The following is a 56,660-nucleotide window of genomic DNA, read 5'->3' on the forward strand; positions in this document are numbered from 1 at the left end:
CCTCGGGTACCGCCGGCTGCGCAGGCCGGCCGCGGGTCGGGGAGGCACCGTTGAGCAGCACGGCGAACGGGAAGAACGGCACCTGGCGTAACTGGGGCGGTAACGTCTCCGCCCGGCCCGCCCGGCAGGTCGCGCCGGCGTCCGTGGAGGAACTGGCCGCGGCGGTGCGCCGGGCCGCCGAGGACGGCCTGAAGGTGAAGGCGGTCGGGACCGGGCACTCCTTCACATCGATCGCCGCGACCGACGGTGTATTGATCCGCCCTCAACTGTTGACCGGTATCCGCAATATCGACCGAGAAGCCATGACCGTCACGGTCGAGGCCGGCACTCCGCTCAAGCGACTCAACGCGGCGCTGGCGCGCGAGGGTCTGTCGCTCACCAACATGGGCGACATCATGGAGCAGACCGTCTCCGGGGCCACGAGTACCGGCACGCACGGCACGGGCCGTGAGTCCGCCTCCATCGCCGCCCAGATCAAAGGCCTCGAACTCGTCACGGCGGACGGTTCGGTGCTCACCTGCTCCGAGAAGGGGACCGAGGAAGAGCGCGCGGTCTTCGCGGCCGCCCGCACAGGCCTCGGCGCCCTCGGCATCGTCACCGCGATCACCTTCGCCGTGGAGCCGCTGTTCCTGCTGACCGCGCGCGAGGAACCGATGCCGTTCGATCGGGTTCTCAATGAGTTCGATCAACTGTGGGCGGAGAACGAGCACTTCGAGTTCTACTGGTTCCCGCACACCGGCAGCACCAACACCAAGCGCAACAACCGCAGCGCCGGACCCGAGCGGCCCGTGGGACAGGTGGCCGGCTGGATCGAGGACGAGTTCCTCTCCAACGGTGTCTTCCAGGTGGCCCAGTGGGTCGGCCGCGCCGCCCCCGCGGCCGTCCCCGCCATCGCGCAGATCTCCAGCAAGGCCCTGTCCGCACGGACGTACACGGACATCCCGTACAAGGTGTTCACCTCGCCGCGCCGGGTGCGTTTCGTGGAGATGGAGTACGCCGTCCCGCGCGCCGCCCTGGTGGAGACGCTGCGCGAGCTGAGGACCATGGTGGAGCACTCGGGGCTGCGCGTCAGCTTCCCCGTCGAGGTGCGCACCGCCCCGGCCGACGACATCACCCTGTCCACCGCCTCCGGCCGGGACAGCGCCTACATCGCCGTCCATATGTTCCGGGGCACGCCGTACCAGGCCTACTTCACCGCGGCCGAGCGGATCTTCACCGCGCACGAGGGCCGGCCGCACTGGGGCAAGGTGCACACCCGGGACGCCGAGTACTTCGCGCGCGTGTATCCGCGCTTCGGCGAGTTCACTGCGCTGAGGGACCGCCTTGACCCGGAACGGCTGTTCCAGAACGACTACTTGCGGAGGGTTCTGGGGGCGTAGGCGTCGTGGCGGACCCGCTGGGCGTGGGGGTCGGCGACGGGCTCGGGCCGTCGCTCGGTTCCCCGCCCGGGGAGTCGCCGGGCGTCGGGGGCGGCGTGCTGTGGGCCGTACCACCGCCTGAGTCGGGCGTGCCTGCGGGGGGCGACGCGCCCGAAGGAGGCCGTGTCTCATCGGACTTGGCCGGGGAGTCGGGGGTGGAGGGGGACGAGCGCCGTCCGGTGAAGGCGTCACCGACCGTCGTCCCCGCGCCGCCGCTGAAGGTGCTGTCGGACACCAGCTCGTACGTCGTGATCCCGGCCATGGTGACCCCGAACACCAGGGCTGCCGCGACCACCGGCCGCCGCCAGCTCCTGAGACGCGCACGGTAGACGGTGCCCTCGGTGAACTCGCCCGGCGACAGTGGCACTTGGTGATCAGCGGGGCGAGGCGTGACCGTCGCCTCCTTCAGCTGCTCCCCGGTCCGCTTGAAGAAGTGCTGGAACAGCGTGCCCCCGCAGGTGGCGACGATGCTGACGACTCCCGCGCCGAGGATCGTGCCGTACACCCCGAAGTACGAGGCCAGTTTGGCCGCCACGACCGCCGCCAGGGCGCTGCCCGCGACCTGGGGGACGCTCAGGTCGATCCGTTTGCGACCCTGATCGGGCGTTTCACGCATACCCGGAACTTCCCTGCCTTCCCCGTACTTGATCGACATTGGCCAACCGACTGCACGAGATAGGGACGTACAGTCGAAACCATTAGTTCCGTTTCTGGGGATTACGTGAACTTCGCCACGTTCATGATCGGCAAAACCGGTTGCCAGAGGCCGAGTCGACACCCTTGTCGCCACTCTTACGAGAAGTTGGGCGGCGCGCCCATCCACGCACATGGTCCAAATGGAGTACTGTTGCGAGCCCTGGGTCCGGTCTCCCACCAGGGTGTCCGCGGCCTTGCAGGACCGCCGGGAGGGGGGCTAGTTGCACAGGGTGATGGAGTTGGTCACTTTGCGTTGCGAACAGGTAACCGTGCCATAACGGCGACCCAGGGCCCGCGCCCGACACGCCGGGCAACTCGGCAAGGTTGTGGCAGGCTGCACCCGGGCAGGCCACACTCGACTAGCGGAAGCAGCGACGCACGTGACGTCGGCAGGCACCACCCGGGAGGTCCCCATGCCCGAACTGCGTGTCGTGGCCGTCTCGAATGACGGCACACGGCTGGTGCTCAAAGCTGCCGACTCAACGGAGTACACGCTTCCGATCGACGAACGTCTCCGCGCCGCCGTGCGCGGCGACCGGCCGCGCCTCGGCCAGATCGAGATCGAGGTCGAGAGCCATCTGCGCCCGCGCGACATCCAGGCGCGTATACGTGCCGGTGCCACCGCGGAAGAGGTCGCCCAGCTCGCCGGCATCTCCGTCGACCGGGTACGACGCTTCGAGGGCCCCGTGCTGGCCGAGCGCGCCTTCATGGCCGAGCGCGCCCGCAAGACCCCCGTGCGCCGCCCCGGCGAGAACTCCGGTCCGCAGCTCGGCGAGGCCGTCCAGGAGCGGCTGTTGCTGCGCGGCGCCGACAAGGACTCCGTGCAGTGGGACTCCTGGCGCCGCGACGACGGCACCTGGGAGGTCCTCCTCGTCTACCTGGTGGCGGGCGAACCGCACTCGGCGAGCTGGACGTACGACCCGCCCCGGCGGCTCGTACAGGCCGTGGACGACGAGGCGCGCTCGCTCATCGGCGAGTCCGACGACCTCGCCGTGCCCGAGCCGAGCTTCCCGTTCGTCCCGCGCATCGCCCGGCTCCCGCGCGAGCGCTCGATGGACCGGGCGCTCGACCGGAGCGAGCGGGAGCGGCCGAGCCTGCCCGCGCAGTCGTCCGAGCCCGCCGAGGAGAGCACGGGCGAACGCGACTCGCTGACCAGCCTGTTGGAGGCCGTACCGAGCTTCCGGGGCGACCTGGTCGTTCCGGAGCGCCCGGCGGAGACGCCGGAGGAGCCCGCCGAGGAACCGGCGGCCGAGGAACCACCGGCCCCCGCCGCCTCAGCCGGTTCGGCCTACGCGGACGTCCTCATGCCCCGCTCCGTGGGCAGCCACCGCGACCGGCTCATCGGCGCCACCGACCGGCAGGCCGAGGCCGACGGCGTCCGCCCCGGCCGCCGTGCCGCGGTGCCGAGCTGGGACGAGATCGTGTTCGGCACGCGCCGCAAGAAGCAGGAGTAAGCGGCCGCACGGAAACGGAAAGTGGGGGCACGCGTGCGTGCCCCCACATCCCTGTGCCGTCACGGCGAAGCCGCCGCCCGGCTGCCGCTACTGCGGATCCGCGCCCACCGCCACCGGCCGGGACGGGTCCGAGGACCACTCGGACCAGGAACCGACGTACAGGGCCGCCGGAATGCCGGCCACCGCGAGCGCGAGGACCTCATGGGCGCCGGACACGCCCGATCCGCAGTACACGCCCACCTCGGTGTCCGCGGACACGCCGAGGGCCTTGAAGCGGTCCGCCAGCTCCGCCGCGGGCAGGAAGCGCCCGTCGGTGTCCACGTTCTCCGTCGTCGGCGCCGACACCGCGCCCGGGATGTGCCCGCCGACCCGGTCGATCGGCTCCACCTCACCGCGGTACCGCTCCCCCGCCCGCGCGTCCAGCAGCACGCCCGCGCGGGCCAGCTCCGCGGCCCCGTCCGCGTGCAGCAGCCCCGCGGCGGCGGGCGCCGGGTGGAAGTCGCCCTCGGCCGGCTCCGACACCCGCGTGGACAGCTCGCCCCGCCAGGACGGCAAGCCGCCGTCGAGGACCCGTACATCCGGGTGACCCGTCCAGCGCAGCAGCCACCAGGCACGCGCGGCCGCCCAGCCCTGACCGCCGTCGTACACCACGACCGGCCGGCCGGCCGACACACCCGCTCGGCGCATCGCGGCACCGAACTCCGCGAGGTCCGGCAGCGGATGCCGGCCGTGTTCGCCGGGCGCGCCGGCCAGTTCCCGGTCCAGGTCGACGAAGACCGCGCCGGGGATGTGCCCGGCCGCGTACTCGGCCCGCCCGTCGAAGGCCGGCGCGCCCGCCGCCTTCGCCGTGCTCAGCTGCCAGCGAACGTCCAGCAGTACCGGCGGGCGGCCTCCGGTCAGCTCTTGTGCGAGTTCGGTTGCGGTGATGATGGCTCTCATGGCGTCCATCCATACGCCAGGGGTGGCCGCGGCGTCCAGGTCCGACTACTCTGCTCGGCCGGACAGGCTCGATCACGAGGCGTATGGGATCGAGCACGTGCTGTACAGCCGACGGACATCCGCCGGCCATCGTCAGGAAGTGGCGAAAGACGGCAGATCGGGCATCCTCCCGGAGGTACCGCCGGGCGGCGGCGCGGCATCGCAGGCGGCGTCGTGAAGGATGCCGGCACCGGCACGGGCGTACCCGCCGCCGGCGTGGACACCCCTTCGGGGAGCGGAAGCGACACGGCCACCGCGAGGGGCCGGGGAGAGAGTGATCGATGACCGAGGCACGGGAGCCGGCCGGGCCGCACGCGCGGCGCGCGCCCGGCACACCCTGCTGGGTGAGCCTGATGGCGCACGGGCTGTCCGCCACCGAGGAGTTCTACGGTGAGCTGTTCGGCTGGGAGTTCCGGCCGGGCCCGCAGCAGCTCGGCCCGTATGTGCGGGCGCTGCTCGACGGGCACGAGGTGGCGGGCATGGGCCAGCTGCCGCCGGACCGCCGGCTGCCGCTCGCCTGGACGCCCTACCTCGCCTCGGACGACGTGGACCGGACGGCGGAAGCGGTACGGCTGTGCGGCGGCACGGTGGCGGTCGGCCCGCTGGACGCCGCCGAGGCCGGGCGGATCGCCATCGCCGCGGACCCCTCCGGGGCCGTCTTCGGCATCTGGCAGGGCGCCGCGCACCCCGGCACCACGATCACCGGCGTGCCCGGGACGCCGGCGTGGAACGAACTGGTGACCTTCGAGACCGAGAGCGTCTCCAAGTTCTACGCGACGGTGTTCGGCTATGAGCGCGAGCCCGTGGTGTCCGCCGACTTCGACTATGTGACCCTGCTCCTCGGCGGCCGTCCGGTGGCCGGACTGCACGGCGTGGGCCATGGCCTGCCGCGTGACCGCGGACCGCACTGGAAGACGTACTTCGAGGTCGCCGACGTCGATGCGACGGTGCTCCAGGTCGCGGATCTCGGCGGCCAGGTCGTCCGGCGGCCGCAGGACAGCCCGCACGGGCGGGTGGCGACGGTGGCGGACCCGGAGGGCGCGGAGTTCTCGGTGATCCAGAACCCGCACTGAGCTTGACTCTGTCGGGGGCCTTGACGGTCGAGGTCGGCTGCCGGGGGTTCGCCGGGACTTCGGCCGGGGGATTCCCTGCTGGTCCAGGAAGGTCTGGAAGGCGGTCGGCGGTCTCGGGGAAGAGGTTTCCTCGGTCACTGACCGGCCGCTGAGTCGTTCGCGCACCGCGGCCAGGCAGTGGGTGGAATCGGTGCGCTGCGTGGTGCGCACGGAAATCGGCCAGGACACTGTGGCGGAACCCCGGACCGTCCAGCTCCATGGCCATGGCGTATTTGAAGTCGATCCGGCAGCGGACCGCCTCGGCGGCCTGCCGGTCGGACAGGCCGAGCAGGAACTGCAGCACGCAGACGGTGGCCAGTTGAGCAAGCGAGAGGCCCGGACGCCCGTCGCGTGGGTACCAGTCGGCGAAGTCCCGTCGTGCCACAGCCCGTCCAGCCGGTAGCGCACCCATATCGCCGTCGTGCCGCCCGGGTTGCTCGCCCGCGCGACCTGCGCGGTCACAGGCGGGACTCGCTCACCGGAACGCGGGCGGAGGGACAATGGGCACCTCGGCAGCTGCATCGGTCATCGGAACCACCCGAGCATGCCTGTCGACCATGCTGCCGCACCCGAAACTCCGAGATCCCCGACAGAATCAAGCCAGCGCCGCGAATTGTGTCCACCGCCGGCCATGGAGGCTGCTTCGTTGTTGGTCCTCGCGGGTCACCTGACGCCGCGCTGCGCCTACGACGCCGTCAGCGCCGCGGCACGGACCGCCATGGACCTGCCCCGGACGCCGATCGAGGCCGGAGCTCCCCCGGAACTGCCGGTGGTACGGGCGGATACCCTGGCCGACGCCATGGCGGGCGCCGGGCGGGCCGTGTGGTGTTCCATCGGGGCCGCCTCGTCTGCCGTACCCGCCACGAACGGGTCTTCCCGCGGAGACGCCCGGCGCCCACGTCGCCGGGTGAGCACGGGGCCGGGCAGCGCGCTCAGACCACGGGGGACCGGTCCGTGCGCGCCGTGCGACCGAGTTGCTGGGCCTCCTCCAGCGTGCGGGCCCTCCGCAGCGGGGAGAACGTCAGCCAGAACGACACGACGAGGTAGGACAGCCCGACGGCCCACAGGGCCGTGCCGGCAGACAGGGCGTCGGCCAGGGCACCACCGACGACCGCACCCAGAGGCAGCGTGCCCAGAGCGACCAGGCGATAGCTTGCGGTCACCGAGCCGATCCGATGCTCCGGTGGAATGGCCTGCCGCAGGCTCACGGCGAACACGTTGAAGAGGGCCACGCCGAAGCCGTTCAGCATCATGGCGACCGACGCGAGCACGGCGACGTACACGCCGGCCTGGCTGACGACCGGGACGAGCAGCAGGCCGAGCGCCGCCAGCACCGCCCCCAGGGCCAGCATGCCGCCGACGGCCCACCGCCTGGTGAGCCGGTTGGCGGTGAGCGAACCGATCAGGGCACCCACGCTGCCGATACCGGTGATCACGCCCACGGTGGTGCCGCTCATGCCGAGCCCGCGGACGGCGAACACCAGGAACACGGTGAGGAAGGCCTTCTCGTGCAGGTTCGACAGACCGGCCTGGACACACAGGTCCCGGATCGGCCGCAGTGACCAGGTGTAACGCAGCCCGGAGCCGATCGACTTCAGCGCCGACTCACGGGGCTGCTCAGGGGCCTTGACACCCCGCAGCAGCAGACCGCTGATCGCGGCACCGGCGCAGCACGCGGCCGCCACCGTCAGGGTGGGCGACAACCCCAGCCTGCCGACGAGGAAGCCGGCCGCGGCCGGACCGGCGAGTGTGCTGACCGAGTACGTCGCCTGATGCAGACCGTTGGCCGCGGCGATGGAGTCCAGCGGCAGGATCCTGGGCAGCGTGGACTGGTAGGCGACCTCGTAGAAGACGGTGGCAACACCGATGACTGCGGCCACGACGACGAGTTGGCCGAAACTCAGCCCGCCGGTCGCCTGGAAGGCGCCCAGCGCTGCCAGCGCCGCACCCTGGACAAGGGTCGAGGTGACGAGGGTCCGGCGCGGCGGATATCGGTCGACCATGACACCGGCGATCAGCGAGAGCGCCACGACGGGGACGAACTGCACCGCCGAGACGAGTCCCACCCCCGTGCCGTCGGCGTGGAGGTACGTGACCGCGATCAGAGGAAGGAGAAAGCTCGTCAGCTGTCCACCGAAATGTGCAGAGGTTTCCCCGAGCCAGATATTTCGGAAATCTTTGTGCCCCACAAGCAGGATTCGGGTATCCCTGTCGAACACGGCCACTCCAACCCCTGGTCAAACTCTTTGCGAAAAAGTCATGACAACGCTAGCACGAGCCACTCCGGTCCGCTAGCGTGAGGCAGTATCACTGTTCCAGCCCGTTTTAGGCGAACCGGAGGCGAGGAATGTACGACCATTGTGGACTTACCGACGAGGAAATCAGCCTGCTCCCCTCCGAGGAAGATGTCCGGATTTATTCGGAGCGCGGCTGGTATCTGTCCGAGAAGCTGCTCACGGACGGCGAAGCGGACGCTCTGACCGAGGCCAGTGAGCGCTATTTCGCAGGTGAGCGTGATCGTGCCCTTCCCAGTCGACCGGACAGACTGGCTGACTGGACGCCTGCGGACGGCGACATCCAGCGCAACAACGACTATGTCCACTACCAGGATGAAACCATCGGGAAGATACTACGGAAGCCCATCATCGGGGCTGTCGCGGCACGCTTGGCACAGTCGCCTGAAATACGCGTTTTCCAGGCGACGCTAATCTACAAGCCGCCGATCCCCGATGAGAACTCCAACATTGTTTCCTGGCACTTCGACAAGTATTTCTGGCCGACCTGCTCCTCAGATCACATGCTGACCGCTTTCATTCCGTTCCACGACTGCACGGAGGAGTCGGGGACGATCACGATGGTGAACGGAAGTCATCACTGGCGGAATCGGCACGGCGCTTCGAGGCCGCTTGGTGACCCACAGGACGTGGAACGCGCGTATCTCCTGAATGGTGACGCGGAGCGAAACGGTGCCACGGTGGAGAAGGTCCCGGTGCACATTCCGAAGGGGCACATGACCTTCCACCACTGTCTCCTTTATCACGGCAGCGGCGCCAATCGCAGTCCCCGACCCCGCCAGGCCATCTCGTTTCACCTCCAGGACGGGACGAACGCCTACCGCGACCACACTCTGTCGGACGGCCGGCAGGAGCCTTACAAGCACGACTCCCTGGTCCGCAGGACTCCCGACGGCCGACCCGACTACTCCGACCCGGAATTCTGTCCGGTGCTGTGGCCCGTCCGGGCGACCGACGGCCAGACCCCCGTCACAGGGGAGTGACGCGGCTCAGGTCCCACTCCTCGTCGCTCATGCCGCCACCCGCCTCCTCCCGTACCGTGTCGGCGAGGGCCTGGTCCGCCACCGTGTCGCGCCGCAGCCCGGCGGTCGCGGTGGCGGGCAGCGGGACGACGGCCGCCCACAGCGGATGCAGCGACGCCCCCCGGTGCACCTTCGCCTTGAGGGCCGAGGGTCCGAGGTGGAGCGTGGTCATACCACGGCGCTCCATGTGGTGAATCGGCTCGTAGTACACGGCGTTGAAGTACTCGTACGCGTTCCGTGTCCTCGCGTAGTCGAAGCCGGCCACCCGGGCGTAGAAGGTGTCTCGCCAGGCGAAGCACAGGCTTGCGCCTGCCAGCTCTCCCTTCTCGTCGACGCAGCGGAACACCGTGCTCAGGTCGTCCAGGAAGCGCGCCTGGACGGTCAGGAAGGTGTGGATCTCCGCAGGGTCGAGGGCGGCGTTGTAGCGGTCCATGGTCTGGCCGACCAGCGGCGCGAATTCGTCCACGCAGGCGGAGAGCGAGGCCGTCTCCATGTGCAGCCCGGAGTCCGCGAAGCGCCGGATCTCGTACTCGCGCTTGCGGACGTTGCGGCCGAGCAGAGCGCGGTAGGACTCGAAGGTACCGCCGTCGTTGTGCACCACGGCCTCGGCGGCCCGCAGCTGTGCTCGCACCTCGAAGCGACCTGCCAGCAGCCGGAGACTGTCCGTGGTGAGGAAGTCGAAGAGCAGTGCGTCGCAGCCCAGCGCGACGGCCCGCTCCGCGGCACCCGCGACCAGGGCGTCGAGTGCCTCGCCCGCCACGCCGGGATCCTTCGGCAGCAAGAACTCGTTGTGGTAGCCGGTGCGCGTACCCAGTCGGAGCACGCTGCGGCCCTCGGCCACGTCCGGCGGCGGCGGTGCGTTCTCGGCCGGGAAGTCGTAGTACGGCGTCCCAGCGAGGAGTTCGCCGTCGGCCCAGGCCGTGAGGTACCCCGGGGCGGCGAAGTCGGGCCGTTCCTGTCCGCGCAGCCAGGCGTGGCTCTGGTAGAAGCGACTGCCCGGTACGAGCGCGTCCCAGGCGTCCCGATCGATGTCGTCGATCGATTCGAAGTGCTTCACATCAGGCATGTGCGCTTCCTCCCCTTGCTCACAGCAGCCAGTCGTCGGTGTTCAGCCCGCCCACCACGAAACGGCCGTACTCGGCGCCGAACGCCTCCACTTCCTTCCGGTTGCGTTCGCGGACCTTGTTCCCGTCCGCTGCCAGCGGCCGGTCCACTCCCACGAACACGCTGTACAGGGGGTGAGGCTGGGCTCCGCGCGCCAGCTTGGCCTGGAAGGTACCGAGACCGAGGTGGATCGCCCGCACGGTGCGGCCGACGCCCGACGCGATGGAGTGGTAGAAGACCAGGTTGAAATAGTCGGCCACGTTGGGCACCGAGTAGTCGAAACCGGCCACGCGCGCGTACAGCGTGTCGCCGTGCCGGTACCGCAGCGCGAAACCGACGGGGTGTCCGGCGTCCTCGGCCAGCAGCAGCGTGCTGCGATCGCCGAGGTGGCGGCCTTGCCGGTCGTACACGGCAGCCGCGCGCTCCTCGCCGTAGTCGTGTCCGTGCCTGCGCATCAGCGCGCTGTTGAGCGGGGCGATCTCCTTGACCACCTCGGGCAGCGAGACCTCCCGGATCGTCCGCCCGCTGCGTTCGAAGTCCCTTCTCTCGCGCCGGGCCCGTGGCCGTCGGCCGGCCGGCAGCCAGGCCAGGTAGTCGTCCAGGTCCTGCCAGAGCTCGACGGGCACCACGGTCTCCACATCGTGGTAGAGCAGCACGGCTCCGTCGTCGGCGTGGGCCGCGGCGACTTCCAGGGCCTCCGCCCTGGGCAGGTAGTAGTAGCCGAGCACGCTCGCTCCGGCTGTCCGGGCAAAGCCGAGGGTCTGCGCCGTGAGGGCGTGCACCGCCGCCGATCGTTCCTGCGCCGTCACGCCGTCCCGGCCCGGTAGTTGACCGCGGAACTCCGACCAGCCCGCGCCCAACGCCATGGGCCGGGAACCGAGATGGGCGTGGCGCTCGTCGCTGATCAGACCGACGAGCAGGTCGGCGGGGGTGTAGAGCGCGTGCGGCGGCCGCGCGAACGCGTACGCCTCGACCCCGGCGGTCGGCGCTCCCCGCTCGTCACGCGCCAGCAGACAGCGGGCTGAGGCCCCGGGCGGCAGCTCCTCCGCGCGTACGCCGACGAAGCCGCTGCTGGAGTAGATCGTCCCGCCGATCGTCAGAGCGTCCCATTCCGCCGCCGGAAGCTGGTCGACGGTGTCGTACGAGGAGACGTGCATGGGGAAACTCCAGGAAGCGATCGGATGTGTGTAGGACGAAACTGCGCCGGGGATCATTTCAGCAGAGAGTGCACATCGCTGTCGCGCGCGTGCAGGAGCAGGACGTCGGTGGAGCTGAGCCGTTCGAACAGCCTCTGGTTGGCCACCCGTTGGGAATCGTGCACCTTCACGGCGTACCAGAGGATGGACCGGGGGCCGATGACGGACCACAACGTCTCCCTGACACCGCCCCAGAGCTCCTCACGGCGTACCCAGCGCCGAACGGTACGGCGCAGCAGCCGCGGCCAGCTGACGCGAAGGGGCGGATCCGTCCACACCACGCAGTCGGCCCGATGCGCGAACGCGTCGACACTCTCGGCGAACTGACCATCGATGATCCAGCGGTCCGCGGCCAGTTCCCGTTCGACGCCGGCCAGGAACTCCGCCGTGGGCACCGGGGTCCAGGCCGGCCCCCAGAACAGGGCGTCGAGCGTGACGGGCTCCACGCCACGCCGCTCGGCGAGGGCACGGGCAAGGGTCGACTTGCCGCAGCCGGGACCGCCCACGATCCAGACCCGGTCGGCCTCCGTAAGGCTCTTCACACGTGGCACAGGCACTTCCCCTCCAGCCAGGCGGCCACGCCGTCGTCGTCATTGCGTGCGGTCAGGGCGTCGGCGACCTCCCGTACGTCCATACTCGCGTTCGCGACGGCCACTCCGAGGCCCGCGGCCGCGAGCAGTTCCATGTCGTTGGGCGCGTCACCGAAGGCGACGACCCGGTCCCAGCCGATGCCGAGGCAGGCGAGGACCGAGGCGACCGCGGACACCTTGTCCGCCTCCGGGGCCGACGCCTCGTGCAGTCCCGGTCCCGAAGAGGTCCAGCGCACCGCGTCCCAGGCACCATGCGGGGGCGGTGACTCGCCGGGGTCGGCGTGCACCATCAGACACAGCACGGGCGAGTCGTCCGGCACGTCGTCGACGTGCCGGGCCGTCCCCGGACCGCTCGCCAGGATGTCGGGCCAGTCAGGACCGAGCAGCCGGTCGTGCTCCCGGTCCACGGCCCAGGGACGCCGGCCGAGCGCCGCGATCTCGGCGCGGACCGTGGCAGGGGTCATCGCCCGGATCCGCCGTACGCCACCGCTGTCCAGGTCGCTGACGACAGCGCCGTTGGACGACACCAGGAAGGCGCCCAGACCGGACAGGGCGGACAGGAGCCGACGGGCGGACCAGGCCGGGCGGGCCGTCGCGAAGACGAGGCGGCTCCCCTGGGCGGCGGCCGCGCGCAACGCCGCCACCGTACGCTCGCTCAGCAACCCGTCCGGCAGCAGCAGCGTGCCGTCGAGATCGCTGACCACAACGGCCGGGCGGCTGCCCCCACGGGTGCGGGGACAGCCGCCTAGATGCGTGCCGGCCACGGTGGTCACTGCTCCTTCGCCGGCTCGCGGGGCGGCGGCATGCGATGGGTGATCGCGGCCGCGTACCGGTGGTAGTGCCACTGCTCGTAGCCCAGGTGGCTCTCGCCGCGGACGCCCAGGTCGGCGTTCTCGAACAGTTCCCAGCCGGGCCGTGTGACGATCCGCTCCATCTCGGCGGCGGTCGGGTAGTAGCCGCAGCCGCGCTCGTCGTCGTTGAGTCCGATCAGCCACTCGCCGAAGAAGATGCCGCCCGGGGCGACCATGTCCATGGCGTGATGGACGAGGGCCTCCATCGTGTGGGCGCGGTTGGGCGGCATCGACCACAGGCCGCTGCCCAGCACCAGTTGGAAGTCGCCCTCGGCGGGCAGGGTCATGTAGTCCTGCTCCACGATCGTGCACCGGTCCGTCAGGCCTTCGGCGGTGAGCCGCTCGCGCAGGCCCACGATGTCGTGGTGGCCGTCGACGAGGTCCAGTTCGCCCCCGTCGAGGAACATCTCGTCGCACTCCACGCCGACGACCTCCCAGCCGGCTCTCAGCAGCGGCAGGGCGAACTTCCCGTCGGACACGCCCAGTACGCAGGCGCGCGGCCGGACGCGGCGCGCGTACTCGCCCAGCGGGATGTAGCGGGCCAGAGCGGGGAAATAGGAGAAGTAGTCTCCCCAGTAACTCTTGCGATCGACGTCAAGCACGCGCCCTCCCACGGCCGTTGTCGGTGATGCCGGTCATGCCGCCGCCTCGGTGTCCGCCTCGGCCGCGTTGTTACGGACGGTGCCCCACCGCGCGGCCGCGGACTTGTGGATGTACCAGATGTCGTCTTCGGTGAGCAGCCGGGAGACGACCTCTGGATACGCCTCCTCGAAGTACGTGTAAGGAGGCCGGTTGTCCTTGCGCGAGTGATAGTCCAGGCGGTCCCGAGCATGTGCGGCTGTGATCGCCGTGCCCGGGTGATAGGTGAGGATGTTGGGGCTCGCCATGACGAGCAGGTCGTCATCGATCAGCCGGCCGATCTCCTCGATCGTCTCTTCGATGGTCTCCCGGCACTCGCCGTCGAGCCCGAAGAGGACCGAGCTGCCGACCCGGATGCCGTGGCCCCGGATGGTCGTCAGCGCCTCGCGCACCTTGCTCACCCAGGCCTCCGGGTTGCGGCGCAGCAGGTTCTTGCCCACGTGGGCCATCACTCGCTGCGCCATGCTCTCGATGCCGATGTAGATGTAGGTGCAGCCACTGCGGCGCATCAGTTCGAGTCCGGAGCGCACCTCGTCGGCCTTGGCGCGGTTGAGCACCACGTCGACGGTGAGCTGTGCGCCCCACTCGAAGGGAGCACCGCCCGGCAGGTCCGTGTCCTGGCGCAGCAGATCCTGGCAGAACTCCGTGATGGCTTTCCAGTTCCCGCCCCAGAACACCGGGTCGTCGAAGAACACGGCTTCAGCACCCCAGTCCATGAGCCGGCGGACGCGCTGCGCCACATGCTCGGTCTCGCGCACCGCGAAGCGGGTGGGCCTGTTGGAGACCTGGATGCTCTCCGAGCAGAAGGTGCATTTGAAGGGGCAGGAGTCCAGCGTCATCATGTGCGCTGTCCTGCTGCCCTGGGGGTGGGTGCCGGCCTCGGTGAAGATGCCGAAGCGGGCACGGATGGAGAACGCCTCGTACGGCGACGGAAGTTCGGCCGAGTTGAGTCGCTCGCCCCTCACCGGCACCACCACCGCCTCACCGGGGCAGAAGCCGACGATCGTGCCCGCACCGCGCAGTGGCTCGTCGGCGCCCGCCACCAGTGGAAGGGCGTCGAGCACCTCGGCGTTGTCGGTCGGGCCGAAGCCAGGCGTGATGGTCAGCGAGAGGGCGCGCAGCAGCAGGTCGAGCAGTGGTGCGCCGTCACCGGCGACCACGAAGTCGACGACCTGACCTGCGCGGCCGTCGCGGACGACCTCAACCGTGCTGCTCCAGGAGAACTCCGCCGTGCCGTCGGCGTCGCGGTACCGAATCGTTTCGTCGGCGTGCCGGCCGCCGAGAACGACGACGCATCGCGGCGCGTGGACCTTGGCCAGCTCGGCCATCTCCAGGGCGTACCGGTGCGCCGCCGACACCGCGCTGAGCAGGAGAACCCTGGGCTGGAGCGATCGGAGCTCGGCGATGAACCGCTCTCGGGCCACCTCGTCCCAGATACGGGGGTCGAAGACGTGACCGTCGGTGGTCCGGCTGTCGGCGATCAGTTGGCTCCGGGGCCCGTTCGCGCTTCGACGGTAGTCGTCGTCCGGGTAGTCCCCCCAGTCCGGGCAGACGTCGTCGAGGGACGGCTCCTCGGGCAGTCCCCGGTGCAGACGGGTCACCGACCGTTGGATAGTGAGGGCCAGTGCCGAGTACAGACACATGGGATCACCGGGATAGGCGACCTCGCCGCCTCTGCTGGTCGCCACCGGGACCAGCGCCGCCATGACCGGGTAGGTCATCCGGGCGGCCTGGTCCGGATGCGCTTCGAAGAGCTGACGCCGCCGAACAACACGTTCCGTCAGCTTGCCGCCGGGCTCGGCCGCATCCGGACAGTTCGGCTCCAGTGGGGTATGAACCGTTGTCCTCACGTGGGATCCTCCGCCGCGATCAGATCGCGGCGATGAGGTTCGCGACGCCGCTGCTGGATGCCGGGCTGGTCACGAGTGACGTCTTGTCACCCAGCTTGCGGTAGGCGTGCGTGGCCAGACAGGCTCGGGCCACGTCGGCGAACTCGGTGTTCGCCTTGCGCGTGGCGACCTCGTCCACAGCGGAGACATCACCCGACTGGGCAGCGCGCCGAAGCCGCTGCTCGAAGTCGATGAGTTCGCGCGCGACCTCCTGGCCGCCGTCCGGGGTACCCGGGAACGAGGGCAGCGCCACCGCTTCCGCCGGTTCTTCGGCGATCTTCCGGGCCACGTCCACCTCGTTCTCGTAGAAGTGGAATGTGCCCGACTGGTGGATGTACGGACCGCTGGGGACGCTCAGCAGCGAAGCCGCGTACTGCTGCATGCCCATGAACAGGAAGGCGTCGTACGGCAGGACCGTCAACGCCTGCTGGGCCCGCATGACGGTGATCCAGGTGAGCGCGCCGTCCCGGAGGAAGAGGTGGACGCCCACGGCACACGGGTACTCCCGCGACTGGCGGAAGTTGTCCTCGGGCTCCAGCACCAGGGCGAACGCACGCCGGTGGGCGGGGTCCCGCTCGATACGGCCGACAACTTCCTTGAGCTGGTTCCCCTTGGAGGTCAGCAGCCGGTGCCCGAAGGCGCCGCTCAGGGTGTGTTGGTCGTCGGAGTACTCATGGGCACCACGGCGGTAGTACGCCGGCGTGTCCACGTCGTTGCGACCGTCCAGGGACCAGGCGAGCAGGCCGAAACAGTAGGAGAGATTGACCGGAAGGTGCGGGGTGACTGCGAGACAGGAGGTCGGGTCGGCGATGCGGCTCTGGTAGGCCAGAAGTTCGCGGTACGGGCGGTCATTCCGGCCGAAGTCCGAGGCCTTGGACAGCGGATCGCGCACCGAGGCAACTTTACTGCCGTCGACAAGTACGTTCCGCAGCCCTGCTGTGTACGAATCCGCAAAGGATTGATAATTTCCCATGACACCGTCCCCGTTCTCACGATTGACGAAAAACTCGCCACCCCACGCCGAAACGGGACAAAGGGGCGCATGCGGCGAGCTCGGTTTCGATCAAGTAGAGCGTCGCAATTCTTCATTTGTCAACGGCGTTTCGCCATCCATCGAGCGGGGTAAGGCAGCCCCCAGTCGGACACAAGTCAGGTATTGACACGAGCAACGCGCATTCTGGATGATGGCCGACAGCGAAGTGCTTGGCCGGTACACGGGGGTGATAGTGCAGGTGATGGGCTCAATCTCGTTAAAATCTTGGCATATCTCTCCACGTTGGCGTATTGGGAGCGGCACGGCAATTATCGCCATCACCTATGGGGGGCTAATTTCAGCCAAACCCGACTCCGTGCACGGCGGAGTGGGCGGTCCGGCCGCCCTTCTGGCGTTGTGCGGCTACGCTCTCGGGGCGATGCTGATCGTCTCCGGCGCCATGGCAGAGCTGCCGACGACGACCGTGGCGCTGATCCCTGTGGCGATCACCATCAATATCGTGATGGGAAAGATCGTCTACTTCAGCGGCCTGCCACTCCAACTCGACTCGATCGGCACCGTGCTCGTCGGTATCCTGGCCGGACCTGCCGCAGGCGCGGCCACGGGTGCGCTGGCCAGCATCGTCGTCGGAATGACCATCACTCCCGGAGCTCTGCCCTACGCGGTCACCGCCGCCCTGATCGGTTTCGTCGCGGGAATGCTGGCGCGGGCCGGCTGGTTCCGGCGCGTCCCGACCTCCCTGCTCGCGGGGGGTGTGATCGGCGTGGCCGCCGGCGTGGTCTCCGCCCCCATTACTGCCTTCGTCTTCGGTAACGCAGGTGGATCGGTGGGGCAATCAGTGGTCATCGCGACGTTTCAGGCCTACGGAAACAGCATGCTGAAGGCCGCCAGTCTGCAAGGGCTGGTCGCGGATCCCCTGGACAAGGCGCTGACCGTGGCACTGGCCCTGACTCTGCTGGCGGGCCTTCCTCCGGGCTACGTCCACCGTTTCCCGTTTGTTCAGCGGCATGGCGTGCTGACGGTTCGCCACCCAGCGTCGAATAGAGCGTGACCGCATGGATATGTCCTCGCACGCTGTCGGCGACTCGCCCGTGCATCGCCTGAATCCCCTCACGAAGCTGGTTTTCGCGGTCACGGTGACCGTATCCGCATTCGCCTTCACCATGATCTGGTGGCCGCCATTGCTCTTCTGTGTCGCGATAGTCCCCATGGTGATCGTTTCGGGAACGCAGCGTAAATTTTTCCCGACGTTTCTCGCTCTGTGGGTTCCCGTCGCCCTCACGGTCTGTCTGATGCAGGGATTCTTTTATCCCGGCGCTCACCGGGTGGTGGCTGGAATTGGCCCTCTGGAATTGAAGTACGAGGGCCTGGTTTTTGCCACCCAGACAGCCCTGCGGGTCATGGTGCTCATGGGGGGATTTTTCTTGCTTCTCCTCACCACCCGCCCCGGCACGATGATGAGCGCGATGACACAGCGCGGCATGTCTCCGAAGACGGTCTACGTCGTCTCGGCCGCCTTGCAGATCGCGCCTGCCCTCGCCGGCCGAGCACAGGGAATCATGCACGCTCAGCAGGCGCGCGGCCTGTCGGTCACAGGGTTGCGTGGCCGGGTCCGGGCTCTGGTTCCCATGGCCGGGCCGCTGATCCTCGGCGCCCTCACCGACGTAGGGGACCGCGCGGTGGCCATGGAGACCCGGGGATTCGGCACCACGCGCCATTGCACGTATCTGACCGAGGTGCCGGACAGCACGGCACAGCGTGCAGCCCGGGCCGCCATGGAGCTCTGCGCGCTCACCGCTGTCGTCGCCAACGTACTCGGAGTGCTCCGGTGATCGAATTCAGGGATTTCTCCCTCACCTATCCGACCGGCTCCCGGCCCGCCCTCCAGAAGATCGATTTCATCGTGCCGCGTGGTCAGATCTGCGCCGTCGTCGGTGCGGACGGCGCAGGCAAGAGCACACTCGCCGGAGTGATCAGCGGAGTGGTCCCGCACATGACCGGCGGCGAGACCACGGGGTGGGCGCGGATCGGCAGCCGGATGCTGGCGGAGACTCCGGCGTCCGAACTGGTCGGAGAAGTCGCCCTGGTCATGCAGAATCCGTTCAATCAGCTGTCGGGAGCACGGTTCTCACTGCGCGAGGAAATCGCCTTCGGTCTGGAGAACCTCGGCGTCGACCGGGCCGAGATGGTTCGGCGGGTCGAGCAGGTCATGGCCGACCTGAGGCTCACCGCCCTCGCAGACCTGTCCCCCTACGAGATGTCCGGCGGGCAGCAGCAACTTCTGGCCATCGGATCGGCGTTGGTGATGAGGCCGGCCGTCATGGTGCTCGACGAACCGACCTCCCAGTTGGACGCGGTGGGGGCCGGCGTGGTGTTCGACGCGCTGGAGACCCTGCGGACGCAGGGCGTCACCGTCATCCTGTTCGAGCACCGGATGGAACGGCCGGCCCGGTGCGTGGACCGTGTCCTGGTCCTGGACGAGGGACGGATCGCCGCCGACGGGCAGCCGGACGACGTCCTCACCGACCCGCGGCTCGCCGACTGGGGCGTGGCCCCACTGCGCTACACGACGGCCGCACGACAGGCCGTCGAGCGCGGCCTGTGGGAGGCGGACCGTCCGCTGCCCGTGACCCTGGAAGCGGCCGCGGAGGGGTTCGACGCCGCGCTGAAGGGCGCGAGAACCGCCGGAGGCCTGTGATGGTGCTGCACATCGATTCCCTGGTCCATCGCTACCCGAACGGAATGACCGCGCTCGCAGGCGTCTCGCTGACCGTCAAGGCCGGCGAACGTGTGGCGGTCGTGGGTCCCAACGGGGCGGGCAAGAGCACACTGGCCCGACATCTGATAGGTATCGCCCGCCCCACGTCAGGGAGGGTCGAGGTGAACGGCCGCGATGCCGCCGGGCTCGGGATCGCCGATCTGGCCCGGAGCGTGGGCTTCGTGTTCCAGAACCCGGACGCCCAACTGCACGCCGCCACGGTGGCCAAGGAAGTCGGCTTCGGCCCTCGCAACCTCGGTTTCCCCGCAGACCGCCGGACGGCCCTTACGGAGTGGGCACTACGGGTCACCGGCCTGACCGGCGAAGCGGACAGCCACCCACGCCATCTGTCGTTCGGCGGACGCAAACGGGTCGCCCTCGCCTCAGTCCTTGCGATGGACACGCCCATCATCGTGCTGGACGAGCCCACCACCGGCCAGGACCACCGCTCCGTCACGCTGCTCGAAGAGCTCCTGAGGGGTCTGCACTCCCAGGGAAAGACGATCATCGCCATCACCCATGACACGGACTTCTGCGCGGAGAACTTCGACCGGGTCGTCGTCCTCGCCGAAGGCCGCGTGCAATGGGACGGTCCGGTGGAGCACTGGCTGGAGGGAGCCGTCGACCCGCCCGTATCCGCCTTCGAGCAGCCCCAGATAACCCGGCTCGGCCAACGACTCGGTTGGCCGACCCCCGTGGTCACGGTCGACGGCTTCCTTGACCGACTGACCGATCATGCCAGCAGCGCCGACTGACAGCCGGCCGGGGCGTGGATCTCATCGTGGCGGACGGTCAGGTCGACCGATCCGTTGGCGAGCAGGCCGGTTCCGGCGGCGAGCGCGGCACCTCGGTGCACGGAACGGGCGGCCAACCGCCCACCGGTCTCGAACTGTGGTTCTCCCAGGTCATGTACGGTGGCGGACACTGTCGAAACATCAGGAGCGTCCCGTTATGTCCCAGGAACTGCGCGCCGTCGACTGGACGGGAACCGGACTCGCGCTGCTCGACCAGACACAACTGCCGCACCGCACCGGGACGGTGAACGTCCAGGATGTGGACACACTGGTGGACGCGATCCGGCGGCTCGTGGTGCGCGGCGCTCCCGCGATCGGGGCGGCGGGCGCCTACGGCGTCGCCCTCGCGTTGCTCCAGGGCGAGCGGGAGGGCTGGAGCAAGGCCGAGGTGCGCACGGCCGTGGCCCGCATACGCGAGGCCCGTCCGACCGCGGTCAACCTGATGGTGTGCGTGGACCGGGTCATGACCCGCTTCGCCGACGGCCTCGGCGCCGTGCTGGAGGAGGCCGCCGCCGTCCAGCGCGAAGACGTCGAGGCCAACCGGGCGATGGGAGCGTTCGGCGCCGACTGGCTGCTGAAGAAGGCCCGCGAGGACCGGCCGCTGAGGATCCTCACCCACTGCAACACGGGCGCGCTGGCCACGGCCGGCTGGGGCACGGCGCTCGGCGTCATCCGCGAACTGCACGCGCGCGGACGCCTGGAGGTCGTCTACGCGGACGAGACGCGCCCGCTGCTCCAGGGCTCCCGGCTGACCGCCTGGGAACTCGTCCAGGAGGGCATCCCGCACTACGTGCAGGCCGACGGAGCGGCCGCCGGTACCGTCCTGCGCGGCGAGGTCGACGCGGCGATCGTCGGCGCCGACCGGATCGCCGCCAACGGCGACACGGCGAACAAGGTGGGCACGGTGGGCGTGGCTCTGGCGTGCGCCTACGCCGGGATCCCGTTCCTGGTGGCGGCGCCGACGACGACGGTCGACCTGGCGACGGCGACCGGCGACGACATCCACATCGAACTCCGCGGCGAGGACGAGATACTGGAGTGGGCAGGCGTCCGCACGGCTCCGGCCGGGTCGCGCGGCCACAATCCGGCGTTCGACGTGACGCCGGGCCGACTGGTGACGGCACTGGTGACGGAGCGGGGCGTGCTGGAGGTGTCGGCAGGGGAGCTGCCCGGGAACCGACTGCCCTGAAAAACGGCGACGGCCACGGCTGAACCCGCCGAAGGCCGCGGCCGGCCGGCCGCGGCCTTCGGCGGGTTTCATCGCCGCGTCAGCTCCAACTCCAGCAGCCACTCCACGACTTCCGTGTGGTGCCGGGCCTGCCGTGGATCGGCGCCCCAGGCGTACAGCCCGTGCCCGGCCACGACGACCGCCGGCATTCGCGGATCCCTTGCCGCCTCCAGCCGGTCCCCGAGCACCTTCATGTCCTGGCTGTTGCCGATGACCGGCAGTGTCACCTCGACGTCATGGGCCGGCTGTCCGACGCCCTTGAGCATCTCCAGGTCCTTGAAGACGATCCCGCCCGGCTGCCGGTGCCCCATCGCCACCGAGGCCACGGTGTGCACGTGCACCACCGCACCCGCGCCCGTCAGCGCGGCCACGCGCGCGTGCAGCTCGGCCTCCGCCGACGGCCTGCCCCCGTTCACGGCGGTTCCCTGCCCGTCGACCAACACCACGTCCGCAGCCGTCAGTTCACCCTTGTCGTGGCCGCTCGCGGTTACCGCGAGCCGCAGCGGGTCCCGGGAGAGCACCACGGACAGGTTGCCGGACGTGCCGCGCATCCAGCCGAAGGAGGCGAACCGGACGGACTCGGCGGCGAGGACCGCCCCCGCCTCTTGGAGGCCGGATGCGGTGATGTCTGCGGTCATGCGGTGCTCCTGGTCGTGCCGACGCTGATCTCGTCGAAAGTCCCCGCCTGCGCGTGGTCGCCGACGCCCTGCTCGTAGTACGGCTCTCCGGGCCGCCGGATCCCGACCGTGTGCCAGCCCGCAGCGCGGGCTGCGTCCAGTTCGCCGGGACGGTCGGAGAGGAACAGGAGCCGCTCGGGCACGAGACCCGTCGACTCCGCGATACGGCGGTACGACTCCGGCTCCTGCTTGGGACCGGCGTTCCCGGTGTCGTACAGGCCGAGGACCAGGGGCAGCAGGTCCCCGTCGGAGGTCGAGGAGAACCACGCTCGCTGGGCCGCCACCGACCCGGACGAGTAGACGTACAGCCGCAGGCCCGCCGCGTGCCAGGCACGCAGGGCCGGTACGACGTCGTCGTAGAAGTGCGAGACGAGGTCTCCCCGCGCGAAGCCCTCCGACCAGATCAGGCCCTGAAGGGTCTTCAACGGGGTCGCCTTGCGGTCCTCGTCGAGCCAGGCGCCCAGGGTCTTCTCCACCGCGGCCGCGTCGGCATGCGGGTCGCCGGTCAGCTCGCGGACCTGCGCGACCGCCCGTGCCACCTCCGGATCACCGCTCCGCTCGGCGAGCAGCGCCGCGAAGCGAGCGCGCGAGTACGGGTACAGCACGTCCACGACGAACCCTGTGGCGCTCGTGGTGCCCTCGATGTCGAGCACCACGGCGTCCACGTCGAAGTGCAGCGTCACCGGGCGCCCTTGTCCGCCTCGTACCCGGCCGCGATCGTGTCGTGGTCCGGGAAGCGGAAGGAGATGGCCGAGCCGGTGAAATTGCCGATCCAGCCGTCCTCCTCGTGGAAGAAGCGGATCGCGGTGAACGACGGCTTCGTGCCCATGTCGAACCAGTGTGTGGTGCCGCGCGGCACGCCCAGCAGGTCGCCCTTCTCGCAGAGCACCGCGTGCACCTCACCGTTCACGTGCAGGTAGAAGATGCCGGAGCCGGAGACGAAGAAGCGGACCTCGTCATCGTCGTCGTGGGTGTGCTCCTGCAGGAACTTCTCCCGCGCGGCCTTCGCCTTCGCCGGGTACTCGGGATCGTCGCTCGGGTGCAGGCCGAGGACGTCGACCGTGGTGAAGCCCTCCTCGGCGTTCAGCTTGTCGATCTCGGGGCCGTACGCGGCGAACACGGTCTGGCTGTCGGCGTCGAACGGCACGTCCTCGCGGACCGGCCACTGCTCGTAGCGCACACCGAGCGGCTTGAGGGCCTCCGCGATCTCGGCGGGGTCCGAGGTTCGGCGGACCAGGGTCTCGGGGCCCGACTCGGACCAGGTCGTCAGCAGGGTCATGGAGGCAACTCCTGGAGAAGGGAGGGAAGTCCGGCTACCGAGACACGCACGCATCGGACGGGAGGAAGAGCGAGAAAAGCGAGGCGGAGCGCGTCAGCCGCGATGGTAACTCGCGTCGTGATGCCGGCCGTGTACGACCAAGTTGCTGTCTCGATTATTGAGGGCCGAGCAGTGAGCCCTTTCCAACCCTGGATGATGAGGGCGGGATCGGTGGCTGGGCGGAAGTCGGTGGACATCGCAGCGTGCGAGTGCGCCTGCCGCTCCTGAGGTCGGTGCGGTGGCGAAGGATGCGCACCGCGGGCGGTGACGTCCTTCCGCGGCAGTGACCGCAGGTGGCGTTGCGGTTCGGGCATAGGGCCGGCCACGCGGCGAGGTCCGAGCTGCGAGCTGGTCCTTTTCCGCGTGGCCCCCCTCCGGACCGCACCGGACGTGCGTGCTTACCGTTCGGTCCCTTCAAGCAGCCACATCATCAACCTCTACCACGTCGGCCTCAAGGCACTCCGTCGCGCCGCCGGGCAGCCCCTTGCTGCTCACACCGTCGCCGAACCCGACGTCACCCGAGGCAACCGGCAGCACGTCGGGGGACAACGCCACTGCCCGAGCCGCGGCGCTCGTCATCCGCCTGCGGTGGTGGCGTCGGCACAGCACCTCGTACCCCACGTCCTCCGTCGGCCGGTTCACGTCTCCGACCACGACCTGCTCGCCCTCGACCACCATCTCCCCGCCCACCGTCCGCGCGTTGTGCGTCGCCCGGGCACCGCACCAGCACATCGCCTCGACCTGCAGCGTCTCCAGCCGGTCGGCCAGCTCGATCAGCCGCTGGGAGCCGGGGAAGAGCCGGGTACGGAAGTCGGTGGTGATACCGAACGCGAAGACGTCCAGATCCAGATCATCGACGATGCGGGCCAGCTGGTCGATCTGCTCCGGCGCAAGGAACTGTGCCTCGTCCACGATCACGTAGTCGACCTTTCCGCCCCGCGACAGCTGCTCCACCACATAGCCGTACAGATCCCGGCCCGGGCCCGCCTCCACCGCCTCGGTCACCAACCCCAGCCGCGACGACAGCTTCCCCTCCCCCGCACGGTCGTCTCGCGTGAAGATCACACCCTGGAGTCCCCTGGCCGACCGGTTATGGCCGATTTGCAGCGCCAAAGTCGACTTCCCGCAGTCCATCGTTCCGGAGAAGAACACCAGCTCGGGCATGAGGAGTTGAGCACCTTTCGGTGAGTGGTCGGGGCAGGGGGCGTCAGGAACGTACTTCGAGCAGCGGGACCAGCTGCTCGGCGGGCGTCATCGAGCCATGGTTGCCGACCAGCGCCGACTCCTTCGGCTCCCGCTCGGTGGCGATGATCAGGACGTCGTCGTGCGCGGCCGCGATCACGTCGCCGAGCCGGGCGTACACCCGCTCGTCGATCCGCGGCCCGAACCAGCCCGCCGCGATCGCCTCGTCCCGCGAGGCCACCCAGAACTGCTCCCCGAGCACCTCGCGCCAGACGGTCAGTACGTCGCTCTCGGCGCCCGGCACCGCGTACACATGCCGCGCCCGCCCCTCGCCGCCCAGCAGGGCGACCCCGGCGCGCAGCTCCCAGTCCGTGTCGAAGTCGATGCGGTGCTCGTCGTCGAACGGGACGTCGACCATGCCGTGGTCGGCGGTGACGTAGAGCGCGCTGCGCGGCGGCAGTTGCTCGGCCAGGCGCTGGGCGAGCCGGTCGACGTACATCAGCTGGCCGCGCCAGGTGTCGGAGGCGACGCCGTAGCGGTGTCCGGCGCCGTCCAGCTCGGAGTAGTACGTGTAGACCAGCGAGCGGTCCCCTGCGGCCAGTTGCCCGGCCGCGAGGTCCATGCGGTCCTCGCCGCTCAGCCGGCCGTGGAAGCCGCCGCCGCTCAGCGCGATCTTGGTGAGCGGGGTGTGCTCGAAGGCGGGCGAGGTCACCTGCGCGGTGTGCACTCCGGCCGCGTGGGCCAGCTGGAAGACCGTGGGATACGGCTGCCAGGAGTGCGGGTCGGTGTACGGCTGCCAGCGGAGCTGGTTCATCAGCCCGCCGGTGGCCGGGTCGCGCACGGTGTAGCCGGGCAGGCCGTGGGCGCCGGGCGGCAGGCCGGTGCCGACGGAGGCCAGGGAGGTCGCGGTGGTCGCCGGGTAGCCGGCGGTGAGCGGGCGGCCGGTGCCGCCGCGCGAGCTGCCGAGCAGCGAGTTCAGGAAGGGGGCCTCGTCGGGGTGGGCCTTCAGCTGTTCCCAGCCGAGCCCGTCGACCAGGAAGACACAGACCCGGTCGGCCGCGGTCAGTTCCCCGATCGTGGCCCTCGGGCCGGGGACGCCCAGGCCGGCGGCCAGGGTGGGCAGCAGGTCGGCGAGGGAGCCGGTGCCGTACTCGGGCAGCGGCGCGGTGTGCAGGGCGAGGGGTTCCGGGTGGTCCCAGGCGGAGAGCTGGGACATCAGCGGGTGGTGTCCGCGGTCGCCTCCGAGATGGCCTGCGCGAAGGCGAGCGCCTGGCGCACCGTCTCCGGGCCGTCCCCGGCCTCGCTGACGCGCAGGCTGAGGTCGTCCGCCGTGGAGCTGCCCGTGTAGCCGTGGTCGGCGTCGCAGTTGGGGTCGCCGCAGGCGGCGGGCTCCAGGTCGATGCGGCTCACCGCACCCCAGCCGATGGTCAGCACGATCTCGCGGGGCAGTGTGCCCGGCTTGTACTGCTCGGGGTTCGCGACCACGCGGCTGACCACGACCGAGGAGATCCGGCCGAGCTTCACGGACTCGGTGGAGGTGGTGGCGTACGGCGTCGGGGAGGTGCTGTCGGCGGCCTGCTCGTCGGTGTGGCTGACGATGAAGCGGTTGCCGGTGAGGACCAGCACCGTCACATGCCGGCGGACCTCGTTCTGGTCGAACGTGGTCTCCTGATGGACCAGGTACGACCGGATGGGCTCGCCGCCCACAGCGGCCTCCACCGCCTCGGCCACGAGGGCCGGGTAGTAGCCGCTGCGCTCGATCGCCGCGCGCAGCCCCTGGGTCGTCGTACTGGTCTTGGCCATGGCGTCCATCCTAATCCGTGGGCAAGGGGGGTCCAGGCCAGTCGCCGAGACCGGACGCGGCCTGCCCACGCGCTTTCCCCTCCCCTCCCCTCCCCTCACTCAGTACGCCGGCATCGTGCGCGGACCCAGGTCGTCGCGGGCGGGCGGCGGCGCGAGCCGTACCGTCGCGCCGAGGACGCTCACGCCGTGCGGGGCGACGACGACCGGCTCCAGGGTGACCGCGACCACCTCCGGGTGGTCGTCGACCAGCCGGGACACCCGCAGCAGCAGCTCCTCCAGCGCCGGGGTGTCCACGGGGGTGGAGCCGCGCCAGCCGAACAGCAGTGGTGCCGTGCGGATCGACCGCACCAGCGAGGTCGCCTCCCGGTCGGTGACCGGGACGAGCCGGTGCGCCATGTCCCCGAGCAGTTGCGAGGCGGCCCCGGCGAGCCCGAAGGACAGCACGGCCCCGGCCGCCGGATCGATCACCGCGCGTACGACGGTGTCGACGCCGCGCGGTGCCATGCCCTGCACCACCGGCCGCAGCTCTTCCGGTCTCCCGAACAGCTCCGTCAACTCGGCGTAGGCCCGGCGCAGTTGCTCCTCGTCCGCGAGGTCCAGGCGTACGCCGCCGAGGTCGGCGCGGTGCCTGAGGTGCGGGGCGGTGGCCTTGAGGGCGACCGGGTAGCCGAGGGCGCGGGCGGCCTCGCCGGCGGCGTCGGGGGTGAGGGCGGGCAGCGCGCGCCGCACGGAGATGCCGTATGCGCCGAGCAGGTCGCAGATCTCCGCGCCGGAGATCGTGAACCCTTCCCCGCGCGCGAGCAGCGCACCGATCAGCCGCGCGGCCCCCTTCTCGTCGATGTCCTCGTACTCGGGCACCTTCCCCGGGTCCATGGCCTCCCGCCGCCACTGCCCGTACCGAACGGCTTCGGCGAGCGCCCGCACCGCGCGTTCGGCGGCGGGGTAGGCGGGGATGAGCCGGGTGCCTTCAGGGGGGCTCGCCACGGCGGAGGGGCCGGCTTGGGCGTCGGCTGCCGCGGCGGCCTTCGCGGGTACCGCCACCGCGGTGCCGAGTGCCTTCTCGACGGCCTGCGGTGCCGTGCTCGCCGCTGCCGACAACGCCTCGGCAAGCCCCCCGAGCTCCACATGCACCACCAGCACCGGCTTGCCGGGCACCGCGGCCGCCGCGGACCTCAACGCCTCAGCCAGCTCCGCGTCCCCGGGCGACGCTTCCCCGATGGCGGGGATCGCCGTCACCACGACGGAGTCGCACGTGTCGTCGGCCAGGGCCCGCGCCAGCGCCCCGTGGAAGCCCTCCGCGGTCGCCCCGGTCGTCAGGTCCAGCGGCCGTGACGGGCGCAGGCCCTCGGCGAGACAGCGGTCGTACGTCAGCGCGCCCAGCGATTCGGAGTTGCCCAGGATCGCCACCCTGGGCCCGGCGGGCAACGGCTGGCGCGCGAGCAGCAGCCCCGCGTCGACCAGCTCCGTGATGGTGTCGACCCGGATCACCCCGGTCTGGCGCAGCAGCGCGGAGACGGTGGCGGGCGGCAGCCGGGTCGCCCGGACCGCGTGTCCCTGGGGCACGGACCCGACGCCCTGCACGACGACCAGCGGCTTGGCCGCCGCCGTCCGCCGGGCGAGGCGGGTGAACTTGCGGGGGTTGCCGATGGACTCCAGGTACATGAGGGCGACGTCGGTCTCCGGGTCGTCGTACCAGTACTGGAGTACGTCGTTGCCGGAGACGTCCGCACGGTTGCCGGCGGAGACGAACGTGGACACGCCCGTGACCCCGGTGACCCCTCCGCCGCGCCGGTGCAGCCGGGAGAGCAGGGCGATACCGATGGCGCCGGACTGGGCGAACATCCCGATGCGGCCGGGGCGGGGCATCTCCGGGGCCAGGGAGGCGTTCAGCCGGACGTCCGCCGCGGTGTTGATGATCCCGAAGGCGTTCGGGCCGATGATCCGCATGCCGTACGCGCGCGCGTGGCGCACCAGCGCCCGCTGCCGCTCGCGCCCCTCGGGCCCGCTCTCGGCGTATCCGGAGGAGAGCACGACGAGCCCCTGCACCCCGTGCTCACCGCACTCCGCGACCACCGCCGGCACATGATCGGCCGGTACGGCGACGACGGCGAGGTCGACGGGGTCCTCGATGTCCCGCACAGAGCGGTACGCCGGCACCCCGTCGATCTCCTTCAGGCCCTCGGGGAAGGCCGCGTTCACGGCGTGCAGCCGGCCGCCGTAGCCGGCGCCCCGGATGTTGCCGAGGACGCTGCGGCCGACCCCGCCGGGGGCGCGGCCGACGCCGACGACCGCCACGGAGCCGGGCGCGAGCAGCCGTCGGACCGAGCGGGCCTCGGCGCGCTGCTCCCGGGCGCGCTGCACGGCGAGGGAGCGATCGGTGGGTTCGAGGTCGAATTCCAGCCGGACGACACCGTCCTCGAAGCTGCGCTTCTGGGTGTAGCCGGCGTCCGTGAACACCTTGATCATCTTGGTGTTCGCGGGCAGCACCTCGGCGGCGAAGCGGCGGATGCCGCGCTCGCGGGCGACGGCCGCGATGTGCTCCAGCAGCGCGGAGGCGACGCCGCGGCCCTGGTGCGCGTCCTGCACGAGGAAGGCGACCTCGGCCTCGTCGGCGGGCGCGGAGGCGGGCATGCCGTCGGCGCCGATGCGGTCGTAGCGTACGGTGGCGATGAACTCGCCGCCGATGGTGGCCGCGAGTCCCACCCGGTCCACAAAGTCGTGGTGCGTGAAGCGGTGGACGTCCTTGGCGGACAGGCGTGGGTACGGCGCGAAGAAGCGGTAGTACTTCGACTCGGCCGAGACCTGCTCGTAGAAGCTGACCAGGCGGTCGGCGTCATCAACGGTGATGGGCCGGATGCGCGCGGTGCCGCCGTCGCGCAGCACCACGTCCGCCTCCCAGTGGGCGGGGTACTCGTGCCGGTCCTGCCGGTCCGCCGGGCTCTGCATGGGCCCCAGAGTACGGCTCGCGTACGACAACGGCGCGGGGCAGTCTGTGGGGGACGTAGGTCGGACCGAGGCCGCGGTCCGACGGCACTCCGGAACAGGACGAAGGTCCGATCCGGGCATGCTTCACGATATGGGAAACTGGTCTAGACAACCCTGAAGACTGAAGGGCAGCAACACATGGCTGAGCGCCGCGTCAACGTCGGCTGGGCCGAGGGTCTCCACGCCCGCCCCGCTTCCATCTTCGTCCGAGCCGCCACGGCCGCAGGCGTCCCGGTGACGATCGCCAAGGCTGACGGCAACCCCGTCAACGCGGCCTCCATGCTGGCCGTCCTGGGCCTGGGCGCCCAGGGTGGCGAGGAGATCGTCCTCGCCTCCGACGCCGAGGGCGCGGACGCCGCCCTCGACCGTCTGGCGAAGCTGGTCTCCGAGGGCCTTGAGGAACTGCCCGAGACCGTCTGAGCATCGGACGCACGGACATGACGGAGCCGCGCCGCCCTTTTCGGGCGGCGCGGCTCCGCGCTTTCCGAGCCCATTGCGCGCACACCGGAATTTCCGCAGCGGAAATACACCGCCGCCGAATATCCCTTCTTTGTATACGGCGACCGTGTTAATGCCGAAGGCCCGACATGTTTACGGCGTGTTGCGAAGTCCTCACACGCTCCGCGGCCCCGGGAAATCGCAGCCGGTGCGCGGCCGTCGCGCGCTCGGTGTGCAGCGCCGTGACCGCCCGCGCGCGCTCACCGTCGCCGCGCGCCACCGCGTCGACGATGGCACCGTGCTCCGCCCAGGAGTCCACCGGGCTCGGCGACGTCTCCACCGCGTACATCCAGGCGATCTTGTGGCGCAGCTGGGTGAGCATCGTGGTCAACGAGGGGCTGCAGCAGGCCTGGGCGAGGGTCTCGTGGAACCAGCCGCCGAGTGAGCGCAGATCCTCGCTGTGTCCCCGCCTGGCCCGCTCCTGGCCCAGCCTGACCAGGCCGCGCAGTACCTTCAGATGGGCCTCCGAGCGTCGCTGCGCGGCTCGGGCGGCGCCGAGCGGTTCCAGGAGCATGCGCATGTCCAGCAGGTCGGCGGCCTCCTGCTCGGTCGGCTCGGCCACGCACGCGCCCGCGTGCCGGCGGGTCACCACGAAACCCTCCGCCTCCAGGGTGCGCAGGGCCTCGCGGACGGGGACGCGCGAGACGCCGTAGCGGCGGGCCAGGACTTCCTCGGTGAGGCGGCCGCCGCGCGCGTGGACTCCGGCGACGATGTCGTCCCGGATCGCCGTGCATACCGAGTGCGCCGGAATACGCATGACCGACCTCCGCCTTAATCCCCGTGAAACGCCGACGATGGACGCCTGTTCCGTGACTCTATTCCAAGGCGCCGGAATTTCCGACGGCGGGCCGTAATCCATGGATATTTTTTGGTCACTCCGCCCGGCGCGCAGCACGCAAAACGGCGAAAGCCCCGGCTCGGTGAGCCGGGGCCTCGGATACCGCGTATACGCCGGTTCAGACGTCCACGCCGTGCTTACGGAGGTAGGCGACGGGGTCGACGTCCGAGCCGTAGTCGGGGGTCGTACGGGCCTCGAAGTGGAGGTGCGGTCCGGTGACGTTGCCGGTGGCGCCGGACAGGCCGATCTGCTGGCCCGGGGTGACCTGCTGGCCGGCCGAGACGCCGATCGACGACAGGTGACCGTACTGGGTGTACATGCCGTCGGCCATGCGGATCACGATCTGGTTGCCGTACGCCCCGCCCCAGCCGGTCGAGACGACGGTGCCCATGCCGACCGCGTGGACGGGTGTGCCGCTGGCCGCATGGAAGTCGATACCGGTGTGCGAGCCGGAGGACCACAGGGAGCTGCTGGCCTTGTAGCCCGTGGAGACATAGGAGTCCGCGATCGGGACGACGAACGCGTTCAGGCGCTCGCGCTCGGCCGCGCGGGCCGCACTTGCCTTGGCCGCGCGCTCCTGCCTGGCCCGTTCCGCCGCCGCCTTGGCCGCGGCCTGCTCGGCCGCCTTCTGCTCGGCGGCCTGCTTCTGGGCGGCGGCCTGCGCGTCGATGTGCTCGGCGATGTCGTCGCCGACGGTGATCACCGGGGTGAGGCCGGTCTGCTCGACGGTGTTCTCGGCGGCGGACGCCGGGGACATCGCGAGGGTGCTGATGACGCCGGTGGTGGTGAGGGCCGCGACACCGGCCGCCTGAGCGGTGGTGCGCTTGACCCGGCCGGGCTTGCGGTGCTTCCCGGTGGCGCACATGAACGCCATGAAGTGGCTGGTCCTTTCCTTCCCTCTCGCCTACCGGGTTAGCTGACGGGTTCGGAGCAGGAAGGTCTCCTACGGGCCCCCTCGCGACACGCGCGGGCGCCCGATTCACCCCAGGGACTGCGTGGGTCCCCGGCTCCCCTGGCTCGCGCCGTACGGGGACTCGGCGATGGCTGTCCGGTGCCGCGGGTGCGGCGCACTGCCTACTGACGAACAGCCTGGACGACGCTACGGAAGCCCGGATTCCAATCCCAAACGGATCCGGGCTTTTGTAGTGCATCCCACAGGGCAGACAGGCAACCTCCGCCGCAAATCGGACATCTGGGGAAGGGAGTCGAGCAACGGGGCCCTGACGGCCCGTAGGTCGTCAGGGCCCCGCGCGCGCAACGTTCGCGCATACGGCGTCCGCTCATGCGGCGTCCGCGTGTGCTACTCCGCGGACACGACGGTGACTTCGCCGATGCCGAGCGCCTCCACCGGCGCCTTGATCTCGGCGGCGTCACCGACGAGGACGGTCACCAGCCGGTCCACCGGGAACGCGTTCACGACGGCCGCCGTGGCCTCCACCGTGCCCGTCACGGCCAGCTGCTGATACAGCGTCGCCTGGAAGTCGTCGGGCAGATACTGCTCGACCTGGTCCGCCAGCGTGCTCGCGACAGCCGCCGCGGTCTCGTACTTCAGCGGCGCCACCCCGACGAGGTTCTGCACCGCGACGTCCCGCTCGGCGTCGGTCAGGCCGTCCGCGGCGAGGGTGCGCAGCACCTTCCACAGGTCGTCCAGCGCCGGGCCGGTGTTGGGGGTGTCCACGGAGCCGCTGATGGCGAGCATCGAGGCACCCGTGGCCCCGCCGGGGGACGCGGGCGCGGAGCGCAGGACCTGGCCGAACGCGCGCACACCGTAGGTGTAGCCCTTCTCCTCGCGCAGGACGCGGTCCAGGCGGGAGGTGAGGGTGCCGCCGAGGCAGTACGTGCCGAGCACCTGGGCGGGCCACACGCGGTCGTGCCGGTCGGAGCCGACACGGCCGATGAGCAACTGCGTCTGCACGGCGCCGGGGCGGTCGACGATGACCACGCGGCCGGTGTCGTCGGCGGTCACCGGCGGCACGGGCCGCGGCTCGCCCGGGGTGCCGGTCCAGGCGCCCAGGGTGTCGCCGAGCAGCGCGTCCAGGTCGACACCGGTGAGATCACCGACGACGACCGCGGTGGCCGTCGCCGGGCGTACATGCCGGTCGTAGAAGGCGCGTACGGCGACGGCGTCGATCTTCTCGACCGTCTCCTCGGTGCCCTGGCGCGGGCGCGACATGCGCGAGGTCTGCGGGAACAGTTCCTTGGACAGTTCCTTGGCGGCCCGGCGGGAGGGGTTGGCCAGCTCGTGCGGGATCTCGTCCAGGCGGTTGCGGACCAGCCGCTCGACCTCGCTCTCGGCGAAGGCCGGGGCGCGCAGGGCGTCGGCGAGCAGACCGAGGCCCTTGGCCAGCCGGGAGGCGGGCACCTCCAGGCTGAGGCGGACGCCCGGGTGGTCGGCGTGCGCGTCGAGCGTGGCGCCCGCGCGCTCCAGCTCGGCGGCGAACTCCTCGGCGGAGTGCTGGTCGGTGCCCTCCGAGAAGGCCCGCGCCATGATCGTGGCGACGCCGTCCAGGCCGGCCGGCTCGGCGTCCAGGGGGGCGTCCAGCAGCACCTCCACGGCGACGACCTGCTGGCCGGGACGGTGGCAGCGCAGCACCGTCAGGCCGTTGTCGAGCGCGGCCCGCTCGGGCGCCGGGAACGCCCACGGCTTGGCCTCGCCGGGCTGTGGCTGGGGGTGGAAGTCCATCGTGGCGAGCTCGGTCACTTGGCCGTCTCCTCGTTCTCGTTTCCGGCCTCTACGGTCGCTTCCTGCTCCGGGTCCTCAGGGACGTCGGCGTCGGGGGCTGCTTCCGGGGACTTCGGTTCGTAGACCAGGACCGCGCGGTTGTCGGGGCGCAGACGGGCCTTGGCGACCTCCTGGACCTCCTTCGGGGTCACCTCCAGGACGCGCTGGACGGCGGTGAGGGCGAGCTGCGGGTCGCCGAACAGGACGGCGAACCGGCACAGTTCGTCGGCGCGGCCGGCGACCGTACCGAGCCGGTCCAGCCACTCGCGCTCCAACTGGGCCTGGGCGCGCTCCATTTCCTCGGGCGTGGGGCCCTCCTCGGCGAACCGGGCCAGCTCCTCGTCGATGGCGGCCTCGATGACCGGCACCTCGACGTCACCGGAGGTCTTCACGTCCAGCCAGCCCATGGAGGGCGCGCCGGCGAGGCGCAGCAGGCCGAAGCCGGCCGCGACGGCCGTACGGTCACGGCGCACCAGCCGGTTGTACAGGCGGGAGGACTCACCGCCGCCGAGGACGGTCAGGGCGAGGTCGGCCGCGTCGCACGCGCGCGTGCCGTCCTGCGGGAGCCGGTAGGCGGCCATCAGGGCGCGCGCCGGGACCTCCTCCACGACGACCTCGCGCTTCTGCTCGCCGATGACGTCCGGCAGGGAGCCGTCGCGGGGGGCGGGCTTGCCGTCGTGCGCGGAGACCGAGCCGAAGTACTTCTCGACCCAGGCGAGGGTCTGCACCGGGTCGATGTCGCCGACCACGGAGAGGACCGCGTTGTTCGGCGCGTAGTAGGTGCGGAAGAACTGGCGGGCGTCCTCCAGGGTCGCCGCGTCCAGGTCCGCCATCGAGCCGATCGGCGTGTGGTGGTAGGGGTGGCCCTCCGGGTACGACAGGCCGGTCAGCTTCTCGAACGCGGTGCCGTAGGGCACGTTGTCGTAGCGCTGGCGGCGTTCGTTCTTGACCACGTCCCGCTGGTTCTCCATGGACTCGTCGTCCAGGGCGGCCAGCAGCGAACCCATGCGGTCGGCCTCCAGCCAGAGCGCGAGTTCGAGCTGGTGGGCGGGCATGGTCTCGAAGTAGTTGGTGCGCTCGAAGCTGGTGGTGCCGTTGAGCGAGCCGCCGGCGCCCTGTACGAGCTCGAAGTGACCGTTGCCCTTGACCTGGGCCGAGCCCTGGAACATCAGGTGCTCGAAAAGGTGAGCCAGGCCGGTACGTCCCTTGACTTCATGGCGGGAGCCGACGTCGTACCAGAGACAGACCGCCGCCACCGGGGTCAGGTGGTCCTCGGAGAGCACCACGCGCAGACCGTTGGCCAGGCGGTGCTCGGTCGCTGTCAGGCCCCCGGAGCCTGCCTCGGCTGTGGTCGTGTGACCCATGGGCATGTACGTCCCTTCGCGAGCGGAGGCGGTTGTGCACACCGCGGTTTTCCTGCCGTTCCTGCCACTGTATGCAACACGTGGGGGGCGTCGGCGAAGTTCCCGCGGGACGTACGCCCACAGCGATCGCGCGGCGTCCCCGCGTCCGCCCCGCGGCGGCCCGCGGATGCCTTCCGGACACCGCCGGGACCTTCTGGGACCGGGTCGTGGCACGGGTTGTCAGTGCCGCGGTCCACAATGGTCGGCGTCAGATCCGTCAATCGCTTCAGCAAGGAGCCGGCAGCGATGGCCCGCCGCAGCACGAAGACCCCGCCGCCCGACGACTCGTTCGAGGAGAGGATCCTCGACATCGACGTCGTGGACGAGATGCGTGGCTCCTACCTCGAGTACGCGTACTCGGTCATCTACTCGCGCGCCCTGCCGGACGCCCGTGACGGCCTCAAGCCGGTGCACCGCCGCATCGTCTATCAGATGAACGAGATGGGCGTCCGCCCGGACCGCGCCTATGTGAAGTGCGCGCGTGTCGTCGGCGAGGTCATGGGCAAGCTGCACCCGCACGGCGACGCGTCGATCTACGACGCCCTGGTGCGCATGGCCCAGCCGTTCTCCATGCGCGTGCCGCTGGTCGACGGCCACGGCAACTTCGGCTCGCTGGGCAATGACGACCCGCCCGCCGCGATGCGGTACACCGAGTGCCGCATGGCCGAGGCGACGAGCCTGATGACCGAGTCGATCGATGAGGACACGGTCGATTTCGCGCCCAACTACGACGGCCAGGAGCGGGAGCCGGTGGCGCTGCCCGCCGCTTTCCCCAACCTGCTGGTGAACGGCTCCTCGGGGATCGCGGTCGGCATGGCGACGAACATGCCGCCGCACAACCTGGGCGAGGTCATCGCTGCCGCCCGCCACCTGGTCCGGTATCCGAACGCGGACCTGGACGCGCTGATGAAGCACGTCCCGGGCCCCGACCTGCCCACCGGCGGCCGGATCGTCGGCCTGGACGGCATCCGCGACGCGTACGCGACCGGCCGCGGCACGTTCAAGATGCGCGCGACGGTGTCCGTGGAGACCGTGACCGCCCGCCGCAAGGGCCTCGTCGTCACCGAGCTTCCCTTCACGGTCGGCCCCGAGAAGGTCATCGCGAAGATCAAGGACATGGTCAACGCGAAGAAGATCCAGGGCATCGCCGACGTCAAGGACCTCACCGACCGCGAGCACGGCCTGCGCCTGGTCATCGAGATCAAGAACGGCTTCGTGCCGGAGGCGATCCTGGAGCAGCTGTACAAGCTGACTCCGATGGAGGAGACCTTCGGCATCAACAACGTGGCGCTGGTGGACGGCCAGCCGCTCACGCTGGGCCTGAAGGAGCTGCTGGAGGTCTATCTCGACCACCGCTTCGACGTCGTGCGGCGCCGCAGCGAGTACCGTCGCGGCAAGCGCCGCGACCGGCTGCACCTGGTCGAGGGCCTGCTCACCGCGCTGGTCGACATCGACGAGGTCATCCGGCTGATCCGGTCCAGCGAGAACTCCGCGCAGGCCAAGGAGCGCCTGATGGAGCGCTTCTCGCTGAGCGACGTGCAGACGCAGTACATCCTCGACACGCCGCTGCGCCGGCTCACCAAGTACGACCGCATCGAGCTGGAGGCGGAGAAGGACCGGCTCACCGCGGAGATCGAGGAGCTGACCCGGATCCTGGAGTCCGACGCGGAGCTGCGCAAGCTCGTCTCGGCCGAACTGGCCGCCGTGGCCAAGAAGTTCGGCACCGACCGGCGTACGGTCCTGCTGGAGTCCGCGGGCACCCCGGTGGCCGCCGTGCCGCTGCAGGTCGCCGACGACCCGTGCCGGGTGCTGCTGTCCTCGACGGGTCTGCTGGCCCGTACGGCGACCGACGAGGCGTTCCCGGAGCAGAAGGGCGCCAAGCGCGCCAAGCACGACCTGATCGCCTCCGCGGTGCCGGCGACCGCGCGCGGCGAGATCGGCGCGGTGACCTCGACGGGCCGGCTGCTGCGGGTCAACGTGGTCGACCTGCCCCAGCTGCCGGAGGCCACGGGGGCGCCGAACCTCTCGGGAGGCGCGCCGCTGACGGAATTCGTCTCCCTGGAGGACGACGAGACGGTGGTCTGCCTGACCACGCTGGACGAGTCGTCGCCCGGCCTCGCCCTCGGCACCGAGCAGGGTGTCGTCAAGCGTGTGGTGCCCGACTACCCGTCCAACAAGGACGAGTTGGAGGTCATCACCCTCAAGGAGGGCGACCGGATCGTCGGCGCGGTGGAGCTGCGTACCGGCGAGGAGGACCTGGTCTTCATCACCGATGACGCGCAGCTGCTGCGGTTCCAGGCGTCCATCGTGCGTCCGCAGGGCCGCCCGGCGGGCGGTATGGCGGGCGTCAAGCTCACCGAGGGCGCGAAGGTCATCTCCTTCACGGCCGTCGACCCGGCGGTCGACGCGGTGGTGTTCACGGTGGCGGGCTCGCGCGGCACGCTGGACGACTCGGTGCAGACGACGGCCAAGCTGACCCCGTTCGACCAGTACCCGCGCAAGGGCCGGGCCACGGGCGGCGTGCGCTGCCAGCGGTTCCTGAAGGGCGAGGACTGTCTGTCGGTGGCCTGGGCGGGCCCGGCTCCGGCACGCGCGGCGCAGAGGAACGGCACGCCGGTCGACCTCCCGGAGCTGGACCCGCGCCGGGACGGCTCGGGCACGTCACTGCCGAAGACGGTGTCCGTGGTCGCCGGGCCGGTGTTCTAGGCGGGCGGATCTTCCAGGTCTGGGTCTTCCAGGTCCGGATCTTCCACGCTGAGGGCGGGCGGATCTTCCAGGTCCGCGTCGTCCGGGCCCTGTACGTAGCGCAGGACGCCCCACATGCCGTGCTCGTCGGCGTGTGGGGCGTCGTTCTTGCACGCCTCCAGTTCCTTGCCGAGGGCACCGGCGTCGATCCCGGAGCCGATCAGGACGAGCTGGGTGAGACGGGCGTCGGCGGACGGCCAGGGCTCGGGGTGGAAGCGCAGGAACCGGCCGACGGCGTGGACGGCGTACCGGTTGACGGGATCGTGGGGTCCGAAGCCGACGTACCCCTTGATCCGGTACAGCCCCTCCGGGCGGCTGTCCAGGAACCGCATCAGCCTGCGGGGGTCCATCGGCAGGTCGGCGACGAAGGACAGGCTGTCGTAGCCGGCGTGCAGATGGCCGGTGTGCGCGTCGTCGTCCCCGGTGTGCTCGTGGACGTCATGGAGGTCGTCGAAGGACAGCTGCCCGATCCGCTCCTCGTTCGGCTTGCAGTCGAAGAGGAACTCCGGGTCGATCCGGCCGTAGGTGGCGGGGACGACCGCGGCACGGTCCGTGAGGGACCGCACCAGGCCCAGTACGCGCTCGCTGTCCGCGGCCCGGTCGAGTTTGTTGACGACCACCAGGTCGGCGAGGGCCAGATGCCGGTCGATCTCGGGGTGCCGGGCCCGGGTGTCGTCGAACTCGGCGGCGTCCACGACCTCGACCAGGCCGCCGTAGACGACCCTCTCCTGCTCGCTGGCCAGCACCATCCGCACGAGTTCCTGCGGTTCGGCGAGCCCGCTGGCCTCGATGACGATCACGTCGATGCCGGTGTCCGGGGCGGCGAGCCGGTCCAGGTAGAGGTCGAGTTCGCTCGCGTCGACGGCGCAGCACAGGCAGCCGTTGCCGAGCGAGACGGTCGAGTCGCCGAGGGCGCCCGCGACGGCCATGGCGTCGATCTCGATGGCGCCGAAGTCGTTGACGATCGCCCCGATCCGGCTGCCGCCGCTGCGGTGCAGGAGGTGGTTGAGGAGCGTGGTCTTCCCGGAGCCCAGGAATCCGGCGAGCACGATGACCGGAATCCGCGGACCGCTGCTGTTCCCCAACGGGTGACCTCTCTCATGTGGACCGGGCGGGTCCGGTGGACCGGATCGACCGGGTGGACCGACTGCCGGACCAGCATAAGAGGGATGTTCCGTCGGCTCGCGACGGTCAGCGCACGGCCGGTACCGGGACCGGCGGCCGGGGTCCCACATATCGCGCCACGGGCCTGATGATCTTCGAGTCGGCCGCCTGCTCCAGGATGTTGGCGCTCCAGCCCACCACCCGCGCGGCGGCGAAGGTGGGGGTGAACATCTCGCGGGGCAGACCGCAGAGTTCCATGACCACTCCGGCGTAGAACTCGACGTTGGTGTGGAGTTCACGGCCGGGCTTCAGCTCGGTGAGGATCGTCTCGACACGGCGCTCGACCTCCACCGCGAAGTCCACCCGCGGACCGCCGAAGCCGAGGGCGATCTCGCGCAGCATCCGCGAACGGGGGTCCTCCGTGCGGTAGATGGCGTGCCCGAAGCCCATGATCCGGTCCCCGGCGAGGACCCGCTCACGTATCCAGGGGTCGATCCGCTCCGGCGTGCCGATGGCGTCCAGGGTGTCCAGGGCCCGGCTGGGCGCGCCTCCGTGCAGCGGCCCCGACAGCGCGCCGACGGCTCCGGTCAGACAGGCCGCCACATCGGCACCGGTGGAGGCGATGACACGGGCGGTGAAGGTTGATGCATTGAATCCATGATCAATGGTTGAGATCAGGTATTGCTCGACCGCACGGGCCCGCCGCGGCTCGGGCTCCTCTCCGGCCAGCATGTACAGGTAGTTGGCCGCGTACGGGAGATCCTCGCGCGGCTCGACCGGATCGAGGCCCTGCCCCAGCCGGTACAGCGCGGTGAGCAGTGTGGGTACGGCCGCGCAGACGGCCACGGTGTCGGCGCGGCGCCGGTCCGCGTCGATGTCGTACACCGGTCGCAGCCCCCGCGCCGAGCCCAGCAGCGACAGTGCCGTGCGCAGCCCGGACAGCGGGCCGGAGAGCCGGCTCGCCGCGGCGATCGCGGGCAGTGCCGCCCGGACCTCCTCGGGCAGCCGCCGCAGCTCCGCGGTCTGCGCCGTGAAGGCGGCGCGGCGCTCCGCGTCCGGCAGCGTGCCGTGGACCAGGAGATGCCAGACGTCCTCGAACCCACGGGTCTGCGCGAGTTCGACCGCCGAGTACTGGCGGTAGTGGTAGAAGCCCTCCCGCCCCCGGACGTCGCCGATCTCGGTCTCGGTGACGACGACGCCGGCGAGACCGCGCGGAGCGTCGATGAGTGGGGTTGAGGTCCTGTTGATGGCCATGGTTCTCCTTCCCTGGACTTGATCCGACTGTCCATGCTTGACTACTTTTCTGTCAATGTTGATTTGATCAATGCACGCAATCAAGACGTGCAGAGGCGGCTACGGTGACCCCCATGCGTGATCACGAACCCGTTCCCGGCCGTCCCGGGCGAAGGCTGACGACCAAGGAGACCGCCGAACTGCTCGGTGTGAAGCCGGAGACGGTGTACGCGTACGTGAGCCGCGGCCTGCTCACCAGCAGACGCGAGCCCGGCGGCCGCGCCAGCACCTTCGAGACCAAGGAGGTCGAGGCCCTCGCCCGGCGCCACCGGCGCGAAGCGGCGACGAGCCCCGGTTCCGGCGGGGATCTGTCCGTCCGGACCCGCATCACGCTGATCGACCGGGACCGGTACTACTTCCGGGGTGTGGACGCCGTGGAGCTGGCCCTGCGTCACTCCTACGAGGAGGTCGCGGAGTGGCTGTGGACGGGGCGGCTGGCCGAAGGCGTCGCCTTCACCGCGCCCGGTCCCGTCCTCGACGTCGCCCGCCGCGCGGTGAACGCGCTGTCCGAGCACGCCTCCCCCGCCGACCGGCTGCGCGTGGCGGCGATCGCCGCGGCGGCCGAGGACCCGCTGCGCTTCGACCTGTCCGAGGACTCCGTGCTGAACACCGCGCGGATCCTCATCCCCACGCTCGTCTCCGCACTGCCGCCGGCCCTGTACGCCCCCAAGGACGACGGCCCACTCGCCCACCGGCTGTGGACCCGGCTGACCGGCCGCCCCGCCGACGAGGCGTCCCTGCACGTCCTGGACACCGCGCTCGCCCTGCTCGCCGACCACGACCTGGCCGCCTCCACGCTCGCGGTCCGCGTCGCCGCATCGGCCCGTGCCCACGCCTACGCGGCCGTCTCGGCCGGGCTCGGCGTCCTGGAGGGCCCGCTGCACGGCGCCGCGAGCGGTATAGCCCACCGCATGCTCCTCGACGTGCTCGACCAGGGCACGGCGGTCCCCGTGATCGCCGACGAGCTGCGCGCCGGCCGCCGGGTCCCCGGGCTCGGCCACCGGCTGTACAGCGGCGAGGACCCCCGTGCGCGCGTGCTGTTCGGCCTGCTGGAGCAGGTCCCGCGCGCGGAGTCGGCCCTGCTGGCCGCCCGGGACATCGTCGCCACGACCGCCCGGCACACCCCGCTGCACGCCAACGTCGACCTGGCCCTCGCGGTGTTCACCGCCTCCAGCGGCATGGACGCCACGGCCGGCGAGACGATCTTCGCCGTCGCCCGGACGGCAGGCTGGATCGCGCACGCTCTGGAGGAGTACGGCGAACGCCCTCTGCGCATGCGCCCCGTCGGCCACTACGTCGGCGCACGGCCCCCGCAGCCGCTCCCGGCGGCGGGAGACGGCCCGCATCCGCCTTCCCGCCCGGAGTAGTTCCCGTCCGGAGCGGTTCCGGCCCGGAGCAGTTCCCGCCTGGAGTAGGACATGACGACGGCCGGAAGTCGCCCCAGAGAGAGTCAGGTTAGGCTCACCTCTGTGAGTAGGTGCGCGACCGTCTCCCGGAGCCTCGACGAGCCCGTTTCCGGTACGGCGGCCACGGCGACGACGTGGCTGCTGCTGGAACAGCCCGGCCCGTGGGGCGTGAAGGCGCTCACTTCGAGCCACCTGGACCCCGTACTGGGCCGGGCGCTGGAGACGGCCGCCGAGGGGACCGGCGTACGCGTCGCCCTCATCCGGCGCCCCGGGCGCCACGCCGACCCCGGCAGGCCCGCCGTCCGGCAGGTGTACGCCGCCCACACCGTGCCGGGCCGCGTATGGCTGCACAGCGCGACCACCCGCGATCCGCGGCGGCTGCTCGGCCTCGACTTCGCCGCCCTCGGAGCGGGTGACCACCGTTCCTTCGGCACCGCGCTCGGCGGGCGCCCGCACTGCGGCGACCCGCTCGCGCTCGTGTGCACCAACGGAAAGCGCGACCGCTGCTGCGCCCTGCTGGGCCGCCCCCTCGCCACCGAACTGGCCGCATCGGGCGTGCACGGCGTCTGGGAGGTCACCCATCTGGGTGGACATCGCTTCTCGCCGACGGTGCTCGTCCTGCCGTACGGCTATGCCTACGGCCGCGCCGAGGCGCACACCGTCAAGGAGGCGCTGCACGCCGTCAAGGAGGGGCGTGTGGTGGTCGAGGGGTGCCGCGGCTGCTCGGCCTGGGAGCGGCCCGGCCAGGCGGCCGAGATGGCCGTCCGCTCGACCGCGGGCGAATACCGCGCGGGTGTGCTGAGCGTCGTACGGACCGAGGGCGCCGCCCCGCGCTGGGAGGTCACCGTCAGGCACGCCGACGGCCGCCGCTGGCGGGTGACCGTGGCGCAGGGCGCGTCGCTGCCGCCCCGCCAGGAGAGCTGCGGCGCGGGGGTGCTGGGCACGCCCGCGCGAATGGACGTCGTGGCCGTGCGCGAGCTGCGGCCGACGGCACTCGCGAGCTGAGCGGCGGAGTCCGGCAGAAACGGCTGCTCCTTTCGCGAACAAGAACGGCCGCCCCCTCAACAACAAGAACGGCTGGCTGTTTCACAACAAGAACGGCTGCCTCTTTCAAGAATCGGTCAAGAGATCCCCACCACACCCTCTGGGGCGTGTCGCGTCTTCCCACGTACCGTCGTGCGTATGAGCCCCACTCCCCCCGCACGCCGTCTGCGGCTCGGACTGCCCCGGCGGGCGTTCTCGCAGGTGCTGCTGATGCAGGTGGCGATTGCCGCGGGGGTCGCCGTGCTCGCGACCGGGCTGTTCCTCGCGCCGCTCAGCAAGCAGCTGGACCACGAGGCGATGCGCAGGGCGCTGGCCATCGCGCAGACCACGGCGCAGGACCCGCAGATCGCCGAGGGCGTCCTGACCACTCCGCCGACCGGCGACGGCCCGGTGCAGAAGGAGGCCGAGCGGATCCGGAAGGCCACGCACGCCGAGTACATCGTGGTGCTGGACCGGCGATGGATCCGCTGGTCGCACCCCACCCCGAGCGAGATCGGCCACAAGGTCTCCACCAGCCCCAGGGACGCCTTGGAGGGCAAGGAGGTCATGGAGATCGACAAGGGCACCCTGGCCCGCTCCGCGCGCGGCAAGGTACCGCTCTACGACGCCCACCACCGCATCATCGGGGCGGTGTCGGTCGGCATCGCCTACGACAGTGTGCGGGCGCGGCTGATCAGTGCGATCCCCGGCCTGCTCGCCTACGCCGGCGGCGCTCTCGCGGTGGGCGCGCTGGCCGCCTGGCTGATCTCCCGCCGGGTCCAGCGGCAGACCCGGGACCTGGCCTTCTCCGATATCTCGGCGCTGCTCGCGGAGCGCGAGGCGATGCTGCACGGCATCCGGGAGGGCGTGGTCGCGCTCGACCGGGGCGGCCGTGTCCGCCTGCTGAACGACGAGGCGCGCCGGCTGCTGGGCATCGGCGACGAGGCCGTCGGCCTCACCCTCGACGAGGCGCTCGGCGCGGGCCGTACGACGGACGTCCTGGCCGGCCGGGTGACCGGCACCGATCTGCTCACTGTGCGCGGCCAGCGGGTGCTGATCGCCAACCGCATGCCGACCGGCGACGGCGGTGCCGTGGCCACCCTGCGCGACCGCACCGAACTGGAGCAGCTGGGGCGCGAACTCGACTCCACGCGCGGGCTGATCGACGCGCTGCGCGCCCAGGACCACGAGCACGCCAACCGCATGCACACCCTGCTCGGACTGCTGGAACTGCAGATGTACGACGACGCCGTGGAGTTCGTCGGCGAGGTGGTCGGAGACCACCGGGCCACCGCCGAGCAGGTCACGGAGAAGATCCACGATCCCCTGCTGGCCGCGCTGCTGGTCGGCAAGGCGACCGTCGCGGCCGAGCGCGGCGTCGCGCTGTGGGTGTCGGAGCGCACCCGGCTGCCGGACCGGCTGATCGATCCGCGAGGTCTGGTCACGGTGGTGGGCAATCTGGTGGACAACGCGTTGGACGCGGTCGCCGGCACCGTGCACGCGCGCGTGGAGGTCGAGTTGCGCACCGAGGGCCGTACGGTCGTCCTCAGGGTGTGCGACACGGGCCCCGGGATCCCGGCCGAGCAGCGGGAGTCGGTCTTCACCGAGGGGTGGTCCACGAAGGAGCCGCCCGCGCACGGCAAGCGCGGCATCGGACTGTCGCTGGTGCGCCGGCTCGCCGAACGGCAGGGCGGGAGCGCGACGGTGAGCGCGGCGCACGGCGGTGGCGCGGAGTTCACCGTGGTCCTTCCGGAGGCGCTGACCGAGCCGGAACCGGAACCGGCGGCGCCCGGAGAGTCCCCCGAACCCGGCGCCGGCGCCGGCGCCGCCACCGCCACCGCCACCGTTACCGCCACCGTTACCGAGGAGGAGGCGCGATGATCGAGGTCCTGGTCGTGGACGACGACATCCGCGTCGCCCAGGTCAACGCCGCGTACGTGGAGAAGGTCCCGGGCTTCCGCGTGGCCGGCGAGGCGCACAGCGCGGCCGAGGCGCTGCGCCAGGTGGAGACGCTGCCCCGGCTGGACCTGATCCTCATGGATCACTATCTGCCCGACGACACCGGGCTCGCGGTCGTCCGGGAGATGCGCAGGCGCGGCCACCAGGCCGACGTGATCATGGTGACGGCGGCGCGGGATGTGACGACCGTCCAGGCCGCGATGCGCCAAGGGGCTCTGCAGTATCTGGTGAAACCGTTCGCCTTCGCCGGTCTGCGCGCCAAGCTGGAGGCGTACGCCGAGCTGCGGCGCACCCTGGACGGCGGCGGTGAGGCCGAGCAGGCGCAGGTGGACCGCATCTTCGGCGCCCTGTCCGCGCGGTCGGATCCCGGGCTGCCCAAGGGGCACTCCCCGACGACGGCCGAGCTGGTCCGCCAGGCGCTGATGAGCGCCGAAGGGCCGCTGTCCGCCCAGGAGATCGCCGAGCGGACGGGGGTGAGCCGGCAGACCGCGCAGCGTTATCTGAAGCTCCTGGAGCGCAGTGGGCGGGCCCGGCTGACCCTCAAGTACGGCGACGCGGGCCGCCCGGAACACCGTTACGTGTGGGCGACCCGCGGCTGAACACACCTCATACGGTGGTCACTTGGCCGCCTTGACGAACTCGGTCGTGTAGGTCTTGCTCAGGTCGACCTTGGCGTTCTTGATGGCGGTGTTGAACGACTTGAGCACCTTCTCGACGGTCTCGGGGCCGCCCTCGGGCATCACGCCGTCGTCGGTGAACATGGGCAGGGTGCTCTTGATGGCCTGTGTGTAGAGCGCCTTGTCGCCCTGGGAGTAGTCGGCGGGCATCTTGGCGGCGATCTCGTCGGCGCTGTGGGTGGACATCCACTTGAGCGTCTTGACGAACGCATTGACCAACTTCTGGACGGTGTCCTTGTGTCCATTGACCCAGTCCGTCTGCATGTACAGACTTGACGACGGGTACGGCCCGCCCAGCGCCTGCCGCGAACCCTCGGGGGTACGCATGTCGAGGAGGACCTTCCCCGCCTTCTTGTCGAGGATCGTCGCGACGGTCGGGTCGGTGGTCATGCCGCCGTCGATCGCGCCCTTCTGGAGGGCCGCGACGAAGGTCGGCCCGGCGCCGACCGAGACCGGTGTGAACTCGCTGACGTCGACGCCGTTCTTGACCGCGAGGTACTTGGTGAGGAAGTCGGTGGACGAACCGAGGCTGGTCACGCCCAGCTTGCGGCCCTTGAAGTCCTTGGGTGACGTGATGTCGCCGGCGGCCTTGTCCGCGACCACCTCGACCTCGCCGGGCGCGTGCGAGAACTGCACGACCGACTCCACCGACTTGCCCTTCACCTGGAGGTCGAGCGTGTGGTCGTAGAAGCCGACCGCTCCCTGCACCTGGCCGGAGACGAGCGCGGTCTCGGCCTGGACACCGGCGGGCTCGCTGAGGAGCTGGACGTTCAGACCCTCCGCCTGGAAGTAGCCGAGGCGATTGGTGAGCATCGCGGGCAGGTAGATGACCTTGTCCAGGCCGCCGACCATGATCTTGACGGTCTCCCCCTTGCCGCCACCGCCGCTTCCGGTGTCGGCCGTGGAACTGGCCGCGTCGTTGGCGCAGGCGGTGAGCGAGGAGAGCGCGAGCAGGCCCGCGGCGGCCAGGGAGGCGTATCTGGCGGTGTTGCGCATGCGGTTCACGTCCTTGTGAGAGGGCGGTGCGGGGACGGCGTGGGGGGCTGGTCCAGAAAGGCGTGGGGGGAGGCAGAGAGGCGTGGGGGCTGGTCCGGCGGCGCGCCGGTCAGTTGTCGGAGCCGGCGGGCTTCCAGCGGAAGATGCGGCGCTCGGCGAAGGTGAGCAGCCCTTCGGCGGCGAGGGCGACGACCGCGAGGATGGCCATCGCGGCGTAGACGCCGGCCGAGTTGAAGGTGTTCTGCGACTGGGAGACGAGCAGGCCGATGCCCTTGGTCGCGCCGATGTACTCGCCGACGATGGCGCCGATGAGCGCGAAGCCGAAGCTGACGTGGAGGCTGGTGAAGATCCAGGAGGTGGCCGACGGGATGACCACCTGGAGGGTCACCCTGCGGTCGCTGGCGCCCAGGATGCGGGCGTTGGCCACCAGGTTGCGGTCCACCTCCCGTGCGCCCTGGAAGGCGTTGAAGAACACCGGGAAGAAGACCAGCACGACAGCGGAGGCGATCTTGGAGGTCGGCCCGAGCCCGAACCAGATCAGGAAGATCGGCGCGAGGACGATCCTGGGGATCGAGTTGAGCACCTTGATGTATGGACCAAGCACCTCGGCGAGCAATCTGACCCGCCCGAGCGCGATCCCCAGGAGCACGCCGGCGATCACACCGATGACCCAGCCCAGCAGCGCCTCGTAGAGGGTGTACCAGATCTGTTCGCCCAGCGAGCCGAGCGCGGTGCCATGGGTCACCCAGGTCCAGATCTGGTCCCAGATCTTCGATGGCATCGAGAAGTTGAACGGGTCGATGATCTTCGCCCGTGCCAGTCCCTCCCACAGGCCGAGGACGGCCACCAGCAGCAGCGCGCGTACGACGGCCACGAGAGCCTTGCGGCGGCGGGCGGCCTGGGCGCGGGTCTGAGCACGATCGGGGGCCTTCGCGGTGTCGATCACCGCGGGCTCGAGAACCTCAGGCGGCATGGGCGGCACCTCTTTCACGGGTGATGCGGACCTCTTCGCCGAGCGACTCCCAGATCTCGCGGTAGATCTCGATGAACCGCGGCTCCAGCCGCACCGACTCGACCTTGCGCGGCCGGGGCAGGTCGATGTCGAAGATCTGCTTCACGGTGGCGGGTCCGGCGGTCATCACGACGACCTTGTCGGCGAGCGCGATCGACTCCTCCAGATCGTGGGTGACGAAGACGACAGAGGCGCCCGTGCCCTCCCACAGCTCCAGCAGCTCGTCCGACATCAACGCCCGGGTCTGCACGTCCAGCGCCGAGAACGGCTCGTCCATCAGCAGGATCTCGGGGTCGTTGACGAAGGTGGCGGCGAGGGCGACGCGCTTGCGCTGACCGCCGGAGAGCTGGTGCGGATAGCGGTCCTCGAAGGCGGCGAGCCCGACACGGGCCAGCCACTCACGGGCCTGCTGCTTGGCCTCGGGCTTCGGCACGCCCCGAAAACGCGGGCCTGCCATGACATTGGACAGGACCGTGCGCCAGGGGAACGTGGCGTCCTGCTGGAAGACGAAGCCGACCTTGTCGCCGACGCCGTCGACGGGCTCGCCGGCCACCAGCACCTCGCCCTCGGTGGGCTCCTCCAGACCACTGACCAGTGTCAACGTGGTGGACTTGCCGCAACCGGTCGGCCCTACGACGGCCACGAACTCGCCGCGCCCGACGGTGAGGTCCAGACCGCGCACGGCCGTGTGCAGCCCCCCGGACGGGGTTCTGAAGGTCTTGCTCGCGCCCCGCAACTCGATGGCGGGGCTGGTGTGTGCGCTCATGGGCCGGGACGGTAGGTGTGACTCCGGCCACGGCAGGAGTCTTGTGAGCACTAGCCGTTCTTTTGCTCGCAAGAGCCTGTTGTGCTCATTTTGCTCGCGCTACAACTGCGGAGCCGAAACACGGGCTCACCGCTCGTCGGCCTTGTAAGGAGAGGCCCGATGATTGACGTCCTGGTCGTGGACGACGACTTCCGCGTCGCTGAGATAAACGCCAAGTACGTGGCAAAGGTTCCCGGCTTCCGGGTGACCGCCCGTGCGCACAGCGCCGCCCAGGCCCTGGCCGCCGTCGAGCGCGGCACCATCGATCTGGTCCTGCTCGACCACTATCTGCCCGACCGGACCGGGCTCGATCTGGTCCATCGGATGCGGGAGCAGGGTCACGGCACGGATGTCATCATGATCACGGCGGCCAGTGATGTGACGACCGTCCAGCAGGCGATGCGCCTCGGCGCCCTGCACTACCTCGTGAAGCCCTTCACCTTCACCGCCCTGCGCACCCGCCTCGACTCCTATGCCGCGCTGCGCCGCACGGTGGACCGGGTCGGCGGCCGGGGCCTCGCGGGACAGGACCAGGTCGACCGGATCTTCGGGGCCCTGCGCACGTCCACAGCGCCCTCCGCGCCCGGCCTGCCGAGCGGTCAGTCGGCGCCCACGACCGATCTGATCTGCGGCGTCCTGCACCACGCCGGCCAGCCGCTGTCGGCCCACGAGGTGGCCGCCAGGACCGGCCTGAGCCGCTCCACGGCCCAGCGCTATCTCCGCCACCTGGAACAGGCCGGCCGGCTGCGGCTCTTCCTCAAGTACGGCGACACCGGCCGACCGGAACACCGGTACGCGTGGGTGGCGCCTTAGGGCACCTAGGGCGCCATACCGTGCGCTACACCGCTCCCGCGCCGGTCAGGGACCGTACCTCCGTCTCGGCGTACTTGGCCTCGTCCGCGACCTCGTCCGAGGTGATCGTGCCCAGCCAGCCGGCGAGGAAGCCGAGCGGGATGGAGACGATGCCCGGATTCTGCAGCGGGAAGTACTGGAAGTCGACGTCCGGGAAGAGCGAGGTGGGGCTGCCGGACACCACCGGGGACAGCAGCACCAGCCCGAGCGCCGGGACCAGTCCGCCGTATACGGCCCACACCGCGCCGCGGGTGGTGAAGCCGCGCCAGAACAGCGAGTACAGCAGCACCGGAAGGTTCGCCGAGGCGGCGACGGCGAAGGCCAGGCCGACGAGGAACGCGACATTGAGGTCACGGGCGAGCAGTCCGAGCGCGATCGCCACGGCCCCGATACCGACCGCCGCCCACCGCGCCACCACCACCTCGCTGCGCGCCGTACCGCGCGACCGCCGCAGCGACGCGTACAGATCGTGGGCCACCGACGCCGACGAGGCGAGGGTGATACCGGCGACCACGGCGAGGATCGTGGCGAAGGCGACAGCGGCGACGATCGCGAACAGGACCGTGCCCCCGGTGGAGCCGGCGCCGCCGCCCAGGTGGAGGGCGAGCAGCGGCACCGCCGTGTTCCCGGCCGCGTTCGAGGCGCGCACCGCGTCCGTGCCCACGACGGCGGCCGCCCCGAAGCCGAGGGCGATCGTCATCAGGTAGAAGCCGCCGATCAGCCCGATGGACCACACCGCGGAACGGCGGGCGGCCCGCGCGGTGGGCACGGTGTAGAAGCGGGACAGGATGTGCGGCAGTCCCGCCGTGCCCAGCACCAGGGCGAGCCCCAGGCTGATGAAGTCGAGGCGGGCGGTCCAGTCCCCGCCGTACTTCAGGCCCGGCGCCAGATACGCCCTCCCGTGACCGCTGCGGTCCGCGGCCGTGAGCAGCAGCCGGTCGACGTCGCCGTGGAAGCGCAGCAGGAGAAGCACGGTCAGCGCGATCGTGCCGGTCAGCAGCAGCACCGCCTTCACGATCTGGATCCAGGTGGTGGCCCGCATCCCTCCCAGCGACACATAGATCACCATGAGCGCGCCGACCCCGATGACCGCCCAGGCCTGGTCCGCTCCGCTCGTGCGCCCCAGCAGCAGCGCCACCAGACTGCCCGCACCCACCATCTGCGCCACCAGATAGAGAACGGACACCGTCACCGAGGAAGTTCCCGCCGCGATCCGCACCGGCCGCTCACTCATCCGCGCGGCCACCACGTCGGCGAGGGTGAACCGGCCGCAGTTGCGCACCAGTTCCGCCGCCAGGAACAGCACGACCAGCCAGGCCACGAGAAAGCCCACGACGTACAGCATCCCGTCGTACCCGTACAGCGCGATGAGCCCGGTGACCCCGAGGAAGGAGGCCGCCGACATGTAGTCACCCGCGATGGCAAAACCATTCTCCATGGGTGAGAACAGCCGCCCTCCGGCGTAGAACTCCTCCGCCGAACCCTGCCGACGACGGCTCACCCATGTCGTGATCCCGAGGGTGACGGCCACAAAACCGCTGAACAGCACCAGCGCCAACGTCTGATGGTGACCGGTCACGAGGCGTCTCCCCGCACTCCACGGGTCAGTTCCTGGGTGTCCCAGCGCAGCTCCAGCGCCGCCCGGTCCCGGCACAGCCGTGCGTGCCGGGCGTACGCCCAGGTGAGCAGGAACGTGGTGAGGAACTGTCCGAGTCCGGCCAGCATCCCGACGTTCACCGCTCCCGCCACGGACCGCGCCATGAGACCGGGAGCGGTCGTAGCGGTGACCAGATAGCCCACGTACCACGCGAGGAACACGGCGACGCCGGGCACCACGAATCCCCGGTATCTGGCCCGCACTTCCTGGAAGGCCGCACTGCGCTGCACCTCGACATACACATCGCGGGCGCGAACCGCCGCCGCGCCGTGCTCCCCGCGAGCAGGCGGCACCGCCGGAGCCGGCGCTCCGATGCCGTCCACCTCGCCCCAGCCGGAGGCCAGCGCGTCGTACCAGGGGTCCTCGTACGGCACATCGCGCGAGGGGGCGCCGTGGTCTTGCTGGTTCTCGGCCGAACGCTCGGAACCGTCCCCGGCTCCCCAGCCACGACCGTTGCTTGACTGCATGCCCAAGGATGGACAGATCGGGAAGATCCCTGACTCTTCTTCCTCCGGCTCTTCACCCCATCAGGTGATTCACTCCGCGGGCGGCCGCACCAGCCCCTTGCTGTAGGCGTAACGCACCGCCTGCGCCCGGTCCTTGAGTCCTGTCTTGGCGAAAAGGTTGTTGATGTGTGTCTTCACGGTCGCGGTCGACACATGCAGTTGGCGGGCGATCTCCTGATTGCTGAGGCCTTCGGCGATCAGCCGCAGGACCTCGGTCTCCCGTGCGGTCAGTCCGTCGGGCGGTGTCTCGGTGGCCGACGGCGGGCTGGGCTCCGGTTGTGACAGCCGCTCCAGCAGCCGGCGTTGGACACTCGGCGACAGACCGGCGTCCCCCGACAGCACGCTCTCCACGGCACGCACGATCTCGTCACCGCCCGCGTCCTTGGTCAGATAGCCCCGGGCGCCTGCCCGCAGCGCGGGGAACAGCGACTCGTCGTCCGCGTATGTGGTGAGCACCACGACCTGGGTCCCCGGGTACTGCGCCCGGATCCTCCGGGTGGCCTCCACGCCGTCGCAGCGGGGCATCCTGAGGTCCATCAGGACGACGTCCGGGGACAGTTCCCCAACGAGTTGCACCGCCTCCTCGCCGTCTCCCGCGGCACCCACGACCTCCACTCCGGGCAACAGCCCGAGCAGCATCACAATGCCCTCCCGGACCACGGTCTGGTCGTCGGCGACCACCACCCGTGCGGGCTTCCTCTCCCCTTCCGCCTCGGTCATACAGGCACCCTCAGTGTCACCACGAACCCCTCCTCGTCCGGCCCCGCGTCCAGTGAGCCGCCCAGCAGCTCGGCACGCTCTCGCATGCCCAGCAGACCGTACCCGCCGCCGGAGCCGGTGAGTTCGCCCGGCAGACCGCCCGAGTCCCGTACAGCCAGCATCACTTCGTGCTCGCTGTAGTCGAGTCTCAGGTGCACTTTGGCGCCGTGCGCGTGCTTGCGGACGTTCGTCAGCGCCTCCTGGGCCACCCTGCGCACTGCCTGGGACGCCTCGGCCGGCAGGGGTCTGCGGTCACCCGTCACGGTGACCTCGGCTCCATCGGCCCCGCTGACGAGTTCGCTCAGGAAGTCCTCCAGCGGCGTCAGATCGCCTCGCAGCGCCGACAGCGCCTGCCGGGTCTCGGCCAGGCCGTCGCGAGCCATGCCCCGGGCGGCCACCACCCGCTCCAGGATCCGCTCACGGTCCGCGCCGTTCTCGATCAGCAGCCGGGCCGCTTCCAGATGCACCAGCTGCGCCGAGAGGCTGTGCGCCAGCACATCGTGGATCTCCCGTGCGATGCGGGTCCGTTCGGCCAGTGCCGCGGACTCGGCCTCGGCCGCCCGGGCGGCGCGCTCCTGGGCGAGAAGCCGCTGTGCGTGGCCACGGGCTTCCGCGTCCAGCCGCAGAACGTATCCAGCGAGGGCCATGCCCACCACTGTGGCGGCCGTGGTCAGCCAGACGTCGTTGTTGAACGCGGAGTACGAGGCCAGCGCCACAGATGTCACGGGCAGAGCCGCGGCGAGCGGGAGCCGCTCCAGCGCACTGATGCCGCAACCGCACCAGAGCACGAGGGCCGGTCCCCTGAACCCCGTCGCCTCGGCGGCGACGGCGAGGGCGAGGAGCACTCCCATGAGCACGAGGGAGGACACCAGCCGGTGCTGGTACGTGGTCCGGAAGAAGGCCCAGGAGACGGCACCGGCGAGGAGGACCCCCGCCGCTGCCACCAGCCCGCCCACGATGCCGACGCGGTTCTGATCGAACGCACCCCACAGGAGCAGGGCCAGCACGAGCAGCCGCACGGCCCAGGCCAGCATGCGCCGGGGCCGGCTGATCCCCGCGCGGCCGAGCGCCTCTCGCGACGGCCAGTGTGTCCAGGTGTTCCCCGTCACGCGCGCTCCCTCCTGACCGACCGCATGCCGTCACCGTACGCCGGGGCAGGGTGGCTCGCCGGATCCACGGACTGCGCCCGCCAGACCAGGATCCCGCTGCGGACAAGCAGGGTGCCGGCGAGGCCCAGCATCAGCGCCGAACTGTCCTGGTGCAGGCCGAGCGCGGTGCCGACGCCATAGATACCGACGCGCAGAGCTATGCCCACGATCCATACCGCGATGCTCGCCTTGGTGCTCTTGGTCCATACGACGCCGTCCGCTTCCCTCCATATGCGCGTCGTCCATGCCCAGCCGGCGCCGGTGGCCACGCCGATGACCAGCTCCACCACGAGCAGTAGGCCGGATTCAGTGCGGTGGTGAGCGTCGAGGATGCCGGGCTCACGCAGCGCGGCAACGGCGAGGATCACGGGAAGCAGCCACCAGCGCCGGTCGGTGTCGATCGCACGGGCGCGGAACTGCCGCACGATCACAAGGGCGGCGACGGCCACGATCAGCAGCGAGTTGGCGAGCCCGGACATCAGTGCCTCCGTGAGCGAGAGAGTGGTGCCGGGAGCAGGCGCTGCCGACACCTACGAAGCTACGGAAAAGCGCAGGTCGGGAGATCGGAGCCGGGGTGGATCACGGGTGGAAATCGGAAGCGGCGCATCTCCACCCACGGGTGCAGAGGACCCCGGTGAACCCACGGGCGCAGAGGACCCCGGTGACCGACGGGCGCGGAACAACCGGCGGGCTCAGAACGGCCAGCCGGGGCAGAACGCCCGGCGGACGCGGGATGACCGGCAGGCGCAGAACGACCGGCCTACGCGCAATGACCGGCAGGCGCAGAACGACCGGCCGGCCCCTTCAAAGCGGCCGACCAGCACCTTCGTCGGCCGACCATCAGGCCCCGTCATGCTCAGCAGGGCCGACCAGCAGCCCCGTCGCCCTCCTCAGCCGACCGCCGCGGGCCTCGCCTGTCCTCCGTCCGCCGCCACCAGTCCTGGTCGCCCTCCACCCGCCACTTGGCGAGGCCGCACGAACACCCCGGCCGACGCCGCGCGCCCTTCCTCGGGCGAGCGCGCGTCGGCCGGAGCCCAGCGCAGCGGTTACGCGTCGATGCGCGAGCGGTCCAGTGTCGCCGCCGAGCTGGAGATGAACTCCTTGCGGGGCGCCACGTCGTTGCCCATCAGAAGGTCGAAGACCTGTTCCGCGGCCTCCAGGTCGGAGAGGTTGATCCGGCGCAGGGTGCGGTGACGCGGGTCCATCGTGGTCTCGGCCAGCTGATCGGCGTCCATCTCACCGAGACCCTTGTAGCGCTGGATGGAATCCTTGTACCGGATGCCCTTGCTCTGGAACTCCATGAGCTTGTCGCGCAGCTCGCGGTCCGAGTACGAGTAGACGTACTTGTCCTGCCCCTTCTTCGGCTGGACGATCTCCACGCGGTGCAGCGGCGGCACCGCGGCGAAGACCCGGCCGGCCTCGACCATCGGCCGCATATAGCGCTGGAACAGCGTGAGCAGCAGACAGCGGATGTGGGAGCCGTCCACATCGGCGTCGGTCATCATGATGATCTTGCCATAGCGGGCCTGGTCGATGTCGAAGGTGCGGCCCGAGCCCGCTCCTATGACCTGGATGATCGCGCCGCACTCGGCGTTCTTGAGCATGTCGGTCACCGACGACCGCTGCACGTTGAGGATCTTGCCCCGGATCGGCAGCAGGGCCTGGAACTCGGAGTTCCGCGCCAGTTTGGCCGTACCGAGCGCGGAGTCGCCCTCGACGATGAACAGTTCGCTGCGGTCCACGTCGTCGCTGCGGCAGTCGGCGAGCTTGGCCGGCAAGGACGAGGACTCCAACGCGGTCTTACGGCGCTGGGCATCCTTGTGCTGGCGGGCCGCGACGCGCGTGCGGGCGGCGGCGACCACCTTCTCCATGACGACCCGGGCCTGGGCGGCGGCATCCCGCTTCGTGCTGGTCAGGAACGCCTTCAGCTCCTTGGTGACCACGGTGTTCACGATGCGGCGCGCCGCCGAGGTGCCCAGGACTTCCTTGGTCTGGCCCTCGAACTGCGGCTCTGCCAGGCGCACGGTCACGACGGCCGTGAGCCCCTCGAGGGCGTCGTCCTTGACGATGTTGTCCTCGGCCACCCGCAGCAGCTTCTTGGCGCGCAGCACATCGTTGAACACCCCCATCACGGACTGCTCGAAGCCGGAGACGTGGGTGCCGCCCTTGGGGGTGGCGATGATGTTGACGAAGGACCGGACGGTGGTGTCGTACCCCGTGCCCCAGCGCATCGCGATGTCCACGCCCAGCTCACGGGTGACCTCGGTGGGGGTCATCTGGCCGTGCTCGTCCAGGACGGGGACGGTCTCCTTGAAGGTGCCCTTGCCCGAGAAGCGGAGGACGTCGCATACCGGCTTGTCGCTCGCCAGATACTCGCAGAACTCGCTGATGCCACCGTCGAAGCGGAAGGACTCCTCGCCCTTGCTGCCCCCCTCGCCGAGGCCGATCTCGTCGCGCACGACGATGGTCAGCCCCGGCACCAGGAAGGCGGTCTGCCGCGCGCGCTGGTGGAGGTTCTCCAGGGAGAGCTTGGCGTCCTTGAGGAAGATCTGCCGGTCGGCCCAGTACCGCACGCGCGTACCGGTGCGGGTCCTGGGGATCTTCTTGGTCTTGCGCAGGCCGCTCTTGGCCTCGAACCTGCCGTCGGCACCATCGGCGGCGAAGGCGCCCGGCACACCGCGCCGGAAGCTGATGGCATGGGTGTGGCCGCCACGGTCCACCTCGACGTCGAGTCGGGCGGAAAGGGCGTTGACCACGGAGGCGCCCACGCCGTGCAGACCGCCGGAGGCGGCGTACGAGCCACCGCCGAACTTGCCGCCGGCGTGCAGCTTGGTCATGACGACCTCGACGCCGGACAGTCCGGTCCTGGGCTCGACGTCCACGGGGATGCCCCGGCCGTTGTCGCGCACCTCCACAGAGGCGTCGTCGTGGAGGATCACCTCGATGCGGTCGCAGACCCCCGCGAGGGCCTCGTCCACGGAGTTGTCGATGATCTCCCACAGGCAGTGCATCAGACCGCGGCTGTCGGTCGAGCCGATGTACATACCCGGGCGCTTGCGCACGGCCTCGAGGCCCTCGAGGACGAGCAGGTGCCGCGCGGTGTAGTTGGAACCGTCCCGGTCTGCTCCTGCCAGCAGCGCTGTGGACGGCACGGACGTATCGGCGGTCACGCGGTTCGCTCCTCGCTGAATTTCAGTTGGCCCCCTACTGGGTAAGGGGGCGGCTTCGGTTGCCGCTCAGAGGGTACCGAGGCCTGGTAGAGCCGGTGTAACGCCACCCTCGTCGAGAACTCAGACTAGTCCAGGCTCGTATGCGTGTTCGATCCCTCGATGGAGTGAAGTACATATCACGTTCCCTTGGAGGCATGAACCATTTAGGCTCCGGGCACGTCCTCATGAACAACAGGCAACCCGGCCTGGAGGACCTAGACACAACACTGCGCGAACCCGTAAGCACCGTAAGAGACGTACTACGGCACATTCGCCGCCAACCGGCAGCAGACAGCCGCCCCGGAAGATTCTTTCGAGGAAAAGCCACGAGCGGGAACGTTTTCGGGCTGGTTGGATGTTGACCCTGGTACGACAGCTCGTCGAGCTAGAGAAGAGGCGACGTGACTACTGTTCTGACCCCCGCGAGCCCGCTGACGGCCGCCGATCGCTGCGACCGCTGCGGCGCCCAGGCATACCTGCGCGTCGTCCTGCTGAGCGGCGGAGAACTGCTCTTCTGCGCCCACCACGGTCGCAAGTTCGAGCCGGAACTCAAGAAGATCGCCGCTGAGATACAGGACGAGACGGAGCGACTGACGACCGTTCCGAACACCGCTTCCGACGAAGAGCGCTGAATCTCGCACACACGACGAGCCAGCGCCGGCACAGGCCGGTGAACGGGCGGCCGCTCCCTCCTCAGGAGCGGCCGCCCGCGCTCATGTCCTGGTGCGGACTCTAGGACCCCTTGCGAGGGAACCCCTTGTGGCGCAGCTTGCGGCCCACCGAGGCCCCGTCCAGGCCGCGTACGACCTCGGATATCCGCGTGTACACACCAGGGCTGCCCGCCTTGCCGCAGCCGCTCCCCCAGGACACGAGCCCGATCAGCCGCCCTGCCGCCACAAGCGGGCCGCCACTGTCGCCCTGACAGGCGTCCGGACCACCGTTGGTCTCTCCGGCACAGAGCATGCTGCCGGACCGGTAGGTGCCGTCAGGACCGCCCGGATAAGCACGTGCGCACTGATCGTCGGGAAGCACACGCACATGTGCGGCGTACAGCCTGCGCGCGTAG

At 70.4% G+C, this 56,660-nt stretch carries 51 protein-coding genes, 2 pseudogenes and 1 riboswitch (2 of these 54 cut by a window edge); of the genes and pseudogenes, 18 read left to right on the forward strand and 35 right to left on the reverse strand.

The genetic code is table 11. From position 1 onward, the window contains the following. Positions 1–91, forward strand: partial view of an MFS transporter gene (locus IE277_RS24150; protein ID WP_189955768.1) — the 3' end only. It extends 1,148 nt beyond the left edge of the window; only the last 91 of its 1,239 coding nucleotides appear in the window; its start codon lies off the left edge, out of view; it ends in the stop codon at positions 89–91. Continuing rightward, complete coding sequence (locus IE277_RS24155) at positions 51–1,379, forward strand: D-arabinono-1,4-lactone oxidase (protein WP_189955770.1); 1,329 nt, start codon at positions 51–53, stop codon at positions 1,377–1,379. Before IE277_RS24150 ends, IE277_RS24155 begins: the two co-directional genes overlap by 41 nt. Here IE277_RS24155 and IE277_RS24160 read toward each other — a convergent pair. Continuing rightward, the gene (locus IE277_RS24160; protein WP_189955772.1) at positions 1,303–2,034 is read right to left on the reverse strand and encodes a hypothetical protein; all 732 of its coding nucleotides are present in this window, start codon (positions 2,032–2,034) and stop codon (positions 1,303–1,305) included. The two genes, IE277_RS24155 and IE277_RS24160, sit on opposite strands and share 77 nt — an antisense overlap. A 493-nt stretch (positions 2,035–2,527) precedes the next feature. Here IE277_RS24160 and sepH point away from each other — a divergent pair, with 493 nt between their 5' ends. Beyond that, the gene (gene sepH / locus IE277_RS24165; RefSeq protein ID WP_189955774.1) at positions 2,528–3,568 is read left to right on the forward strand and encodes a septation protein SepH; all 1,041 of its coding nucleotides are present in this window, start codon (positions 2,528–2,530) and stop codon (positions 3,566–3,568) included. An 87-nt stretch (positions 3,569–3,655) separates the two neighbouring features. Here sepH and IE277_RS24170 read toward each other — a convergent pair whose 3' ends face one another. After that, positions 3,656–4,507: a sulfurtransferase gene (locus tag IE277_RS24170; protein ID WP_189955775.1), complete on the reverse strand. Its 852-nt coding sequence runs from the start codon at positions 4,505–4,507 to the stop codon at positions 3,656–3,658. A 320-nt stretch (positions 4,508–4,827) separates the two neighbouring features. Between IE277_RS24170 and IE277_RS24175 the strand changes: the two genes are divergently transcribed. Beyond that, positions 4,828–5,619, forward strand: coding sequence for a VOC family protein (locus tag IE277_RS24175; protein ID WP_189955776.1), 792 nt, complete (start codon positions 4,828–4,830; stop codon positions 5,617–5,619). Between the two features lie 265 nt (positions 5,620–5,884). Here the strand turns inward: IE277_RS24175 and IE277_RS47420 are convergent. Together IE277_RS47420 and IE277_RS24185 are read right to left on the reverse strand one after the other, a co-directional pair. Then, positions 5,885–6,070, reverse strand: a pseudogene (locus tag IE277_RS47420) (transposase); the annotation flags it as partial. A 520-nt stretch (positions 6,071–6,590) separates the two neighbouring features. Beyond that, a complete protein-coding gene (locus IE277_RS24185; protein WP_308433417.1) occupies positions 6,591–7,883 on the reverse strand; it encodes an MFS transporter in 1,293 nt (430 codons plus the stop codon). 122 nt (positions 7,884–8,005) lie between these two features. Here IE277_RS24185 and IE277_RS24190 point away from each other — a divergent pair, with 122 nt between their 5' ends. After that, entirely contained in the window at positions 8,006–8,935 is a 930-nt protein-coding gene (locus IE277_RS24190; protein WP_189955778.1) for a phytanoyl-CoA dioxygenase family protein, read from the forward strand. Here the strand turns inward: IE277_RS24190 and IE277_RS24195 are convergent. The 7 genes from IE277_RS24195 to IE277_RS24225 all read right to left on the reverse strand — a co-directional run bounded on the left by IE277_RS24195 (position 8,922) and on the right by IE277_RS24225 (position 16,135). Further along, positions 8,922–10,040, reverse strand: coding sequence for a GNAT family N-acetyltransferase (locus tag IE277_RS24195; RefSeq protein ID WP_189955779.1), 1,119 nt, complete (start codon positions 10,038–10,040; stop codon positions 8,922–8,924). The genes IE277_RS24190 and IE277_RS24195 overlap by 14 nt on opposite strands. Before the next feature lie 19 nt (positions 10,041–10,059). Continuing rightward, positions 10,060–11,235 carry a GNAT family N-acetyltransferase gene (locus tag IE277_RS24200; protein WP_189955780.1) on the reverse strand — a complete coding sequence of 392 codons (1,176 nt, stop codon included), beginning with the start codon at positions 11,233–11,235 and terminating at the stop codon, positions 10,060–10,062. Positions 11,236–11,288: 53 nt separating this feature from the next. After that, the gene (locus IE277_RS24205) at positions 11,289–11,816 is read right to left on the reverse strand and encodes a P-loop NTPase family protein (RefSeq protein WP_189955782.1); all 528 of its coding nucleotides are present in this window, start codon (positions 11,814–11,816) and stop codon (positions 11,289–11,291) included. Further along, positions 11,813–12,637 carry an HAD family hydrolase gene (locus IE277_RS24210; RefSeq protein ID WP_189955783.1) on the reverse strand — a complete coding sequence of 275 codons (825 nt, stop codon included), beginning with the start codon at positions 12,635–12,637 and terminating at the stop codon, positions 11,813–11,815. Before IE277_RS24210 ends, IE277_RS24205 begins: the two co-directional genes overlap by 4 nt. Beyond that, positions 12,634–13,317 carry a class I SAM-dependent methyltransferase gene (locus tag IE277_RS24215; RefSeq protein ID WP_189955784.1) on the reverse strand — a complete coding sequence of 228 codons (684 nt, stop codon included), beginning with the start codon at positions 13,315–13,317 and terminating at the stop codon, positions 12,634–12,636. The genes IE277_RS24210 and IE277_RS24215 overlap by 4 nt, the downstream gene beginning before the upstream one ends. Positions 13,318–13,350: 33 nt before the next feature. Then, positions 13,351–15,075, reverse strand: a complete 1,725-nt coding sequence (locus tag IE277_RS24220) for a B12-binding domain-containing radical SAM protein (protein WP_189955785.1) — start codon at positions 15,073–15,075, stop codon at positions 13,351–13,353. A 148-nt stretch (positions 15,076–15,223) separates the two neighbouring features. Then, a complete protein-coding gene (locus tag IE277_RS24225) occupies positions 15,224–16,135 on the reverse strand; it encodes a thymidylate synthase (protein ID WP_229881937.1) in 912 nt (303 codons plus the stop codon). A gap of 520 nt (positions 16,136–16,655) precedes the next feature. On the opposite strand from IE277_RS24225, the gene IE277_RS24230 reads away from it, so the two are divergent. Genes IE277_RS24230 through IE277_RS24245 form a run of 4 tightly spaced genes read left to right on the forward strand, consistent with a single transcriptional unit; the run spans position 16,656 to position 19,750 of the window. Beyond that, the gene (locus IE277_RS24230) at positions 16,656–17,288 is read left to right on the forward strand and encodes an ECF transporter S component (protein ID WP_189955787.1); all 633 of its coding nucleotides are present in this window, start codon (positions 16,656–16,658) and stop codon (positions 17,286–17,288) included. A 4-nt stretch (positions 17,289–17,292) separates the two neighbouring features. Continuing rightward, positions 17,293–18,069 carry an energy-coupling factor transporter transmembrane component T family protein gene (locus tag IE277_RS24235; RefSeq protein ID WP_189955788.1) on the forward strand — a complete coding sequence of 259 codons (777 nt, stop codon included), beginning with the start codon at positions 17,293–17,295 and terminating at the stop codon, positions 18,067–18,069. Continuing rightward, positions 18,066–18,935 carry an energy-coupling factor ABC transporter ATP-binding protein gene (locus IE277_RS24240; protein WP_189955789.1) on the forward strand — a complete coding sequence of 290 codons (870 nt, stop codon included), beginning with the start codon at positions 18,066–18,068 and terminating at the stop codon, positions 18,933–18,935. The genes IE277_RS24235 and IE277_RS24240 overlap by 4 nt, the downstream gene beginning before the upstream one ends. Then, complete coding sequence (locus IE277_RS24245) at positions 18,935–19,750, forward strand: energy-coupling factor ABC transporter ATP-binding protein (RefSeq protein ID WP_189955790.1); 816 nt, start codon at positions 18,935–18,937, stop codon at positions 19,748–19,750. Before IE277_RS24240 ends, IE277_RS24245 begins: the two co-directional genes overlap by 1 nt. Here IE277_RS24245 and IE277_RS24250 read toward each other — a convergent pair. Next, positions 19,729–19,920 carry a hypothetical protein gene (locus tag IE277_RS24250; protein WP_189955792.1) on the reverse strand — a complete coding sequence of 64 codons (192 nt, stop codon included), beginning with the start codon at positions 19,918–19,920 and terminating at the stop codon, positions 19,729–19,731. The two genes, IE277_RS24245 and IE277_RS24250, sit on opposite strands and share 22 nt — an antisense overlap. 26 nt (positions 19,921–19,946) lie before the next feature. Here IE277_RS24250 and mtnA point away from each other — a divergent pair, with 26 nt between their 5' ends. Beyond that, positions 19,947–20,978, forward strand: coding sequence for an S-methyl-5-thioribose-1-phosphate isomerase (gene mtnA / locus IE277_RS24255; RefSeq protein WP_189955794.1), 1,032 nt, complete (start codon positions 19,947–19,949; stop codon positions 20,976–20,978). Positions 20,979–21,046: 68 nt separating this feature from the next. Here the strand turns inward: mtnA and mtnB are convergent, their stop codons facing one another. From mtnB to IE277_RS24290, 7 genes and pseudogenes are all read right to left on the reverse strand, one after another. Continuing rightward, entirely contained in the window at positions 21,047–21,655 is a 609-nt protein-coding gene (gene mtnB / locus IE277_RS24260; protein ID WP_189955796.1) for a methylthioribulose 1-phosphate dehydratase, read from the reverse strand. After that, entirely contained in the window at positions 21,652–22,377 is a 726-nt protein-coding gene (gene mtnC, locus IE277_RS24265) for an acireductone synthase (RefSeq protein ID WP_189955797.1), read from the reverse strand. The genes mtnB and mtnC overlap by 4 nt, the downstream gene beginning before the upstream one ends. Beyond that, positions 22,374–22,973 (reverse strand): 1,2-dihydroxy-3-keto-5-methylthiopentene dioxygenase, encoded by a 600-nt coding sequence (locus IE277_RS24270; protein ID WP_189955798.1) that lies wholly within the window; start codon positions 22,971–22,973, stop codon positions 22,374–22,376. Before IE277_RS24270 ends, mtnC begins: the two co-directional genes overlap by 4 nt. Before the next feature lie 558 nt (positions 22,974–23,531). Next, a pseudogene (locus IE277_RS24275) lies at positions 23,532–24,176 on the reverse strand (thymidine kinase); the annotation flags it as partial. A 43-nt stretch (positions 24,177–24,219) separates the two neighbouring features. Then, positions 24,220–25,410, reverse strand: coding sequence for an alkaline phosphatase family protein (locus IE277_RS24280; RefSeq protein ID WP_189955799.1), 1,191 nt, complete (start codon positions 25,408–25,410; stop codon positions 24,220–24,222). Continuing rightward, complete coding sequence (locus tag IE277_RS24285) at positions 25,410–26,006, reverse strand: DUF5998 family protein (protein ID WP_189955800.1); 597 nt, start codon at positions 26,004–26,006, stop codon at positions 25,410–25,412. Before IE277_RS24285 ends, IE277_RS24280 begins: the two co-directional genes overlap by 1 nt. 90 nt (positions 26,007–26,096) lie before the next feature. Beyond that, positions 26,097–28,943 carry a bifunctional acetate--CoA ligase family protein/GNAT family N-acetyltransferase gene (locus IE277_RS24290; protein ID WP_189955801.1) on the reverse strand — a complete coding sequence of 949 codons (2,847 nt, stop codon included), beginning with the start codon at positions 28,941–28,943 and terminating at the stop codon, positions 26,097–26,099. A 177-nt stretch (positions 28,944–29,120) separates the two neighbouring features. On the opposite strand from IE277_RS24290, the gene IE277_RS24295 reads away from it, so the two are divergent. Further along, positions 29,121–29,402 (forward strand): HPr family phosphocarrier protein, encoded by a 282-nt coding sequence (locus tag IE277_RS24295; RefSeq protein WP_003993478.1) that lies wholly within the window; start codon positions 29,121–29,123, stop codon positions 29,400–29,402. 148 nt (positions 29,403–29,550) lie between these two features. On the opposite strand, the gene IE277_RS24300 is transcribed toward IE277_RS24295, so the two are convergent. From IE277_RS24300 to IE277_RS24315, 4 genes are all read right to left on the reverse strand, one after another. Further along, a complete protein-coding gene (locus IE277_RS24300; RefSeq protein ID WP_189955802.1) occupies positions 29,551–30,237 on the reverse strand; it encodes a GntR family transcriptional regulator in 687 nt (228 codons plus the stop codon). A 199-nt stretch (positions 30,238–30,436) separates the two neighbouring features. After that, positions 30,437–31,192, reverse strand: coding sequence for a M23 family metallopeptidase (locus IE277_RS24305; RefSeq protein WP_189955803.1), 756 nt, complete (start codon positions 31,190–31,192; stop codon positions 30,437–30,439). A 12-nt stretch (positions 31,193–31,204) separates the two neighbouring features. After that, positions 31,205–31,368: riboswitch (cyclic di-AMP (ydaO/yuaA leader) on the reverse strand. Between the two features lie 250 nt (positions 31,369–31,618). Beyond that, entirely contained in the window at positions 31,619–33,019 is a 1,401-nt protein-coding gene (locus IE277_RS24310; protein ID WP_189955804.1) for a M16 family metallopeptidase, read from the reverse strand. Next, on the reverse strand, positions 33,016–34,410 hold the full coding sequence (locus IE277_RS24315) for a M16 family metallopeptidase (protein WP_189955805.1): 1,395 nt from the start codon (positions 34,408–34,410) through the stop codon (positions 33,016–33,018). The genes IE277_RS24310 and IE277_RS24315 overlap by 4 nt, the downstream gene beginning before the upstream one ends. A gap of 279 nt (positions 34,411–34,689) precedes the next feature. Here IE277_RS24315 and IE277_RS24320 point away from each other — a divergent pair, with 279 nt between their 5' ends. After that, positions 34,690–37,149 carry a DNA gyrase/topoisomerase IV subunit A gene (locus IE277_RS24320; protein ID WP_189955806.1) on the forward strand — a complete coding sequence of 820 codons (2,460 nt, stop codon included), beginning with the start codon at positions 34,690–34,692 and terminating at the stop codon, positions 37,147–37,149. On the opposite strand, the gene IE277_RS24325 is transcribed toward IE277_RS24320, so the two are convergent. Both IE277_RS24325 and IE277_RS24330 read right to left on the reverse strand, forming a co-directional pair. Continuing rightward, the gene (locus tag IE277_RS24325) at positions 37,146–38,273 is read right to left on the reverse strand and encodes a CobW family GTP-binding protein (RefSeq protein WP_229881938.1); all 1,128 of its coding nucleotides are present in this window, start codon (positions 38,271–38,273) and stop codon (positions 37,146–37,148) included. The two genes, IE277_RS24320 and IE277_RS24325, sit on opposite strands and share 4 nt — an antisense overlap. Positions 38,274–38,379: 106 nt before the next feature. After that, positions 38,380–39,546: a citrate synthase/methylcitrate synthase gene (locus IE277_RS24330; protein ID WP_189955808.1), complete on the reverse strand. Its 1,167-nt coding sequence runs from the start codon at positions 39,544–39,546 to the stop codon at positions 38,380–38,382. A 113-nt stretch (positions 39,547–39,659) separates the two neighbouring features. On the opposite strand from IE277_RS24330, the gene IE277_RS24335 reads away from it, so the two are divergent. The 4 genes from IE277_RS24335 to IE277_RS24350 all read left to right on the forward strand — a co-directional run bounded on the left by IE277_RS24335 (position 39,660) and on the right by IE277_RS24350 (position 44,572). After that, positions 39,660–40,952, forward strand: coding sequence for a citrate synthase (locus tag IE277_RS24335; protein ID WP_189955809.1), 1,293 nt, complete (start codon positions 39,660–39,662; stop codon positions 40,950–40,952). A 102-nt stretch (positions 40,953–41,054) separates the two neighbouring features. Then, on the forward strand, positions 41,055–41,996 hold the full coding sequence (locus IE277_RS24340) for a ferredoxin family protein (protein WP_189955810.1): 942 nt from the start codon (positions 41,055–41,057) through the stop codon (positions 41,994–41,996). Positions 41,997–42,173: 177 nt separating this feature from the next. After that, positions 42,174–43,895, forward strand: a complete 1,722-nt coding sequence (locus IE277_RS24345; RefSeq protein ID WP_189955811.1) for an ATP-binding protein — start codon at positions 42,174–42,176, stop codon at positions 43,893–43,895. Next, positions 43,892–44,572, forward strand: coding sequence for a response regulator (locus tag IE277_RS24350; protein WP_189955812.1), 681 nt, complete (start codon positions 43,892–43,894; stop codon positions 44,570–44,572). Before IE277_RS24345 ends, IE277_RS24350 begins: the two co-directional genes overlap by 4 nt. Positions 44,573–44,590: 18 nt before the next feature. Here the strand turns inward: IE277_RS24350 and IE277_RS24355 are convergent, their stop codons facing one another. From IE277_RS24355 to IE277_RS24365, 3 genes are all read right to left on the reverse strand, one after another. Then, complete coding sequence (locus IE277_RS24355) at positions 44,591–45,646, reverse strand: ABC transporter substrate-binding protein (RefSeq protein WP_189955813.1); 1,056 nt, start codon at positions 45,644–45,646, stop codon at positions 44,591–44,593. Positions 45,647–45,755: 109 nt separating this feature from the next. Next, positions 45,756–46,619 (reverse strand): ABC transporter permease, encoded by an 864-nt coding sequence (locus IE277_RS24360; protein WP_189955814.1) that lies wholly within the window; start codon positions 46,617–46,619, stop codon positions 45,756–45,758. Next, positions 46,609–47,424, reverse strand: a complete 816-nt coding sequence (locus IE277_RS24365; RefSeq protein WP_189955815.1) for an ABC transporter ATP-binding protein — start codon at positions 47,422–47,424, stop codon at positions 46,609–46,611. The genes IE277_RS24360 and IE277_RS24365 overlap by 11 nt, the downstream gene beginning before the upstream one ends. A gap of 159 nt (positions 47,425–47,583) precedes the next feature. Between IE277_RS24365 and IE277_RS24370 the strand changes: the two genes are divergently transcribed. Then, positions 47,584–48,276 (forward strand): response regulator, encoded by a 693-nt coding sequence (locus tag IE277_RS24370; RefSeq protein ID WP_189955816.1) that lies wholly within the window; start codon positions 47,584–47,586, stop codon positions 48,274–48,276. Positions 48,277–48,301: 25 nt separating this feature from the next. Here IE277_RS24370 and IE277_RS24375 read toward each other — a convergent pair whose 3' ends face one another. The 6 genes from IE277_RS24375 to IE277_RS24400 all read right to left on the reverse strand — a co-directional run bounded on the left by IE277_RS24375 (position 48,302) and on the right by IE277_RS24400 (position 55,555). Then, positions 48,302–49,894: a monocarboxylic acid transporter gene (locus IE277_RS24375; protein ID WP_189955817.1), complete on the reverse strand. Its 1,593-nt coding sequence runs from the start codon at positions 49,892–49,894 to the stop codon at positions 48,302–48,304. Next, positions 49,891–50,439: a DUF485 domain-containing protein gene (locus IE277_RS24380; protein WP_189955818.1), complete on the reverse strand. Its 549-nt coding sequence runs from the start codon at positions 50,437–50,439 to the stop codon at positions 49,891–49,893. The genes IE277_RS24375 and IE277_RS24380 overlap by 4 nt, the downstream gene beginning before the upstream one ends. Positions 50,440–50,508: 69 nt before the next feature. Next, positions 50,509–51,198: a response regulator transcription factor gene (locus IE277_RS24385; RefSeq protein ID WP_189955819.1), complete on the reverse strand. Its 690-nt coding sequence runs from the start codon at positions 51,196–51,198 to the stop codon at positions 50,509–50,511. Beyond that, positions 51,195–52,346 (reverse strand): sensor histidine kinase, encoded by a 1,152-nt coding sequence (locus tag IE277_RS24390; RefSeq protein WP_189955820.1) that lies wholly within the window; start codon positions 52,344–52,346, stop codon positions 51,195–51,197. The genes IE277_RS24385 and IE277_RS24390 overlap by 4 nt, the downstream gene beginning before the upstream one ends. Further along, positions 52,343–52,864: a CcdC protein domain-containing protein gene (locus IE277_RS24395; RefSeq protein ID WP_189955821.1), complete on the reverse strand. Its 522-nt coding sequence runs from the start codon at positions 52,862–52,864 to the stop codon at positions 52,343–52,345. The genes IE277_RS24390 and IE277_RS24395 overlap by 4 nt, the downstream gene beginning before the upstream one ends. Before the next feature lie 567 nt (positions 52,865–53,431). Then, positions 53,432–55,555 carry a DNA gyrase/topoisomerase IV subunit B gene (locus IE277_RS24400; protein ID WP_189955822.1) on the reverse strand — a complete coding sequence of 708 codons (2,124 nt, stop codon included), beginning with the start codon at positions 55,553–55,555 and terminating at the stop codon, positions 53,432–53,434. Positions 55,556–55,995: 440 nt separating this feature from the next. Here IE277_RS24400 and IE277_RS24405 point away from each other — a divergent pair, with 440 nt between their 5' ends. Next, positions 55,996–56,226, forward strand: coding sequence for a DUF7455 domain-containing protein (locus IE277_RS24405; protein WP_189955823.1), 231 nt, complete (start codon positions 55,996–55,998; stop codon positions 56,224–56,226). 100 nt (positions 56,227–56,326) lie between these two features. Here the strand turns inward: IE277_RS24405 and IE277_RS24410 are convergent, their stop codons facing one another. Continuing rightward, positions 56,327–56,660, reverse strand: partial view of a serine protease gene (locus IE277_RS24410; protein ID WP_189955824.1) — the end only. The gene runs 542 nt beyond the window's last position; the window shows 334 of its 876 coding nt (coding positions 543–876); its start codon lies beyond the right edge, outside the window; its stop codon occupies positions 56,327–56,329.

Source organism: Streptomyces alanosinicus (genome assembly GCF_014650595.1).
Lineage (GTDB): Bacteria > Actinomycetota > Actinomycetes > Streptomycetales > Streptomycetaceae > Streptomyces > Streptomyces alanosinicus.

What these genes read in the sequence shown, in the direction of transcription:
- IE277_RS24350 (WP_189955812.1), top strand. Translation starts at nt 43,892, where the DNA reads ATGATCGAGGTCCTGGTCGTGGACGACGACATCCGCGTCGCCCAGGTC.
- IE277_RS24290 (WP_189955801.1), bottom strand. Translation starts at nt 28,943, where the DNA reads ATGCAGAGCCCGGCGGACCGGCAGGACCGGCACGAGTACCCCGCCCAC.
- sepH (WP_189955774.1), top strand. Translation starts at nt 2,528, where the DNA reads ATGCCCGAACTGCGTGTCGTGGCCGTCTCGAATGACGGCACACGGCTG.
- IE277_RS24235 (WP_189955788.1), top strand. Translation starts at nt 17,293, where the DNA reads ATGGATATGTCCTCGCACGCTGTCGGCGACTCGCCCGTGCATCGCCTG.
- IE277_RS24175 (WP_189955776.1), top strand. Translation starts at nt 4,828, where the DNA reads ATGACCGAGGCACGGGAGCCGGCCGGGCCGCACGCGCGGCGCGCGCCC.
- IE277_RS24385 (WP_189955819.1), bottom strand. Translation starts at nt 51,198, where the DNA reads ATGACCGAGGCGGAAGGGGAGAGGAAGCCCGCACGGGTGGTGGTCGCC.
- IE277_RS24370 (WP_189955816.1), top strand. Translation starts at nt 47,584, where the DNA reads ATGATTGACGTCCTGGTCGTGGACGACGACTTCCGCGTCGCTGAGATA.
- IE277_RS24230 (WP_189955787.1), top strand. Translation starts at nt 16,656, where the DNA reads ATGCTGATCGTCTCCGGCGCCATGGCAGAGCTGCCGACGACGACCGTG.
- IE277_RS24280 (WP_189955799.1), bottom strand. Translation starts at nt 25,410, where the DNA reads ATGTCCCAGCTCTCCGCCTGGGACCACCCGGAACCCCTCGCCCTGCAC.
- IE277_RS24395 (WP_189955821.1), bottom strand. Translation starts at nt 52,864, where the DNA reads ATGTCCGGGCTCGCCAACTCGCTGCTGATCGTGGCCGTCGCCGCCCTT.
- IE277_RS24270 (WP_189955798.1), bottom strand. Translation starts at nt 22,973, where the DNA reads ATGACCCTGCTGACGACCTGGTCCGAGTCGGGCCCCGAGACCCTGGTC.
- mtnA (WP_189955794.1), top strand. Translation starts at nt 19,947, where the DNA reads ATGTCCCAGGAACTGCGCGCCGTCGACTGGACGGGAACCGGACTCGCG.
- IE277_RS24345 (WP_189955811.1), top strand. Translation starts at nt 42,174, where the DNA reads ATGAGCCCCACTCCCCCCGCACGCCGTCTGCGGCTCGGACTGCCCCGG.
- IE277_RS24195 (WP_189955779.1), bottom strand. Translation starts at nt 10,040, where the DNA reads ATGCCTGATGTGAAGCACTTCGAATCGATCGACGACATCGATCGGGAC.
- IE277_RS24200 (WP_189955780.1), bottom strand. Translation starts at nt 11,235, where the DNA reads ATGCACGTCTCCTCGTACGACACCGTCGACCAGCTTCCGGCGGCGGAA.
- IE277_RS24365 (WP_189955815.1), bottom strand. Translation starts at nt 47,424, where the DNA reads ATGAGCGCACACACCAGCCCCGCCATCGAGTTGCGGGGCGCGAGCAAG.
- IE277_RS24330 (WP_189955808.1), bottom strand. Translation starts at nt 39,546, where the DNA reads ATGGCCATCAACAGGACCTCAACCCCACTCATCGACGCTCCGCGCGGT.
- IE277_RS24160 (WP_189955772.1), bottom strand. Translation starts at nt 2,034, where the DNA reads ATGCGTGAAACGCCCGATCAGGGTCGCAAACGGATCGACCTGAGCGTC.
- IE277_RS24320 (WP_189955806.1), top strand. Translation starts at nt 34,690, where the DNA reads ATGGCCCGCCGCAGCACGAAGACCCCGCCGCCCGACGACTCGTTCGAG.
- IE277_RS24170 (WP_189955775.1), bottom strand. Translation starts at nt 4,507, where the DNA reads ATGAGAGCCATCATCACCGCAACCGAACTCGCACAAGAGCTGACCGGA.
- IE277_RS24285 (WP_189955800.1), bottom strand. Translation starts at nt 26,006, where the DNA reads ATGGACGCCATGGCCAAGACCAGTACGACGACCCAGGGGCTGCGCGCG.
- IE277_RS24380 (WP_189955818.1), bottom strand. Translation starts at nt 50,439, where the DNA reads ATGCAGTCAAGCAACGGTCGTGGCTGGGGAGCCGGGGACGGTTCCGAG.
- IE277_RS24315 (WP_189955805.1), bottom strand. Translation starts at nt 34,410, where the DNA reads ATGCCCATGGGTCACACGACCACAGCCGAGGCAGGCTCCGGGGGCCTG.
- IE277_RS24245 (WP_189955790.1), top strand. Translation starts at nt 18,935, where the DNA reads ATGGTGCTGCACATCGATTCCCTGGTCCATCGCTACCCGAACGGAATG.
- IE277_RS24335 (WP_189955809.1), top strand. Translation starts at nt 39,660, where the DNA reads ATGCGTGATCACGAACCCGTTCCCGGCCGTCCCGGGCGAAGGCTGACG.
- IE277_RS24300 (WP_189955802.1), bottom strand. Translation starts at nt 30,237, where the DNA reads ATGCGTATTCCGGCGCACTCGGTATGCACGGCGATCCGGGACGACATC.
- IE277_RS24355 (WP_189955813.1), bottom strand. Translation starts at nt 45,646, where the DNA reads ATGCGCAACACCGCCAGATACGCCTCCCTGGCCGCCGCGGGCCTGCTC.
- IE277_RS24220 (WP_189955785.1), bottom strand. Translation starts at nt 15,075, where the DNA reads ATGACCTACCCGGTCATGGCGGCGCTGGTCCCGGTGGCGACCAGCAGA.
- IE277_RS24305 (WP_189955803.1), bottom strand. Translation starts at nt 31,192, where the DNA reads ATGGCGTTCATGTGCGCCACCGGGAAGCACCGCAAGCCCGGCCGGGTC.
- mtnB (WP_189955796.1), bottom strand. Translation starts at nt 21,655, where the DNA reads ATGACCGCAGACATCACCGCATCCGGCCTCCAAGAGGCGGGGGCGGTC.
- IE277_RS24360 (WP_189955814.1), bottom strand. Translation starts at nt 46,619, where the DNA reads ATGCCGCCTGAGGTTCTCGAGCCCGCGGTGATCGACACCGCGAAGGCC.
- IE277_RS24190 (WP_189955778.1), top strand. Translation starts at nt 8,006, where the DNA reads ATGTACGACCATTGTGGACTTACCGACGAGGAAATCAGCCTGCTCCCC.
- IE277_RS24295 (WP_003993478.1), top strand. Translation starts at nt 29,121, where the DNA reads ATGGCTGAGCGCCGCGTCAACGTCGGCTGGGCCGAGGGTCTCCACGCC.